This is a genomic window from Bacillus sp. 01N42_2 (assembly GCF_056399565.1).
Genome location: NZ_JBFTRO010000008.1, coordinates 1 through 57,671 on the forward strand (window position 1 = coordinate 1; position 57,671 = coordinate 57,671).

Below are 57,671 nucleotides of genomic sequence, written 5' to 3' on the forward strand. Positions count from 1 at the left end.
TATCTAGTTTTGAGAGAACACTCTCAATGGTTTGGTGGCGATAGCGAAGAGGTCACACCCGTTCCCATGCCGAACACGGAAGTTAAGCTCTTCAGCGCCGATGGTAGTCGGGGGTTTCCCCCTGTGAGAGTAGGACGCCGCCAAGCGATCTTGACCCAGTTCATGATGAACTGGGTTTTTTATATGAAAGATGTATATATAAAAAGCTAATGCCTTTCCAAGGCATTAGCTTTTTTGTTTATATTGATTTTGTTTTACTGGTGTGATTTTGAAGACTGTTTGATTTTATTGTTTCGAGCATTCTTAAACTGAACACAATCAGCAGCATAAGAAGCATCAGTGCAGTAAACAGCCAGAACGCGGTTTGAGCGGGGTATTCATCTAAGCTCCAGCCGACGGCGATCGGAAGGAGTGAACCTCCTAATCCATTTGAAGCGAGCAGAATACTGGTGGTCGTTTCTGTCTTTCCAGGATAAAAATGATTGGTGATGATCAGGGCAATTGCAAACATGCCGGCCATGAACAATCCTAAGAAGAAACAAAGGGCAAAACCAAACCATACGTTTTTACTTAAAGCTAGTACAGCAAGTGCAGCCAGACCGCCAATACTTATGATCCGGAGATAACGGTGATAGGTCAGCTTTTCAGATACCGGGCCTGTTAATAACCTGCCGATAATCATCCCGGTCCAATACACTGTTACTGTTATCGTTGCCAAAGAGCTGGGGATATCCCATTTTTCAGCGAAGATGGAGGGGATAAAATGCACAATTGAAACTTCACTGCCGCCGTAAAAGAAGAAATAAGCAGCCCCCAACGCAATAAACAGCAGTCCGTGTGACCGATACCCGGAGCTTTTCTTTTTAGTATCATCAGAAGAGACCTCTTTGCGTATGAGAAGCTCATCAATACTGCCGAAACTCATTTGCTTCCATGCGATTAAAAGTGCAAAACTGGATAACCCTAATACTAAGAAAGCAATTGTCCACATGTGGCTGTTGATAAGAAAGCCTGAGAGCAGAGGCATGAACAACGCCCCTAATCCGTAAGCCACTTCCATCTTGCTCATGGCCACGGCTTGTCTTTCTTTTATAGCTGTGAGGATGATTGTGCCTACGCAAGATTCCACCAATCCTGCGCCAAGTCCTGCGAGGCTGACGAGAAGAAAGAGCAGCGGCCAGGGCGGCAGGAAGGTGATGAAAATTTCACAGCTGATGAGCGCCAGGCCAAGGATAACGGCGTTTTTGCGTCCGAGTTTTTTCACCATGTAAGGCATTCCGATGACACCTATGAGGAAGCCCATGAACTGAGAAAATACTAATACTCCGCCATTACTGTAGCTTTGTGAATAATGTGTGAGTAACTCAGGCAGTACGGCTCCAAGAATGACAAGTGTAAAAGCAATCGATCCATAAGAGAAACAGCTTATCCACAGCAGACGAGTTTTCATCATTTTATCTCCTTATTGGTAAAATAATTTTTCTCTCTACTTGCACGACATGTTGTTTTTACAAAAAATCCAAGTATTGTTACTATATCACATAACCTTTTCACGTACATCCCTTATGGTAACGTTAACAAATTGTTAACATTTTTTACAAGAAAGATCGTTGACATTATTTTCAATAATTAATACGATAAAAAGCGAGTTTCTAATAATTTCATAGGGGTGGTATTTGTGGGAACGAAGGAAATCACGAATCCAGACAGCTTGTATTACAGTGTTGACGACGTAGTCATGGAGCGCGGAGAAGGGATTTACCTGTACGACCAAGAGGGAAATGAGTATATTGATTGCGCCTCTGCCACATTTAACTTGAATTTAGGATACGGTAACAAAGAGGTCATTGATACGGTTAAAGATCAAGCCGACAAGCTGATCCATGTGACATCGTCCTTTCAAACAGATGCCGTAAATAAACTAGCAGAAAAACTAGTAGAAATCGCCCCCGATAATCTCACAAAAGTACACCCTAAAGTCAGCAGCGGTTCCGGTGCAAATGAAGGAGCTATTAAAATGGCTCAGTATTACTCCGGAAAAACCGATGTCATCTCCTTATTTCGAAGCCACCTCGGACAAACGTATATGACTTCCGCTTTGTCCGGCAACTCATTCAGAAAAGAACCTTTCCCGCCGCAAATTTCTTTTGGCTTACAAGTTCCAGATCCCTATTGCAGCCGCTGTTTTTATAATCAGAAACCGGATTCGTGCGGTATGCTGTGCGTAGAAAGAATTAACGATTTTATTGAGTATGCGAGCAATGGAAAAATTGCCGCCATGATTATTGAGCCGATATCCGGAAATGGCGGAAACGTCGTCCCGCCTAAAGAGTATTTTAAACAGCTGAGAAAGCTTTGTGATGAACATGAAATCGCCCTGATCTTTGATGAAATTCAGACCGGGTTCGGACGGACGGGCAAAATGTTTGCCGCAGACCATTTCGATGTGAAACCTAATATGATGACGGTAGCAAAAGGGCTCGGAGGCACAGGCTTCCAAGTCGCCGCCACTCTGACGGAGGACAAGTACACCGGGCTTCCGGGGTATACGCATTCCTTCACGTACGGGTCAAATGTGATGGCCGCCGCTGCCGCTTGTAAAACCATAGATATCATGCAGCGTCCGGGATTTTTGGAGAACGTAACGACAGTCGGTCATTATATTATGGATTGCTTAGAAACGATGAAAGAGGATTTTGCTTTTATTTCTGAGGTAAGAGGCGTCGGTCTGATGATCGGTGTGGAAATTGTCAAAGAGAACAATGAACCGGATGTGGAATTGACCAATTATATTGCCAAACGGGCGATGGATTACGGGCTGATTCTCCGGACATCCCGTTACGGATTCGGAAATGTATTTAAAATCCGTCCGCCTTTAACCATTACACTTAGTGAAGCTGAGGTGCTCTGCTACAGACTTCGCAAGCTATTGGAGGAAATCAAGTGAGAAACTATATCATTGAGCTTGGACAATTTGTTTATCAAAAGGTGAAAAATCAAAAAGGCACACTGAAAAACCGGCTTGTTAACGGATATTCACCTGGTGGCGACGCGCAATTTAATATAGACGCCGCTGCTGAGGAGGCGGTGCTGGATTATATCCACGAAAAGGGCCATCCGGTTGCTTTTTACACGGAGGATGGCGGCCTGAAGCTGATTGGAGAAGATCCGCAATATATTTTAATTGTAGATCCGATAGACGGAACGCGTCCGGCCGCCGCGGGGCTTGAAATGTCATGTATCTCGATTGCGCTTGCTTCATATAAGCCAAACGCAAAGATTAAGGATATCGAATTTGCTTTTTTGCTTGAATTGAAATCGGGCGCTTACATGTACGGTGATATTTACAGTGATGCCATTCAGTTTGAGGGGTATCAGGGAGAATTGCCGAATTTGAGCGGAGTGCAGGATATTAAGAATATGTTTTGGAGCCTTGAGTTTAACGGGCATCCGGCGCAGCTGATGACGGACGCATACGGTCATCTGATTGACCGGTCGGCCAATAACGGAGGAGTCTTTGTTTTCAACAGCGCTTCTTATTCGATTTCACGAATTATTACGGGGCAGATGGATGCTTATGTGGATATCGGCAATCGTCTGCTAAAAGATGATCCGAAACTGCTTTCAGATTTTCAGCAGGTCGGGAACGGACAGGTGCTGCACTTATTTCCTTATGACATTGCCGCAAGCGTCTTTTTGGCAAAGAAAGCGGGAGTGGTCATTACAGATGCGTACGGCCGGTCTTTGGACGAAACGCTTCTGACAGATTTAAGTTATCAGAATCAGCAATCGTGTATTGCGGCATCAACGAAGGAGCTTCATCAAACATTATTAGACCAAATCCGCTGGGGCAGAAAGGAAGAGAGATATGAAAGCGTTGGTCTGGACTCCTAATGATAAGCTTGAATATCAAGAGGTGGACGAGCCTCAAATTCGAAAATCCAATGATGTGAAGGTGAAAATTTTCGGCACCGGAATTTGCGGCACGGACTTAAATGTGCTGAAGGGAAAAATGAATGCGACCCATCATATGATTATGGGGCATGAATCCGTGGGAGCGGTCACGGAAGTCGGGCCGGACGTGACAAATGTAAAAGTCGGAGACCGCGTCGTGATAGATCCTACGCAGTTTTGCGGGAAATGCCATTTTTGCCGGAGAGGGCTGACGTGTTATTGCGAAACCTTCGAGGATTGGCAGCTCGGAATCGGGGCGCACGGGACGTTTGCGGAATATTACGTGGGGGAAGACAGGTTCATGTACAAAATTCCGGATTCAATGGAATGGGAGCGGGCCACATTGGTTGAACCTCTCTCCTGTGTGCTGAATGTTGTGGATAAGGCTTCGATTCAGCCGGAAGACTCGGTTTTGGTATTGGGATCCGGACCGATCGGACTGCTTGTGCAAATGATGGTGAAAAAACTGGCGCGATTGACGGTTGCGACTGAAATAGGCAGTTTCCGGAGCGAGGCGGCAAGCCGGATATCGGATTATGTCTACCATCCTGAAGCATTAACTGTAGATGAAGTGAAACGGATTAATCAAGGAAGAAAATTTGATGTGATATTTGACGCAATCGGCAACCAGCTTGATTGGGCTTATCCTTTTATTGAAAAGGGAGGCAGAATTGTGCCGATGGGCTTTGATGATACGTATGAGATGACGGTCAGGCCGTACCAGCTGCTGTCAAACGGCGTGACGATTGTGGGCACAGGTGAAGCCCGGCAGATCATGGAAGCCGCGTTAGCATGCGCATCCGATCTCCCCCAGCTCTATGATTTCATTACTGAGAAGACAGAACTAAAGAATTATGAAGAAGCCATTGATCATCTCATGGGCATCGACCCGGTGACAAAAGAAAGAAAGGATATCAGTGCAATAAAAACCATTCTTGTGTCTGATCCGGAACTTTTATAAAAGCGGAAGCGGCTCCAGTGAGAGCCGTTTTCTTTTCTTATTTATACGGTCTTGCACATTTCTTTAAAGTTTAATATGATACTCTTTGTTAACCATTCCTTTCCTCAACGACATGATACTCTGAGCGTGTCCCCTTTTTCCCCGTAAGCTTGCCTCATATTCCCCAGATGAAAATCAATGTTTCCAACTGATAGGGTGCGGATTTTTATAGTAAAAAGGAGTCGTTATCATTTGAAAGATTATACGTTACAGCAGCAGTGGTTCGGGAATGTCCGGAAAGACATTCTGGCGGGTATCCTTGTTGCTCTCGCTCTGATCCCTGAGGCGATCGGGTTTTCAATTATTGCAGGTGTCGATCCGATGGTCGGCCTTTATGCATCATTTTGTATCGCGATTATTATTTCTATCTTTGGCGGCAGACCGGGAATGATTTCAGCCGCTACGGGTTCAATGGCGGTTGTTATGGTGACATTGGTGGCCGATTACGGACTGCAGTATTTGTTTGCGGCAACCATTTTGACAGGTATTATTCAATTTATTCTTGGTGTCAGTAAGATAGCGAGATTGATGAAATTTATTCCGCGTTCGGTCATGATCGGATTTGTGAACGCCTTGGCGATCTTAATTTTTTCTGCGCAGCTCCCGCAGTTCAAAGGGGCTTCATGGGTCATGTATGCCATGCTTGCCGGATCACTGGCTATCATATATGTATTGCCGAAGATTACGACTGCCGTGCCGTCTCCGCTGGTGGCGATTATTGTCATGACGGTTATTGCGGTGGTTTTCCATGCGGACGTCCGCACAGTCGGTGATATGGGCGGAATTACAAGTGCACTTCCGCATTTTTTGATACCGGATGTTCCGTGGACGTTTGAGACATTGCGGATTATTTTCCCGTATTCATTGGCGCTTGCATTCGTCGGATTGCTTGAGTCGCTGCTGACGGCCCAGATCATTGATGAAATGACGGATACGGATAGTGATAAGAACAAAGAAAGCCGCGGACAAGGCATCGCCAATATTGTGAACGGCTTTTTCGGAGGCATGGCTGGATGCGCCATGATCGGCCAGTCTGTCATTAATACGAAAGCTGGCGGACGGGGCCGGCTATCGGCTTTTACGGCCGGAGCGTTTTTAATGTTTTTAATTGCCGTATTAAGCGGCATCGTCGTGAAAATTCCGATGGCTGCGCTGGTGGCGGTGATGGTTATGGTATCCATCGGCACGTTTGACTGGTCGTCGATTAAAGGTTTGCGGAAAGCGCCCCTCACTGATTCGATCGTTATGGTTATTACCGTCGTGACGGTCGTTCTGACCAATGATTTATCAAAGGGTGTTTTCGCGGGTGTGCTGCTAAGCACGATCTTTTTCACGGCTAAAATTTCTAAGCTGAAAATTGTGTCACATTCCGAACAGAATGATGTCAGAACATATAAGGTAACGGGACAGATCTTTTTTGCTTCCGTGTCTGAGCTGATGAATGCGATCGTTTATGATGAAGGTGTGAAGCGGATTGTCATTGATTTGACTAATGCTCATGTCTGGGATGATTCTGGAGCGGCGGCTCTTGAGAAAATTGTCGGCAAATGTAAAGAATACGGGATTGAAGCTGAATTAAAGGGATTAAATCAGAAAAGCCGAGATTTAATGAAACAAATGGCATAGGATTTGTGAAGTCCGGATGAATATATCCGGGCTTTTTTTCGGTTAAATTCGCCGGTGTGCATTGTTATAATGAATGAGACTTGAAAACCGTATATAGGGGACTTGCATATGATGTGGCTTCAGAAGTTGAACCAAGTGTTGGGGAGAATCATGCCGCTGTTGACTCCGTCAAGTGTAGCGGCGGGTGTGCTGTTATCTCAGCATATCAGCTGGATGGCCGGCGCTGTGCCGTGGATTTTTGCATTTATTACATTTACGGGCAGTCTGAGTGCCAATTTTCAATCGCTGAAGCGCAGTATTGAGCAGCCGCTCCCGATGATTATGGCATTGTTTGTTCTGCATATTTTCATGCCTGTTTTTGCATGGGGAAGCGGCCATCTGATATTCAGCGGTGACCCTTTAACCGTGACGGGGCTGATTATGGGTGTGGTAATCCCGACCGGAATTACGAGTTTGATTTGGGCTGCGATGTATAAGGGAAATGTCGGATTGACGCTGTCTATTATCCTTGTTGATACCGTGCTGTCTCCTTTTATCGTACCGTTAAGCCTTTCTGTCCTGGCCGGGGCGAATGTTCAGATGGATGTATGGGGAATGATGAAAGGGCTGGCGGAAATGGTGGTGATCCCGTCTATCGCAGGGATGATGGTCAACCAGTTCTCTCCGCCGGTAAGGACTCAGGCGATAAGCCGGTCACTGTCTCCATTTTCAAAAATCTGTCTGATGATTGTCATCGCCATTAACAGTTCGGAAATCGCGCCGTATGTCACGCACGTGGATATCAAGTTTGCGGGCATCGCGGCTATGGTATTTTTTATTGCCATGACGGGTTATGCCGTGGCTTGGCTGATCGGAAGGCTGATGAAGCGGAGCCGGGATGAAATTGTGTCTCTGATTTATACGGGAGGCATGCGTAATATCAGTGCGGGAGCTGTTCTTGCCGTTTCTTTTTTTCCGTCCCAAGTGGCGGTTCCGGTCGTCATCGGGATGCTTTTTCAGCAAATCCTTGCCGCTTTGTTCGGCTATTTGCTGAGACGTTTTGAACTTAAACCGGTCGTGATGAAGTATGAAAAAAACCGCTCAGCCACGTGAGCGGTTTTTTCCGTATAGCCAGCTTAGAGCTGAATTGAATTGTCTTTTGAACGCTTCTTGATGGTGCACGGCGCCCTCTTCGATCGTGAATGAGAGCTGAGCTTGAGAAAAGCCTTTTTGCCTCAGGCTTTTGTACACGTCTTTATTTTGTCGGATCATGGTGTTTTGGATGTTACATTTTTGCTCTGCTTCACGGCTTCCGACAGACATGTAGATACGCTGCCGTGCCGGCTGCAAAGACGCGGAGCGGACAAAGTCAGCCGATTTTTCATACCAAAAGGACCCGGAAATACAGCCGATTCTGCCGAATGTTTCAGGCTTCAGTAACATCGCATATATCGAGAACAGTCCTCCTAATGATGCGCCGATCAGTCCTCTTGTATCCGGATGGGCAGACATGGGATTCATACTTTCAATCGTTGGGATGATGACATTTGTCAGCTCCTCAAGAAAGAGGCTCCCTTTGCCGCCGAAATCAGGAAACGCAGGACTCAGAGAAGGTACAGGCCATGGCGTGTACTCATCGAGCCTGTTATCCGGTTTGATGCCGGCGAGAATCAATTCAGGGAGTTTTCCGTTTACGAATTGGAGTTCAAGCTTTTCCATCTGCTCTAAAAACAAATCGCCCCCATCAAGCACGTAGACACAGGGTAAAGCCCTCGTTTGAACCGGAGCGGATGGAGGAAGGTATACCGTGCATTCCTTTCCGTTTATCCGGTGTTTTGTAAGTGTGCCTCTCAAGCATCCAACCCCTTTTTTTGCTTAAACAGAAGAAAAAAGAAATAAGGAACGCCGAGAATCGCAAGAATAATGCCCGCCGGCACCTCTGAAGGCTGAAAGAATAATTTGCCCGCAAAATCGGCGGAGATGACGAGCAGCATGCCGACCAGTCCGCTGACAGGTAATGAATATCTGTGTTCAATGCTGGCAAGCCTGCGGGAAATATGAGGCGCGATCAGTCCGACAAATGCCATGCTGCCCGCTGCGGTTACACATGCGCTGATCAAAGCGATGCAGGCAACGAGTAAAATGGTTTTTTCTTTATTGGTTGAGACTCCGAGGCTTTTCACCGTGTCCTCATCGAAACGAATGGTATCCAGCAATGACGTTTTTGCCATCAGCAGAGGAATGAACACGATCAGCCACGGCAGTATTGCGGTAATGGTCATCCAGTTTGCCGACCAGATGCTGCCGTTCTTCCAGACCATCGCCATCTCATAATCCTGCGGGTCCATTTTTAATGAAAGAAATAAAGACAGCGCGCTGAATCCGGAATTCATGGCGATTCCCACAAGAATAATTCTTCCGGATTCTAAATGCCCCCGGTGCCAGGCGAAAATATAAATCAGCACGGCAGCCATTAATCCGCCGATGAGCCCAAAGACAGGCATGCCCATTGCGGAGGCAAGCGCCGTCGCTTCAGATTGACCCTGAAACAGAAGCATAAACGTGACGATTCCCGCACCGGCTCCGGCATTGATGCCCAGAATGCCGGGATCGGCAAGCCCGTTCTTGGTAACGGCCTGAATAACGGCTCCGGCTATCCCCAATCCGAGTCCGACGGCAGCCGCCATGACAATACGCGGCAGCCTCAGCTGAAACAGCAAAATGTCATATTGAGGATTCGGATGGATGCGGAAAAGCGCACTGAGCAGTTCACCCGGTTTTGCTGAAAAAGGCCCGCTGGTCATGCTGAAATAACTTACGAGCAGGATGAGAGCAATCAGAATGATATAGATTCCGGCCATTTTACGCACCACGCTGATCCCCTCCTTTTCTTTTAATCAAATAAAGAAAGAAAGGAACACCGATGATAGAAGTGACAACTTCAATAGGCGTCTCAAACGGATAATTGATCAATCGGCTGGCAAGGTCGCAAAGGGTCAGGAAGACGCCGCCGATGATGCACGCACAGGGAATCAGCCGGCTGTAGTCCGATCCGACGAGAAAACGGGTGATGTGCGGAACGACCAAACCGACAAAGGCAATTTTTCCGGCGAGCGCCACCGAGCTTCCGGTCAATATGACAACGGCCGCCATTGCCATGAGTTTGATGGTTCTTTTCTGCTGTCCCAGACTTTTTGAAATGTCGTCTCCTAATGATACGGCTGTGACCTTTTTGCTGAGAATCATGGCTGTGATGATTCCGAGTGCAAAAAACGGGACGGCCAGTTTCAAAAAATCAGGGTTCATTTGATGCAGTCTCGCACTGTACCAAAAACTGAGATCCTGCGAGATTTGAAAATAAATCGAAAGCGCAGCCGACAGACTGCTGAGAAGCATACTGGTCACCGTTCCGATAATGGCAAGCTGCACCGGGGTAAAACCGCCGGGAAGAATGGAGGCCAGCCCGAAAACAAGGGCAGCGCCGAATGCGGAACCGACAAACGAGTATATGATCATTTCAATGGATGTTGATTGAGGGAGCAATACCATGCAAAGGGTAATGATAAAAGCGGAGCCGTCCGACACACCCATGATCGAAGGCGAGGCCAGATAGTTCCGTGTGATTCCCTGCATGAGCGCCCCGGAAACAGCAAGGGCGGCGCCGATAAACATCGCGCCAACCGCCCTCGGGATTCTTGAATGCCATATGATCTGATGGTCGGTATTCTCCGGATTAAAGTGCAGCAATGCGGAGAACACGGTATGGAAGTCAAGCTGCTTTGCGCCGTATAAAACGGAAAGCAGCAGTGACAGAACAATGGCAATCGGTGAAGCGATGATAATAATGTGTGTCCGCCGTTTTGCATACATGTGAAAAACCTACTCTTTATTAGTCTTGAGTCAATTTGTCAGCCGCAACCTGTAAGAAGCGGATTTTACTCCAAGCGGTACCGCCTTGGGCTAATGGATCGATCGTATTGACGTATACATGGTCTTTTTTGACTGCCGTCAGGCTCTTCCAAATCGGATTTTTCTCTAAGTCCTTCAAAGCATCCGGCTTATCTGCGTTTTCATCATCAGAAAATTGTACGAATATATGGTCGGGGTTCATTTCGCTTAATTTTTCAAGAGAAATCAGCTCCTGCGCTTTCGCTGCTTTCACTTCGTCCGGCGCCTTCAGGCCTAAATCACCGTAAAGCGTAGAGTTGAAATAAACTTGTTCAGGGTAAATGTAAATATTGCCTTGTCTGATTCTGATGACCAGTGCGTTTGCCTGTTTTGCTTTGCTGTTCATCTTTGTTTTCGTCTTTTTCAGATCCTGGTTGTAATCAGCAATGATTTTTTTCGCTTTTTCCTCTTTGCCTGTTAGCTGGGCAAGCAGCATCATGTTCTCTTTCCAGTTTGATGAGATATGAGAGACAGGAATGGTCTCAGCCGTGCCGCTCAATTTTTTTATCGTTTTTTCAGGGAACTTGGTTGATGCCAGAATGACGTCCGGCTGCAGTTCAAGAATTTTCTCCATATTCGGCTGCATTTTTTCACCTGTTGATACGGATTTATCTGTAATATCTTTAAACAGTTCCGGGAATTTGCCGGAGAATGATATCGCTCCTGCCGGATGGACGTCGAGCAATTTGGCGTCTTCCATTGATTCTACGCTGCCCGTAATGGCGATTTTGTCAGTCGGCGCTTTGACTTCGTATGTTTTTCCGAGATATTCGATTTTCTTTTTATTTGAAGAAGCGTCCTTACCTTTACTTGCTGTATCAGATGTTTCTGAGCTTCCGCAAGCCGCGGCCGTGAAAGCCAAAAGCAAAATCATGAAAGCGAATGCCAATTTCTTCATCTATTGTTCCTCCTGTTCAATTGATAACTATTATCAATTGGAATTATAGAGAATGAACAAAGATAAGACCATGGACAATTTCCGGTATTACCATGGACGATCTTCGGAAAAAAAGGAAATGCTTTGTTCAATCATCCGCTGATGCCCGCTTGGAGAATATTCAATCCACGGGTCAGATGAAATGGGAAACACTCGTTTATTGCTGACGGCTCTAAGGTTCTGCCATATTTCAGACTGCTGGATGCGCTGAAAATAGCGAAGCGTTTCTGGTTCTTTGCAAGTGAAAAGCATGATGCAGTCAGCCTGGCAATCCGCCAGCATTTCCAATGAAATCTTTTCGTCGGGAGCAAAAGATTCCGGTTTTGCGGAGGCAAAGCCCAGATCACCGAAGAAAACATCCTCAATGCTGTTGTTATGGGCGATATACATATTTTCTTTATATACACGGACAAATAAGAAACGCTGATGCCGCACGTGTTCAAGAGCGTCTTTTGCTGAGTGTGCGAGATTTTGATAGGCTTCAAGCCAGTGCCGGGCTTCCTGTTCTTCATTCAAGTATGCAGCTGCGTAAAGAAACTGGTCTTTCCAATTGTCTTGAGTCGGAATGTAGAAAACTTCGGTGATGTCATTCAGACGCTGTTTTTCTTCTTCACTGACAGAATCCAGACTGAAAATGATGTCCGGCGCAGCTTGAGACAGCGTATGCAGGTTCTCTTCCCAATTTGCGTTATAGCGGTAAGCGCTGAGGTGCACGGGAATGTCTGAAGAGAATTGTTTATAGTAATAGGCCGTCCATTTCGGATGAAGCGTTGCAGCGTAAGGCACGTGATGCAGAGGAATCAAATGTCCCATCATTTCTTTCCCGTACGCGGCCATTTTTGTGCGCCTTTTTTTCATATAGCTTGTAGGTGAGCTGCCCGTACGTTTTTTAAAGATGCGGCTGAAATAAAATTCGTCTTGGTAGCCGATTTGATGAGCGATTTCCCGCAGTTTGCAGCTGGCCTTGGCCATCAGTTTTTTCGCATTGGTTATGCGGATGTCTGTGATATATTCTGTTACGCTTTGTCCATATAGTTTTTTAAAGGTTTCACTGTAATGCTTAGGACTGATTCCCGCCATTTGAGCAAGCTGGGTGAGTGTGATTTTTGTGTCGGACTGGGCATGTATGAATTGTTTTGTCTGTTCGATCGCCGCTTTCGTATTGTTTTGATGGCACACTTTTGCGGCATAAAGGTCGTACATCAGCTGCTGAAAGTCGGCTGTTGATTTCATTTTCTGCAATTCATCCGCCGATCGCGCGTTTTCGGAAAGTGACTGAAGCCGGCTTGTCAGGTGTTCAACCGTTTGCAAATTCATTTGCTGAAGTCCGCGGAAGATGTCTCCCCCGTTATCCGGAAGCATCGCTTTATCATCTGATGAATATGAGAAAATACGGAGTCTGACGATATACAAATGGATGCCGTCTGACGGTGCAGGGTCAATATTGAATGTCTCATCACAAGGACAGATGTAGAGCGTCTCCTTCTGTAGCGGGAAGCTGTCTGTTCCGATATCAATTTGTCCCTCGCCTGTCACATGAAAGATCAGTACCGGAGAATCAGTGAGCTGATGCTCTGACAAAAGGTCTGCTGTTTTTTTTACGGAGATGATATCAATTGGCTGAAAGAATAATGTGTTTTTCATGAGAAACCACCTTTTAGGAAACATTCATTTAAATGATAACTGTTATCATTTGAATTGTACCAAATAAATGAATGTTTTCCTATAAAAAGCGGAAATGTGAAATGCGTCAAAATGTTACACGTGTAACACGAATGTTGTCAGTATATGAGGTATTGCTTTCTTACAAGCTTGAATTGGTCAAGCCGGCGTTGATATGTGCTGGTGATGTCTTGAATGGAAGCGCCTTGTTCTATTTTTTTGCGTACCCAGCCGTTGCCGATCAGCTTGTCAAAAGCTCCTGTCGGCAGAAATGAGAAGTCATTCGGATATAAGTCATGCATGGTTTTCAGAATGGAGAGCCCTGTTTTTGCCGCTTCAAAGGTGTTTCTGTTCGTTACGTAGACTTGTACGCCGTGGCATAGCTTGCCCTGGTGCTTGGAGAAGCTGGGGATAAATGAAGCGGCTCTGAAGGTGACGCCCGGAAGCTTGAGACTGTTAAGGCGTTCTTCGAGCTCGGTGCTTTTCATATAAGGTGCGCCGATAAGTTCAAACGGCTTTGTCGTGCCCCTTCCTTCGGATACGTTCGTGCCTTCGATTAGTCCTGTCGCCGAATAAGCGAATATGCTGTCCGGGGTCGGGATGTTAGGCGAAGGGAGGACGAACGGCAGACCGGTATCTTCAATGGTCATCGTCCGCTTCCAACGCTTCATCTTTACGACGGTGAGATCGGCGCCAATATGAAACTCTTGATTGAATAAAAGAGCAAGCTCGCCGATGGTCATGCCGTGTTTCAGCGGGATTGGATACAGTCCGACAAATGAAGCGTAGTCAGGCTCAAGAACCGGGCCGTCCGGATGTCGTCCGCCTTGCGGATTCGGCCGGTCCAAGACATAAAAAGGAATGCCTTTTTCTTTGGCCGCCTCCATGGCATAGGCCATTGTATAAATGTAAGTGTAGTATCGCATTCCGACATCCTGGATATCGAAAATCAGCACATCGGTATCTTTCAGCATGTCAGGCGTCGGTTTCCTCGTTTCTCCGTAAAGGCTGTAGACGGGAAGCCCTGTTTTTTCATCTATATAGGATGTGACTTTGTCTCCGGCCTGAGCGTCGCCGCGAACACCGTGCTCGGGTCCGAATAATGCCGTCAAATGCATGTCTTGTGCCTCATAAAGCACGTCAACGCTGCTTTTTAATGTTGAGTTCACACCGGTCGGATTAGTGATCAGACCGATTCTTTTTCCCTTCAGCTCTTGTTTATAATCTTTCAGCAGGCGGTCAATGCCTGTCTGGATGGTTGGTTTTTTGGCAGTGTGTGTGTTTCTGTCAGAAGCCGCCGAGACTGCCGTCATAGCACTGATGACGACAAGTCCGGCGAGAAGTGCAGCCGTATGTGTTTTCATGATCAGCCCTCCTGTTTAAAGCGGTTTTCCGGTCTTCAGATTGATCCCGAAACCATATGGATACAGTGTCGTCCCCGGATGGGTGACGGAAGGAATAGCAGCGGGCAGCCTGCCTTTCGGTTTTGTCTGCCCGAATATCGCTTCAATGCCTGCCGGAATGTTTGGCTGGAGGAATTGTCCGTCTGTATATCCTTTAAACCCGTAGACTGCGATAAGGGCGTCAGCTTCTTCAAAATTCGCGGCGTCGTAAGGATTCCGAAGGCTCATCAGCACAAAGGGTTTTTGGTTCGACTGCGCAGCCTTCATGACGGCCCGCGGAAACGCGGTCGTCCATTTGCCGGGATCTGTGACGGAATCGTCAATGACGCCGTCGTTTACGACAGGATCATTTTTTACGACATATGAGCCTGTAATGACGTAATCAGCGTCTGATACCAGCGTTTTGTGCTCGTCATGAAATGTGCGCTCGGCGAAGTTCATTTTACTGATGGTTACCGGCCGGATTTTTTTCTTCTTGATGAGCTGCCGAATGGTTTGTTCCATTGACGCTGTTTGATCTTCATAAGGAGCGGCAAGGAGAACGCGGCTGTTCTTTTTCGGTTTGAATGGGAGCGTGCGGTTTTTGTTTTGTAAGACGGTGACGGATCTTTCCGCGATTTGTTTTTCAGCCTTCAGATGGTTTTTGCTGCCGACGGTTTTATGCGCTTTTGCAATCTTCTTTTTCAGACTTGTTTCTTTCGGAGCGGGATATATCCCTCGTTTTATTTTCAAGGAAATGATGCGCTCCACCGATTTGTTGATTTGCTGAAGAGGAATATCCCCTTTTTGAACCGCCTTTTTTAAAGCGGAATGAACTTGGGCAAAGCGGTTTTCTGTTTGCAGCGATGTCACTTGGGCCGGCATCAGGGCGATGTCGACTCCTGCTTTTATTGCCATGACGACCGCCTCTTCCTGACCGAAATGATCGGCAATGGCTTTCATGTTTAATGCATCCGTCACAATGACGCCGTTAAACCCCATTTCCTCACGGAGAAGATGAGTCATCACTTTTTTCGAGAGTGTGGCAGGTACAAGAATGTCTGAACCGTCCAGCTTGCTTTTATAGGTTGTATCATCAAAAGCGGGAAATTGCACATGGGCTGTCATGATCATATCGGCCCCGGCCTGAATGGCCTGACGGAACGGATACAGTTCGATCTGCCGCAGCCTTTCTTGACCGTGGGTGACAAGAGGAAGGCCGTAGTGGCTGTCGACATCCGTGTCGCCGTGTCCCGGGAAATGTTTGACGGCGGAAGCGACATCCTGTTTTTGCTGAGCCTTCATTGAGGCAAGGCCGAGTGTTGCTGTCAGATCACGGTCTGAACTGAATGACCTGACGCCGATGACCGGATTTCCGGGATTATTATTGATATCGAGAACGGGAGCGAAATTCGTATTAATGCCGAGTGCTTTCAATTCTTTCCCGATAATGGCGCCGGTTTGGGACGCGTAGGCTGTTTTTCTTGCGGCCCCGAGTGCCATATTGCCTGGGAAATGAGTGCCCTCACCAAGTCTTGTTACGATGCCGCCTTCTTGATCAATGCTTAATAATAGCGGAATGTCAGGGCTTGCTTTTTGAAAGGCATCTGTCAGGCGGACCGTTTGTTCAGTGTTTTTTACATTTTCTGCAAATAAGATGACACCGCCGAACCGGTACTTTTGAATAAGCCCTGCGACTTCGTCATTCATTTGAGTAAGAGCCTCAGGTGATGACTGCCCCTTTTTTTGCCAATTGCGAAAGTCAGGCATGAGCATCTGCCCTAATTTCTCATCTAATGTCATGCGGGATACCGTTTGTTCCGCCTGTGACGGAATATCCGGTTTTGTCGATGCATGATGCGTGCCGAAAACAATAAACAACAGTAATACAGCTGAGATGACAAGTTTCATAATGGCGCCCTCCTGCCGTCATAGTTTGGACAAAAGACATAGGTTGTCATTCAATGGCTTCGTAAATCGCTTTTACGACGCTGCCGTAGCTTCCGGTCGGGAAAAGATCCCCTTCAAAAACATTCGGATTTTCACCGGGGCTGACGACGGGGGAATGCTTTTTGTTGGTCAAAAGCGCGATCCCGAGATGATAAGCGGGGTCAATGATCGTGACGGTGCCGGTCCATCCGGTATGGCCGTAAGCCTGCCTGCTTGCATAAGGGCCGAACATCCACTCCATATCAGGGCTGCCGTTTTTCCGCCAGCCGAGAGCGAAAGTCGGGTCAGAGGATGACGCCGTTGTGAACAGATCGGCCGTTTGCCGAGTGAAGAGAGAAACATGTTTGTAACTGCCGCCGTTCAGCATGACTTGAAGAAGGACGGCCATGTCATCAGCTCTTGAAAACAGTCCTGCATGGCCGGACACCCCTCCCATTGAGTAAAATGCTTTTTCGTCATGAACCTCTCCTTGCAGCGTATACGTCCTGATATGAGGAAAATGGATAACCCCGTCACGCGTGTTGCCTAAACGTTCAGTAGCTGCGAATGCTTTTTCTTTGAAGCCTTTTTGCAGCGGATTAAACAGTGTGTGCGTCAGTTTCAGCGGTTTGTACAGTTCTTGTTCCGCATAGGCATCAAGGGTTTTTCCGGTTATGTTTTCAATAATGCAGCCGAGCAGCATGTAACCGATATCGCTGTATACGTGTTTTGTGCCCGGTTTGTATTCAAGCGGGATCTGGGTGAGAAAACGGATCGTTTTGTCCCGTTCTTGTGAATAAAAAGGGCCTGCGGTGTCCGGCTTATAAAAATAAAAGCTTGCCGGCAGACCGGATTGATGCTGCAGCACATCAATGACGCGTATGCGGTCTTTTCCTTGAATCGGATCGCTTTTCCTGTCTTTGAAATCGGGAAGGTAAGCCGAAACTTTTTGATACACATCCAGCTTTCCCTGGCTGACGAGGCGCTGTAATGCAAAATTCGCCGCATACATTTTTGTGTTGGAAGCTAAATCAAACATAGTTGACGTTTTCATTTTTTTCGGACGGGATAAAAGACTGTTTCCGTCATATTTTTTGCTGTAGCCGTATGCTTTCTTTTTGATCACCCGTCCGTCCTTTACGACGACGAGGACAGCTCCCGGGAATCCTGCTGCGATGTCTTTTTCAATCATTTGATCAACCTTTCTGAGCTTTGCTGTGTCGTATAATTTGGATTGGGCTCCGGCTTTGTGCTGCGGCAGAAAAGAGAGGCTGATGACCATGGTGAGTACGGCGGCTGCCAGTGTTTTCATATTCTGTTCCCTCCCGGCTTATTCAAATTCAGCAGCCATGTCATCCTTAAACCCGAAAGCATAGGTGAAGACAAAGCCCGCCGCATAAGAGATGAAGAGACCGATGATATACAAAACGATTTGAGCCGGCTGTACGAGAAAAGAGAGCGGAAGGCCGGAGACACCGATTGAAAAAGTCGCTACTTGAAAATGGGCTTGAAAGGCGCCGCCGATACTCGCCCCTAAACACGCTGTTAAAAACGGCCGGCCGAGCGGAAGTGTGACGCCGAAGATGAGCGGCTCCCCGATTCCGAGCAGACCGGATGGAAGTCCGCCGCCGATCGCTCTTTTCAATGAGGCTTTTTTTGTTTTCATAAAGATGGCGAAGGCCGCGCCTACTTGACCTGCGCCTCCCATTGCGAGAATCGGCAGAAGCGGGTCATCCCCGATGGATCGGATGAGTTCCAAATGCACGGGAGTCAAGCCTTGATGCAGGCCGGTGATAACAAGAGGCAGGAAGGCGGCTCCTAATACAAATCCCGACAGCACTCCCCCGATATTCAGCAGCGACAATAAACCTGATGTAATCAAATCAGAAATAAAACCGCCTGCAGGGATGAAGATGACATATGTCACCAGTCCGGTGATGAGCAAAGACAAAGTAGGCGTGACGATAATGTCGATGGATTGATGGACGTACTTTCTGATAAACCGTTCCGTATAAGCGATAAAAATCGCAGCGAAAAGAACGCCGATTAAACCTCCCCTGCCCGGGAGCAGATTCTCTCCGAACAAACTGATATTGGCGATTTCGGGGTTTAAGATCAATATGCCTGCAAGGCCGCCCATCGCGGGTGTTCCGCCGAATTCCTTTGCCGCATTGATGCCGACAAGGACGCCGAGGTAAGCGAATAAGCCTGAACCGATAACCGTTAAAATAAGTGCGATTTGAGATTCTTTCGGGAGCCAGCCGGCCTGAATGACGGCTTTCGTCAAGCCGGTGATTAAACCTGATGCAATGAGTGCGGGAATAAGAGGAATGAAGATGCTTGATATTTTTCTCAAAAGCAGTTTGATGGGTGTGGTATTTTTTCTGTTAAGATCGGCTTTTTTCCGTGAGGCGGCTTCTTTTAAATCAATGTTTTTTCCGGGTGACACCAGTTTTGCGAAAGCGTCGGCGACATGATTGACGACACCCGTGCCGAGAATGATCTGCAGTGTTTCGGCTTCGACGACGCCTATTACTCCGTCAAGACGTTTCAGCGCTTCAATATCCGTTTTGTCCTGATCTAAAGGCGTAATTCTCAGGCGTGTCATACAGTGGGTAAAGCCCGAAATATTCGATGAACCGCCGCAGTTGTCCAGAATATCTTTGGCCAGCGACTGATAAAATGCCTCTTTGCTCATGAAGACCCTCCTCTTTCCGTACCATTTTTCCCGCGGAGCTGTGCCTGAAACGCATCCTGAAAGCGCCTGCGCCGATCATGAAAACGGCGCGGGCTGGTAAAAGGCACATGATGATCAGTAACGGAGCCAAAAGAATGATCAGCGATTTGTTTCGCTTGAAACATGCTGTTCTATGGCTTTGTCAATGAAGCCTTCCGATTCTTCGAGCAGTGCTTTCGCGTGTGTTTTGTCCGAATTCGTCTTCAGCATGACGATTGCCGTTTTGACATGGCTGTCTGCGGCCTCAAGGGTTTCTTTTGCTTTATCGTACGGAACGCCCGTAATGCTTTGGATAATGCCGATTGCCCGTTCTTTCAATTTTTCGTTGCTGACATGAACGTCCACCATTAAATTTTCGTACACTTTGCCGCTTTTGATCATCACGGCCGTGGAAATCATGTTCAGAATCATTTTATGTGCCGTCGCGGCTTTCATTCGTGTTGACCCTGTAATCACTTCGGGGCCGACGACGACTTCAATGCTGTGATCGGCAAAGGTGCTGATCAATGAGTGCTTATTGCATGTGAGCGCGACGGTTTTGGCGCCGATTGTTTTTGCGTATTTCAGCGCACCGGCCGCATACGGTGTGCGCCCGCTTGCGGCGATGGCGATCACGGTGTCTTCAGCGGTAAGGCCGATCGTTTTGAGATCGAGAGCGCCGGTTTCCTCGCTGTCTTCTATACCTTCAGCCGCTTGCAAAAAGGCGTCTGCTCCTCCGGCCATCAGACCGATGACGGTGCCGGGACTTACGCTGTATGTAGGCGGGCATTCAACCGCATCAAGTACACCAAGCCTGCCGCTTGTGCCCGCTCCCGCATAAATCAGCCTGCCGTTTCGCCGCAAAGACTGATGGGCAAATTGAACGGCAATTTCAATATCAGGCAGCACCTGCTGAACGGCGTCCGCCACTTTGAAGTCCTCTTGGTTAATGATGCGGAGGATTTCCATCGTGTCTGCTTGATGGATTGAAGCGGTCTGCGGATTTCTTGTTTCTGTGGTCAATCTGTGAATGTTAAGCCGGTCTGTCATGAATGTACCCTCCCAAGTCGTTATTACTTGAAGTATATGGGCTTCTGAATATATGTTTCAAGAAAAAAATCAAACGCTTTCACAAAAAAAGATGCAGAATGTGCTGTTCGCCGATGGGGCCGATCCTGCGACGCCCTTTATCAATAAAACCGGAAGACTGGTACAGATTCTTTGCGCGATGATTGCGATGGTTCACTGCAAGCACGATTTCGTCACACCAAGGAAAATAACTTGCGGCAAAAGCGGGGAGCTGCAGCATCGCTTGTTTGGCATAACCTTTTCCTTGCTGCCGCGCATCTATGGACAGTGCGCTCAGTAAAATGGCAGACACGCTGTTCGAATATGGAGCTATGGTTTCCTTTGAGGTATGTAAAATGAAAAAACCGACGGGGGTGTCTTCTTTTAAAACGACTGTAGGATAGCGCTCCCGGATGACAAGAGCCTGCGGCAGTACATCCTTCGGGAGCGCTGTGAACATTTTATCTTCTTCACTGAGTACAAACCCGTTCAGGCCGTCTGCATGCTCCGGTTTATAAAAGGATAGGGCTGCAACCATGATATCTACTCTCCTTTTTATAGTTGATCCAGTTCATTTTCTGATAACACGCGGCAGCCTGCCCGTTTTAATAGAGCGGAAGTGATGCCGTCCCCGATTATCTTTTTCCCAGAGAAAGTGCCGTCATAGATGAAGCTGCTGCCGCAGGACGGACTGTTTTCTTTAAGGATGACCGTTGCGGCGCCTATTTCTTTTGCGTATGCTAACGTTTTTTCCGCGCCGTCTATATATAAAGATGTAACGTCTTCACCTGATGCCGTTACGATTCTTGCTGTTCCGTTCAGCACGTCTTCGCCCGTGCCGCCGATGATTTCCGCCGGTTCGCGGGGAGTGGTGAAGCCGCCCAAAAGTTCGGGGCAGACCATAACAGCTTTCTTTTCCTCTACGAGTCTGCGGATTTTTTCCGAAGCGGCGTGAGAGCCGTTATACCTGCATTCGATACCGCCGAGACAAGAGCTGACTAAGATCATCTGTGTCCATTCCCTTCAATATTTTGATACTTTCATCTTAAATGAAATAAGAGAGAAGGGACGAGTTTTTCAGTTAAAAAACGGGTAAAAAAGTTTGAAAATAAAAAAAATAAATTTTCTCTTTACAAAAGGGGTATAACCTGTATATAATAACTTTTGTCAGCTCGACGCGGACACAACGGCCCGTTGGTCAAGCGGTTAAGACACCGCCCTTTCACGGCGGTAACACGGGTTCGAATCCCGTACGGGTCATATGGAGGATTAGCTCAGCTGGGAGAGCATCTGCCTTACAAGCAGAGGGTCGGCGGTTCGAGCCCGTCATCCTCCACCATATTTGCCGGCCTAGCTCAATTGGTAGAGCAACTGACTTGTAATCAGTAGGTTGGGGGTTCAAGTCCTCTGGCCGGCACTGTTTTTCAACAAAATACGGAGGGGTAGCGAAGTGGCTAAACGCGGCGGACTGTAAATCCGCTCCCTCAGGGTTCGGCAGTTCGAATCTGCCCCCCTCCACCATTTTTGGGCTATAGCCAAGCGGTAAGGCAACGGACTTTGACTCCGTCATGCGTTGGTTCGAATCCAGCTAGCCCAGTCTCAGACACCTTTTGCATAAGGTGTCTTTTTTATTTGTATTTCGTCTCGAATTTTGATTGTTCATCAGATATACTATTTTTAAGCTGCTGTTAAGGCATTATATTCTGTATTTTCCATCTACACCCTGCCTGAAATTTGGTAAAATAAATGTAATAAAAAAATGAAACCTTTTAAAACAATCAACGTATAGATACAGACCGGTGAAGGGCAGAGGTAAGATAAAACATGGAAAACCTGATTAAAAAAAGAATCAAGCAAGTCAAAAAAGGCGATCAAAATGCGTTTGCGGAAATCGTTGACCTTTATAAAGATAAGATTTACCAGCTTTGCTACCGCATGCTCGGCAATGTCCACGAAGCGGAAGATATTGCGCAGGAAGCTTTCATCAGAGCGTATGTCAATATCGAGAGCTTCGACATCAACAGAAAGTTTTCAACGTGGCTTTACAGAATTGCGACCAACCTGACCATTGACCGAATCCGCAAGAAAAAGCCTGATTATTATCTGGACGCAGAAGTGGCGGGCGCAGAGGGGCTGACGATGTATTCGCAGATCGCCGCGGACGGGGTTCTCCCTGAAGACGCCGTGTTGTCATTGGAGCTGTCGGACACAATTCAGAAAAAGATTTTAAAGCTGCCTGACAAGTACAGAACGGTTATTGTATTAAAGTATATTGATGAACTCTCTTTAATTGAAATCGGGGAGATTCTGAATATCCCTGTCGGCACCGTCAAGACAAGGATACACAGAGGCAGAGAGGCTCTTAGAAAACAATTAAGGGATCTTTAAGTGGGGTGATGAAATGAGCTGTCCTGAACAGATCGTGCAGCTTATGCATAAGCATCTTGATGGAGATATTCTTCCTGAAGATGAAGACGTATTAAAACAACATTTGCGGTCATGCGGGAATTGCAAACGGCATTTTCATGAAATGGAGAAATCCGTAGCGCTCGTCCGGAGCACATCGCATGTCACAGCCCCTGCTGATTTTACTGCCAAAGTTATGGCGAATCTTCCAAAAGAGAAAAAACGCGCTTCTGTAAAACGATGGATCAAAACTCATCCGATAATTGCAGCCGCGGCGGTTTTTGTGATTTTAATGGGCGGCGGTTTTTTCAACAGCTGGCATAACGACCACAATTTCAGTGTGTCAAAGCAGCCGAACCTTGTCGTGCAGAATCACACGGTCACCGTCCCTGAAGGCGAGACCGTAAAGGGCGATGTCACAGTAAAAAACGGCAAGCTGGTCATTAAAGGGAAAGTCGATGGCAACGTGACCGTGGTTAACGGAGAAAAATACATGGCCTCAGCCGGACAAGTCACCGGGCAGATTGAAGAAATTAACGAATTGTTTGACTGGGTCTGGTACGAACTGAAAACAGCGGGTCAGGGCGTCGTGAGTGCTTTAGACTCCGATTAAAGATGAGTAAAGCGTATAATCGCTTTACTCTTTTTTTACGCGGCGCCGCGCTGGCTGATTTCACTTGATAAATCAAAATGTGGTATAATGAGCACGCTATATGATGTACATATTGCTCATGCAGCACAATTCATAACAAAAAACGAAATGACTGAATTCTTGGAGGACGAGGAAATGGCTTTTGAGGACATCCCATTTTTGCAATACCTCGGCAATGCCGTTGATATTCTCCTTGTTTGGTATGTGATATATAAATTAATCATGGTCATACGCGGAACGAAGGCGGTTCAGCTTTTAAAAGGAATCGTCGTCATCGTGTTGGTCCGGATGGCCAGTTCATATTTGGGACTCAGTACGCTTCAGTGGCTGATGGACCAAGCGATAACATGGGGATTTTTAGCGATCATTATTATATTCCAGCCTGAGCTGAGACGGGCGCTTGAACAGCTCGGACGGGGCCGGTTCTTTTCAAGGAGCGGCACCCCCGTAGAGGAAGCGCAGCATAAGACAATTGAAGCGATTACAAAATCAATCAGCTACATGGCGAAACGCCGCATCGGCGCCCTCATCGCCATTGAGCGCGATACGGGAATGGGCGATTATATTGAGACGGGCATCCCGCTTAATGCGCAGGTCAGCTCGGAGCTTTTGATTAATATCTTCATTCCGAATACGCCGCTGCACGATGGAGCGGTCATTATGAAAAATAACGAGATCGCGGCGGCTGCCTGTTATCTGCCGCTTTCTGAAAGCCCGTTTATTTCAAAGGAGCTGGGGACGCGGCACAGAGCTGCTGTCGGCATCAGTGAAGTGACGGACAGCTTAACCATTATCGTATCTGAAGAGACGGGCGCCATCAGCGTGGCCAAAAACGGAGACCTTCACAGAGAATTGACGGAAGAAGCACTGAAAGAAATGCTTGAAGCCGAGTTTAAGAAAAACGCCAGAGATACTTCTTCTAACCGCTGGTACTGGAGGGGCAAGAAAAATGGATAAATTCTTAAACAACCGCTGGGCTGTAAAGATCATTGCATTGCTCTTTGCGCTCCTGCTTTATGTTGCGGTTAACAACAACCAGGCGCCGACTCCGAAAAAGCCGGGGGAATCCTTTTTTCCGACATCAACGACTGACGAGGCTACGCTTACTGATATTCCTGTAAAAGCATACTATGATGAAGCGAATTACGTGGTCACCGGCGTGCCTCAGACCGTAAATGTCACGATTAAAGGATCGACAAGCGCGGTGAAAAAGGCGAGACAGACGAAGAATTTTGAGATATACGCCGATATGAATAAGCTGAAGACCGGGACTCATAAGGTCGAATTGAAGGCGAAAAATGTATCGGACGGACTGACGATATCCATTAACCCGTCAGTCACGACGGTTACGATTCAGGAAAAAACGGCTGAGAGTTTTCCGGTTGAGGTTGAATACTACAATAAAAGCAAAATGAAAAAGGGGTATACGCCCCAGCAGCCGATTATCAGCCCGAAAAATGTACAGATTACGGGTTCGAAAAATGTAATTGACAACATTTCGCTTGTCAAAGCATCCGTGAACCTTGAAAATGCAAATGAAACCATTGATAAGGAAGTGAAGGTGACCGTCTATGACAAAGACGGCAACGCACTTCCTGTTGATGTTGAACCGTCAGTCATTAAAGTGACGGTTCCCGTGGCCAGTCCGAGCAAAAAGCTCCCTTTCAAAATCGTAAGGAAGGGAAGTCTTCCTGACGGGGTGAGCATTGCAAGCATTGACTCGAACCCGAGTGAGGTGACGGTTTACGGCCCGCAGGACGTGCTGGATTCACTTGAGTTTATCGACGGCGTATCTCTTGATTTAGGCAAAATTGATAAAGATACGGATATAGATGCCGACATTCCGCTTCCTAAGGGTGTGACAAAGGTGTCGCCGGGGAAAATTACGCTTCATGTTAAGGTGGACAGTGAAGACAAAAAGGATTTTGACAATGTCGCAATTAAGACGGTCGGATTGGGAGGCTCGCAGCAGATTGAGTTTCTCGACCCTGAATCGCGGGCGATAAATATTACGGCCAAAGGCTCTCCGGCCAACATTAAGGCGCTGAAAAAGTCGGACATTGAACTGTACGCCAATGTCTCAGACTTAGATGACGGAGAGCATTCTGTAAAGCTTGCAGTAAACGGACCGCAAAACATCACATGGTCCCTGTCCAAAGACACGGCTAAAATCAAGCTGACTTCTAAGAAAAACACAAGTTCAAATAAAAATAACGGCAGCTCTGCCGATTCCGGCAATAAGGACGGAACAAGCGGAGACGCAGATAAAGACAAGAACAAGAACCGGGAAGAAGACACTGACAGCGATCAGAATAAAAGTCAGAACCAGGATCAAAATCAAGACCAGGATGAAGGCGGATCAAGCGCTGATTCATCTTCAACAGAATGAAAAAGGAGCGATACAAAATGGGCAAGTATTTTGGAACAGATGGTGTAAGAGGTGTTGCCAACAGCGAGCTTACGCCAGAGCTGGCCTTTAAAGTGGGGCGTTTTGGCGGTTATGTCCTGACCAAAGATAAACAGCGCCCGAAAGTGCTGATCGGCCGTGATACACGCATCTCCGGACATATGCTGGAGGGAGCCCTTGTCGCTGGACTTTTATCGATCGGAGCTGAAGTGATGCGCCTCGGCGTCATTTCTACACCGGGGGTATCCTATTTAACGAAAGCCATGGATGCTGAGGCGGGCGTCATGATTTCCGCTTCTCACAATCCCGTACAGGATAACGGAATTAAATTTTTCGGAGGAGACGGCTTTAAGCTTTCCGATGAGCAGGAGGCCGAGATTGAACGTCTCATGGATGAACCGGAAGATAAGCTGCCAAGACCGACAGGCGCGGACCTCGGGCTTGTGAACGATTATTTCGAAGGCGTTCAAAAATATCTGCAGTTTTTAAAGCAGACGGCAGACGAAGATTTCACGGGCATTCATGTAGCGCTTGACTGCGCCCATGGTGCGACATCTTCCATTGCGACGCACCTTTTTGCCGATCTTGATGCTGACGTGTCTACAATGGGAACGTCTCCGAACGGATTAAATATTAATGACGGCGTCGGTTCTACACATCCGGAAGCGCTGAGTGCTTTCGTCAAAGAAAAAAACGCCGACATCGGCCTTGCATTTGACGGCGACGGCGACCGCCTCATTGCCGTGGATGAAAAAGGAAACATTGTCGACGGCGATCAGATCATGTACATATGCGCGAAGTATTTGAAATCAGAGGGCCGTCTCAAAGATGATACCGTCGTATCAACCGTGATGAGCAATCTCGGTTTCTACAAAGCGCTTGAAAAAGAAGAAATCAAAAGCGTTCAAACGGCAGTCGGAGACCGCTATGTCGTAGAAGCGATGAAAAAAGACGGCTATAATGTCGGCGGCGAGCAGTCAGGGCACCTTATTTTCCTTGATTACAACACTACCGGTGACGGGCTCTTGTCCGCGATCATGCTTGTGAATACGCTGAAAGCGTCCGGCAAAACCCTTTCAGAGCTTGCGGCTGAAATGAAAAAATTCCCGCAGCTTTTAGTAAATGTGAAAGTGACGGATAAATATAAGGTGGAAGAAAACGCTAAGGTGAAGGCCGTTATTTCTGAAGTGGAAAAAGAAATGAACGGAGACGGCCGGATATTAGTGCGTCCGTCAGGCACCGAGCCGCTCGTCCGCGTGATGGCTGAAGCGAGAACAAAAGAGCTTTGTGACGAATATGTCACAAAAATCGTAGATGTCGTGCGGACAGAAATGGGAGCGGAGTAGCGAAGTTTATAAACAGAGAGCGAACAAGACAAGTGCGATCAGCATAATATGATAGTAAACATGATGCCGGGGCGGCAAAAAATAATTGACCGTCCTTGGCACATGCTGTAAAATCAAGCTTGTTCGGCCTTTGTTTTTCACTTGCAGGGAAGGCGGAATTGTTTGCATCTTTTATAATTACAGCGCCCGAACTAAGCGCCCGAAAAACGGCTTAGTTGACGAGGATGGAGGTTATCGAATTTTCGGCGGATGCCTCCCGGCTGATTCATTTAGATCACAGCCGTAAGGATTTCTTCAAACCGGAGGGGCGACTCTCCGAACAAAGGGAAATCACATGATCTTCCAAAAAAACATGTGGGAGGGGACGATTGAAAGTCCCCTTGTAATTCGGCTTTCTTCGTCTCCTTTTACACCTTTAGGAGGAAGAAAAAATGTGTGGAATTGTAGGTTATATCGGTCAGCTTGATGCGAAAGAGATTTTGTTAAAAGGATTAGAGAAGCTTGAGTACCGCGGATATGACTCTGCCGGTATCGCTGTGGCGAACGAGCAGGGCGTGCATGTGTACAAAGAGAAAGGCCGCATCGCCGACCTTCGTGAAGTGGTGGATCCCGCGGTTGAATCTCAAGCGGGAATCGGACATACACGCTGGGCGACTCACGGCGAACCAAGCTTCCTGAACGCTCACCCGCATCAAAGCGCACTCGGCCGCTTTACACTTGTTCACAACGGTGTGATCGAGAACTATGTTCAGCTGAAGCGCGAATATCTTGAACACGTTGAACTGAAAAGCGACACGGACACTGAAGTAATCGTTCAAATGATCGAGCAATTTGTGGCGGGAGGTCTTAATACAGAAGAAGCGTTCCGAAAAACACTCACTCTGCTAAAAGGCTCTTACGCAATTGCATTATTTGACGGCGAAAACACAGACACCATTTTCGTTGCAAAAAACAAAAGCCCTCTGTTAATCGGTCTTGGAGATACGTTTAACGTCGTGGCATCTGACGCGATGGCTATGCTTCAAGTAACGAATGAATACGTTGAGCTTTTGGATAAAGAAATGGTGATCGTGACAAAAGACGAAACCGTGATTAAAAACCTTGACGGTGAAGTCATGACACGTGCGTCTTATATCGCTGAGCTTGACGCCAGTGATATCGAAAAAGGCACATACCCTCACTACATGTTAAAAGAAACGGATGAGCAGCCGCTTGTTATGCGCAAAATCATCCAAACGTATCAAGACGAAAATGGCAGACTGGCTGTGGCCGGCGATGTCGCTGACGCCGTGGCGGAAGCGGACCGCATTTATATCGTGGCTTGCGGAACGAGCTACCATGCCGGTCTTGTCGGGAAACAATATATTGAAATGTGGGCAAACGTCCCGGTTGAAGTGCATGTAGCGAGTGAATTCTCTTACAACATGCCGCTTCTGTCTAAGAAGCCGCTCTTTATCTTCCTTTCTCAAAGCGGAGAAACAGCGGACAGCCGTGCCGTGCTTGTTCAAGTCAAAGCGCTGGGCCACAAAGCGCTGACAATTACAAATGTTCCGGGATCCACGCTTTCCCGTGAAGCGGATTACACATTGCTTCTGCATGCAGGTCCTGAGATCGCGGTTGCATCAACAAAAGCGTATACGGCTCAGATTGCCGTGCTTGCGATCCTTGCATCAGTTGCGGCAGAACGCAACGGCGTTGATATCGGCTTTGATTTAGTCAAAGAATTAGGTATCGCGGCAAATGCCATGGAAGCCCTCTGCGACCAGAAGGACGAAATGGAAATGATCGCGCGTGAGTACCTGACTGTTTCAAGAAACGCTTTCTTCATCGGCCGCGGCCTTGACTACTTCGTATGTGTCGAAGGCGCCCTGAAGCTGAAAGAGATTTCTTACATCCAGGCGGAAGGCTTTGCCGGCGGCGAGCTGAAGCACGGAACAATCGCTCTGATCGAAGAAGGAACACCGGTCTTTGCACTGGCAACACAAGAGCACGTCAACCTGAGCATCCGCGGAAACGTGAAGGAAGTCGCAGCCCGCGGCGCCAACACTTGCATCATCTCGCTGAAAGGCTTAGATGACGCAGACGACAGATTCATCCTGCCGGAAGTCAACCCTGCGCTTGCTCCGCTGGTTTCTGTTGTGCCATTGCAGCTGATCGCTTACTACGCTGCACTGCACCGCGGCTGTGATGTTGATAAACCGCGCAACCTTGCGAAGAGTGTGACTGTGGAGTAGGATTTGACAAGGAAAGAAAACAGTATGTTGTTTTAAATTCAAAGTTTGTATCGTTCCTGGAAAAAGTTGCACCGTTCTACCCCTTTAGATATACTCATCTAAAGGGGTATTTTCATGTCTAAACAGAAAACTAAGTAGAAAAATTGATTGAAAAAGGTATAGGATCAAAAAAATACATAAACTGGAGCTAAACATTCAAGTTTTAACTTCAATAAGCATGCTCATCGTTTATAATAAATTGAATAAGGAAGATAGTGGGAGTCTTCTATCTGATATAAAACAATAATTATAACTGTTAACTGAATATTTAGAAAATATTGTTGGCATACAAGGTAATCATTAGATTATATTGTCAATGAAAGATTGCAGATGAGTTAGAAATAAACCATCATACAGTTCTTAAAACAAAAGAACACATTGTTATGATAAAGGTTTAGGGAGACGAATAAATATTGGTTAGAAGGTTGTACAAAATCATTATACTGAGAAATATCAGTTAATGTTTTTGAAGTAGTTTAAACCCATTCGAGATCTAGGTAACATATTATCATTTTATTTAAATCAAGAGACAAGATTAGTTGGAGAATTCGTAAAGGTTATTTAAATAAATAATATAGAAGTTCATCAAATCTTATAATGGCGGAAATAAATAACGAAATTAATACCCGAAATCCAGAAAAATACAACGAAAAAGAGGATTGATTATTACTATGTCTAATGAAGAGGTTTTATTAAATAAAGTTTTAGATGCGAGTTCTAATACAATTTGGGATGAATTGAAAAAGATAAGAGAGTCTTCAGAAATAGAAAAAAAGACTATTAGGCGTAGATGGATATGGGAACTAATTCAAAATGCATCAGACTGTACACCTAAAGGTAAGAAAATAGATATAAAAATTGATTACTCTAATAATCAAATCATATTTAGTCATAATGGACTGCCATTTTCGTATGAAAATTTATTAGATTTAATCACACAAATCTCATCTAAGCAAAGTTCAGATGAAAAGAAAACAGGAAAATTTGGAACAGGTTTTATGTCGACTCATTTATTATCAGAGGTTGTACAAATTGAAGGGTCGTTTAGCCAAGAAGATAGTAGGTATACAAAATTCGAGTTCATTGTTGATAGATCAGGAGATGATTATAGCGATATTAAGAATAAAACAAAAATTATGTTAGAACAATTAGATCTTATAAGCAGAAATCAAGAGGAATTACAAAAAGAGTATGAGGATACAAAATTCGTTTATTCAATACAGGATGATAACATAAAAGAAGCAGTAGAGGAAGGGATAGAAGATTTAAAAGAGACCATTCCTTATGTATTAACTTTTAATGAGAATATCAACTCTATTACATACAATGGTAATTGTTATAAAAAGGAGAAAGTAGAAACTTCACGTTCAAATAACAAGCTAAAAGCTGTTCGAATTAACGTTTCTGATAGTATTAAAGAGTTGCTAATATTAAATGAAAATAATGTAACTATTGGTTGTGCTATCGAACGTAAAGACCAGAAAATATATTTCTTACCAATTCCTGATGCTATGCCAAGGGTCTTCTGTGAATTTCCTCTATTAGGAACTGAAGAATTTAGTTTTCCTATAGTAGTTAATTCAGGATTATTTGAAGTAGAGAGGGACAGAAATGCGATTAGAGATAGCAATCTAGTAAATAATGAATTAATAAAGGTAGCTGTCTCTTTATACAAGGAATTAATAGATTATTGTTCAGATAGAAAAGGGACAAGAAATGAATTTAATATTTGCATTTTAAAACCCTCTACTTCATCAAGTATTCAGGCTTATAGCTATAAAGAAATTAAAGAGCATATTGAGAAGAGTCCAATTGTTCCTATTCATAATCATTTGGAAGATTTAAAACGATTAGCATTTAAAGATATTAATGGTAACGTGACAATAGGCATACCAAAAACAAAAAAAAGCACACATAAGGACTTACTTTGGGATATTTTATCTAATTATAACGGAGTATCGATACCAACTAAAGATACTTACTTAGGCTGGGCTGAGGTTTTTGGAGAGAATGTTGGATTCTCTTGGATAAACGATATTTTTAAAGATTCAAATATTGATAAATTAGTTGCTTGTTTGAATGATAAGACTCTATATGCAGAGTGGTTAAATGCATTTTTTTCTCTTTGGATTAAGGATGCAGGTGTTGATGAAGTTGTAGAATCGGCATTTGTACCGAATCAAATTAATGAATTTGTACAGTTCGCCTGTATTTATCTTGATAAAAATATAGATCAAGAACTAAAACAGATCTTAACATTATTGGGTGAGAAAATTGAAGGACAGTTATTGAAACTAGATATTATTTCATTTGAACACTATTTCGAAGAACACCCAAAAAAAATTAAGACTAATGAAATATGTTCTGATCAAATTGAGCTCAAAGTATCAAAACTTCTAAGTGAGGAAACTATTGACAGGATAGAAAGAAAAGAATCTACTCAAAAAATATTTAATAGATTAACTAATTGGTTCCTATCAAATCCAGAAAAATCAAAAAAATGGTTTGGGAATTTATATTCAAAGAGAATGATGTTATCTTCTCCAGAAGAAAATCTGAGAAGATATAGAATAGCGGAAAAAATAGAGGAAAATAACATTAAGTATGAAGAGTTAGATGAAATTATTAATAATCGAGATAAAATAATGGAGATTATAACTAACTCTGAACTGAGTAAAGAAGATATTATCAATCAATTAAAACATGTTATTACCTCATCCGAAGAAATGAAACGCTATGTTGAGAATTTACTACATAGAAGTACAGAAAATATTTTTAAATATTTAAGCAGACTTAAAGATTATACACTTCCGGCAACTTTAGAAGAATGGATGAATGAAAAGTATTCTGATACGGTATTTCCGGCTAAGTATAACGGAAATGATTTTAGAATCATTATTCGTCCAAGTGATTATCAAAAAATAATATTTTATTATGATGAAGAATTAGAGGCTTTAGATGATGTCAACTATCAATTGTGGACGGATGATGGAGAAGTACAACGAATGATTACTCTAGGTGATTTGCTTAAAACAACAGGTATATCTAAAATCCCATTGACTAAGTTATAAGAGAGGTACTTTTTAGTGTTTAGAACAATTAAAGATATTGAAAACAAAATAAGTACAAATAATAGACAGAATACAACATATATACACCCAATTGCGAGTCATGAAGAAATAGCAAAATTAATTGTTGCATACTCGAACAGTAACGGTGGAGATATAGTCTTTGGAATCCGAGATGATGGTAAAAGATTAGAAATAAAGAATTTTCCCTTTAGATATGATTTGGAGAGAGTTCAAAATTTGATAGAAGGTATTATAAATATTAAAAGTGAGTACTTTACTTTAAAAGGCATTAAGCTATATTATATTTCTATTAATAAAGCACAGGAATTAGTAACTGTAAATAAAACGATTTATAAAATTGGTGATAGTGGAGTGGCTGAACAGATGAAGAACCAGAAGATATTTATTTCATATTGTTGGAATGATGTAGCATTTGCTGATTTAATTGATAATGATTTCAAAAATATGGGGTATACTTTGACTAGAGATGTTCGAAACATTGAGTTTAAAAATAGTATTAAAGATTTCATGAAAACTATTGGGAAACACGATTTTGTTATTAGTATTATTAGTGACCAATATTTAAAATCAGTAAATTGTATGTATGAGATATCTGAAGTTATGCGTTCGCGTGAATATAAAGAGAAAATGTTATTAGTTATACTAAAAGATTCTGATAAAGAATTTTTACCTTCACTTTCAGAGATACCGACTACAATTGCAGCTAATATATATTCTTTTGAGCAAAGGGTAGGATATATATCTTATTGGGAAGAGAAAGAGAATGCATACTCGGAAATGATTCAGAAAATAACTCAAGATACAAATAAGATTGAACCTTTACAGGAGTTAAAAAGAATAAAGAGTATCACAAATAACGTCAGTGAATTTTTATCTGATATAAGTGATTGGAACAATACTAATTTAAGTGACCTAAAAGCATCTGACTATACAGCTTTTATAAAAGAAATTAACCAAAGTGTTAACTAAATGATTGCTTTGAATTCATTTAATGCTATATACATAGTGGAAAATTGATATTTTAATCAATCTTTTTTATAAAACCAAACTCCACACAAAAATCAAACCCACGCATTTTGATCAAACTTTGTTCAAAATATGTGGGTTTCTTCTATTATAAAATCAACGTTTGCAAAATGCTTTTAATTGAACTTTATTCGAAAGCTACATTATTAGCCAGAGGGGTTTTTTAATGCGGAAATGAGAAAACCCTACTCTTTGCGATTTTAAAGAAATCCCCGTTTATATATTGAAAAGGAATAACACCTGCTTTATAATACGAGATGCATTCCAGTTAACATCCATAAATGCAATCATTAGTAAATCGTTTTGTGCATGCCTCATCGGAAAGTAATCACCTCCAGCAATTTTTCATCATGAATATCCATTATATAAACGTAATCAATCGATTGCACTTCCACATTATGCTTAAGACTTTAAAATTTTTTTTGTTTTGCCGACTCCGGCTTCATTATGGAATTCCTCGACTAGATATAAAAATCACAATATTTTTGCAATAATCCGGTTCAATTCTTGAAAAAGTCCTGACAACAGTGATAGGAGTGGTATGATGTCAAACCTTTTAGAAGTCAGAAACCTCAGCAAATCTTTTGGTCATAAAGCTGTTTTAAAGGATGTCACATTCAATGTGCCTGCCGGATCCATTGTCGGTTTTATCGGTGATAACGGCGCAGGCAAATCAACAACATTTAAAACGATATTAGGGTTAATCTCTCAAGATAGAGGAAAAGTGAAAATCTTTGGTGAGGAGAATCTGGATAAACATATAAAGTTCAAAGAAGATATAGGGGTCGCATTTGATGCGATGAATCTGCCCGCACATCTTACAATAAAGCAGCTGAATCATGTATTTAAAAAGCTATTCGGTGCTTGGGACCAAGACAATTTTTATCGGTTGGTTCAATCTTTCTCTTTACCTATGGACAAAAAAGTAAATACATTCTCGCGCGGCATGTCGATGAAGTTATCCGTAGCTGTTGCTTTGTCGCATAACGCAAAATTATTAATCTTGGATGAAGCAACGGGAGGGCTTGATCCCTCTTCAAGAGATGATCTGTTAAATGAATTAAAAAGCTTTGTGAGTAAATGCAACGGCGGTATTTTACTTTCATCACATATTATGTCTGATGTTGAGAAGATAGCAAGCCATATCATTATTATGAAAGATGGCGAAATTTTATTAAATGAAGAGAAAGACAAGGTTCTTGCAAGCTATACTGTTATAGATGTTGATGAAGGTCAATTGGCTGAGCTCAACGAAGATATCGTTCTTGCAAAAAGGAACCTTGGATCTTATTGGAGTGTGCTTGTATCGGATCGACAGAAATTGCCGAATGGCGTAACGGCCAAAACCATTTCAATAGAAGAAATCAGTGTCTTTTTAACGAGGAGTGAAAAACATGAGAGGTCTGTTATTGACTAACTATTACTTAGTTTATCGAAGTTTCTTTGCATACACGGGGTTGGCCATATTGATATCAGCAGTCATCTTTTATTTTGGAGACGCTTCAATGCATCGTTTTGTTGCTATGCTGATTATTTTGTTTGTCGTCATGCCCGCACTTGAGGTTATAAAGTATGAGAGTAAGTCTGGCTATGACAAGTATGTGCTGACTTTACCGGTCAGCAGAACAAATATTGTTCAAAGCCACTATGTCTTCTATCTTTTGGTTGTTGTGATCGGAGCTGTGATATCTTATGGTGTCTTCTTTGTATACAGCCTGGGTTCTGATGATCGAATTGACGGCATATTGAATATTGTCTCTTTTGGAACGTTCATCGTTCTCTTTGCCGGTGCAATCGTTTATCCTCTTCTCTACATGATAGGCCCGGAAAAATCCGATGCTATCGTGATTGGAGGGGCAATGGGGGGACTTTTTGCTACCTTTGGATTGCAAAGTGTCGTCGGGTATGTAGCAGAACTATTATCGCCGTCGTTTTTGCACATAAATCCTTCTTTATATGTCTCGATTATATATCTCATGATCGGCGTTATGTTATATCTCATTTCATTTTTCATTGCCGCAGCTATCTATCATAAAAAAGAATTTACAACAGGATAAGACATGGAACGGGCTCATAAATTCACTTAAACTCCAAGCATAAAGCCGCCCGCACAATGGGCGGCTGTTCTTCTCATTAATACTGTGATGTCACATCATACTCATAATCAATCTTCAATTTTACATTTTTCATAGTCGATCTAGCTGTTGCAAGTGTGTTGTATTTGAAATTCCAGATGCTTGAGACTGAGAGGTTATCATCCAGTGTGATACCGTAATTTCCTTGAGTGGAGCTGTTTGCGAGTGCGCGGTGCCACACTTTATTTTCTTCAGACATTATGCAGTGTCTTGTGTTTCCTTGACTTGGTATTTGAGTCGCGGTGGTGCTGATTCTTTTCACTATGGCGTCTTTTGGAATGCTTGTCTGTTTGGTTAAGTCGAGCCTGAGAACGGTTGAATCCGATCCGTTCGGACTGAGGCTTGTATTTCCTTTATTTTCAGCTGTGCCGCTGAATGCGAAGGTCTCGCTTCCGGCTTTGATTCGATTGTAAATGGAGAGTGTAAAGTATATATCGTCAGTGTATGAGCCGCGGGACACTTTCACGTAGAACGTCTCGTTATTTTCTTTCGCATCTGTAATGGCATAGATAAAAGGAAGCAGCGTATCAGGGTTTATCACTTCTGTGCCTTTACTGACCAGCACTTTATTTTTATTATAAATTTCAATGCTCATTCCCTTGTATTCACTTCTTGTTGAGCTCCTGACATAGAGTCTTTCTCCCTTATTGGCAGTGAAAGTGAAGTACGATTCTTTTTCCCCTTCCGGCAATACGGCTGTATCAATATTTTTATATTTCCAGTAGCCGACTGGATTGGCAGTTTCAAATGAGTGATTTCCTGTAATAGTACTTACTTGAAACGCAGAGGCTGAAGCTGAAGGTGCAAACAATACGCCTGATAATACGATTGCAGTGACAAATAGAATAGATATATACTTTTTCATGGAAAAATCCCCCTTTTTACTTCATCATATATAAAAATAGCCCTTATGTAAACATTTGTTATTTGAGGTTAAAATCAACTGGGAAACAGCCGATAAAAACACTAGAACATCATCTCAAGCGGAGGTTAAAAACATGCGCCTAAACGCTCGTTATATAAAAAATCAAACAATGGCTCAGCAAGTGCTTCAGCAGTATTCTTCCAAAACAAATGCGAAAGATGCGGCAAAAAGGCCGGACCGGTTATTGATTCAATCAGGCGGGACCCGCGATCTGAGCCAGGTGAATTATTCAAGGAGCGGTGTCACTGAGAAAGGGAGCAGCCTGTCCCGTTTATATCAATCCGCAAATCAGAAAACGATTGCGGATAATGGGAATGAGACAGTAATAGCCGCTGATAATCCGTATGAGTCTGAGAGTGATATTGCAAGCAGGATTCTTGATGAGAAATACAGCCGTATCAATGAAATCAATAAACGAAAATCAGATCCTTTGCGTTTTATTAAGGACAAATACCAGCGTCCCGATTCACCTTATTTCAGGAGTGATTTAACAGAATCAGAGCGTCAGGCCGCTTATCATAATGAAACGGAATGGCTGTTTAAGGGGAAAGCCCAAAGCTATGATTTCCGTGATGCTGCGTTTCGGGGTGAAACACTCAATGGAGAAATTCAAGGAGAAAACGAAAAGGTGTTTCAGAGAGGGCAGGTCAATCAGCAAATCGGTGTGCTTTTTCATCGGAATCATATTCAGATTCCGGAGGGCGCGAATCTTACATTTACGATATCGCCGATTGATTATCTGTTAAAAGTGAGCGGGACTGACGATCAAGAGCTCACTCAGCAGATCGAAGCTGTCTTAAACTCCGGGGAAAACAGCAAAGAGCTGTTTGCGCACATCATTCGCAGCCGGAGTGATGACTCCTCGCAGTTTACGCCGGAAGCGTATGAGAAATATCAAGTCGTTCGGGAAATGTATGAGGTGACCGGCTATCATCTGAAAGACTTGCAGACTGTGGGCGGGAAGTACGTCACAGAAGACGGACGCGACCTTTTAGAGGTTTATAAGGAAGCGCTGCAGCACGATCCTTTGCTGAAACATACGGCGGCAGAAGCGGCTGCCCATTACGGACAGGCGCTTACGAAGCTGGCGAGAACGGGTTATGAGGCCATTCCTGATTTGGTGCTGTCCATTGATTACAAAGACGGATCTCTGCGTGATACCGGCCAAAGCAGGCAATACGGATCTGGGGATACGGATTGGCTTTCTGAATGGAAACGGGAGCTGGGTGTGCGTATATAAAATGAGAAAAAAGCTGACGAATGATGCCGTCAGCTTTCTTTATATGCTTGCTTAAAACTCCTCATACTCCGCCGGGTCTTGGCCGTTTATGCGTCCGTCGGGGCGGGTAAGCGAATCGATAAGTTTCATGTCGTTTTCATCAAGAGAGAAATCAAAAACAGAGATGTTTTCGAGCTGGCGTTCTGGGGATGCTGATTTTGGAATCGGGATGGCGCCCAGCTGGATATGCCAGCGTAAAATGACTTGAGAAATGGTTTTATCGTATTTGTCCGCAATCTGTCCGAGTTTTTGATCGTTCAATACTTCACCGGCGCGGGCTAACGGACTCCATGATTCTGTCACGATGCCCTGTTCTTCATGCCATTGCCGCTGCTGCTGCTGATTAAAAGCGGGATGCAGTTCAATTTGGTTTATGCCTGGCTTTACGCCGGTTTCACGTTCGAGCCGTTCGATATGCTCAGGCAGGAAATTGCAGACGCCGATGGAGCGGATCAGGCCCCATTTTTTCGCATCAATCAGTGCCTGCCACGCTTCTGTATAGCGGTCTTGTTTCGGATTCGGCCAATGGACGAGATACAGGTCATAGTAATCCAGACCGGCGCGGTATAAAGATTCTTGGATAGTTTGTACAGCTTTGTCATATTCATGGTAGCGTCCCGGAAGCTTGGATGTCACGTATAGCTGCTCTCTCGGAACAGAGCTTCTCTTGATGGCTTCTCCGACCGCCCCTTCATTTTCATAGTTATAAGCGGTGTCAATCAGACGATAGCCGATATCAATGGCGCTGGTAACGGCATGAACGCCGTTGTTTCCATGAAGAGCGTATGTACCGAAGCCGATCGCGGGAATGCTTGTCCCATCCAGCAGTTTCTTTTGCGGAATTACTGCAGTCATCTTAAATCCCTCCTTGTTTTCTACTTTACCATTCTTCTTACAAATGAAACATCAATATTGGAAGAAAATGAGATAATCTGCATATAAAAAAGCTGACGGAGACCCGCCAGCTTTAAATTTGAAACATCCATGCTACGACAGGTCCGAAGACCGATCCTAACACGGCGCAGAGCGTCATGGAGACAGAACTCATGGAGACTGTTAATTCTCCGTATTCCATTGCTTTTGAGGTGCCGAGCGCATGGGAGGCGCTCCCGAATGCAATTCCTTTCCCGAGTGAGCTGCGGATGCGGATCCACTTGAGAAGCAGCGGCCCTAAGATGACGCCGGAAAACCCTGCGATCATGACGAACACGACTGTCATGGAAGGGACACCGCCGATACCGGACGCGATCTGAATGGCGACGGGAGTCGTGATTGATTTTGGAATGATGGACAAAATCAAACTCCGGCTGATGCCGAACAGCTCTGCAAATAACAGGCCGCTGACCATTCCGGAGAATAAACCGGCCAATACGCCGCCGATAATCGGAAACATATACTTGATCAACATCCGGCGCTGCTTATAAAGCGGATATGCCAAAGCCACCACGGCGGGGCCGAGCAGTGAATTGATCCATTGTCCGCCGACCATATACTCTTTATACGGAATATGAAAAACAAGCAGGACGGCAATAATGAAAATCGTAGTCGTCAACACGGGTATGAGAAATGGGTATGGAAAGCGTACATATAATTTCACCATGGCCAGATAGGCGGCGGCCGTGAACAAAATTATAAGGATTGCGATACATGCTTGCTGCACTTCTTTTTCTCCTTTCTCTGATTGGCTTTATGCTCTAACAGCTGGCTCGCGTACCCTGCGGCGATCATTGTGACGATGGTGCTCAGCACGACGATTAAAAACAGGGCCGCCCCGCTGGCGGAAAACAGTGACGGATAATTGATGACGCCCGTCATGGCCGGAATGAATAGCAGCGGAAGAAAAGACAGCAAAAATCCGGCTCCGTCTTCAATCATTTTGGCGGGAATGATCTTAACCGATAAACATATGATGAGCAGGATTAAACCGATGATACTGCCGGGAATGGGCAGGTGAAAGAGCTGCTGAGCGGCTCCCCCGATAAAGGAAAATGCGAATAAAATAATGATTTGCAGTATGATGCGTATGACTTTCACAACGATGCTGTTCTTTGGAGAAGAGCAGCTTCCCCCTTTCTTGTTGCTTCGATAAGTTTCTTTACTTTTGGCACATATATTTGTACTATACAAATATATGTATGCAAAATCTTTCTATATGTTTTCTGAGTAAATGTACATATGTTTGTATTATACAACTAATGTTGCTGTTGTCAATGTAAGGAGTGAGGCGTTTGTCAAAACAAGATCCGATTGAATTAATTGAATATGAGCTCACCACTTTTATCAGGAGGGCTGTTTATCTCGATAACTCCGACCGCAAAATCGGACATCTGGAAAGAGCTGCGTATTTGTTATTACGGCAGCTTGATGAATTCGGGCCGGCGCGTGTGAAGGAATTGGCCGAATCCTTTAAACTGGATATTTCTACATTGTCTCGACAGGCCGCGGCCTTGGAAACGAAGGAGCTGATCCAGCGCTTCTCCGACCCTTCTGACGGGCGGGTCAGTCTGTTTGCGATTACGAAGCTTGGCAAACAGAGGCTAAAAGCTGATAAAAAGATGCGGCTTGAGCGATATCATCGCATGCTTGATGATTGGTCCGGCGAGGAGAAAGAAATGTTCGGCAGGCTTTTGCTGCGGCTGAATGAGGCATTTATCGATTAGTGAATGATTTTTGCAGGGGTAAGCAGGATGATGGCGTAGGAGAGGGAGAATGATAGAGAGTAAGGCTTTACGCCATTCTGCTTAGTAACATTTATAGAATAGGGGGTGGAACCTTTTCTACCGGGAAATACTGTTTCTCGGAAGCTGCGGTAATTATTATCTCAATATTCTTAATTCAATAAAAATGAGAGCGCTTTATTTTAAGTCTCTTGGTCTAAGGTGCATGGTGTTTACCTGAAAAAAACAATTGTGTTTTCCACGAAAATTTATTATGATGGAATAAGGAAATTGGAGACTATATAACAATAGGAAGATAGAATATTTCTAATATTGCGGGAAATGAAGATTGAGTTAGGTTCAACAGATGCGCCTTCTGCTTCATTATTTCACATATATCAGAGCTGTTAAGAGGAGGAAGCGAAGTGGCAAACAAGGAGTTAAAAAGAGGCTTAGGCGCGCGTCATATCCAGATGATTGCGCTGGGCGGCACGATCGGTGTCGGTTTATTCATGGGGTCATCCAGCACGATTGGATGGACAGGGCCGTCTGTTCTGCTGGCTTATGCGATCTCGGGTATCTTTATCTTTTTTATCATGCGTGCGATGGGCGAAATGCTTTATGTAGAGCCGAGTACAGGGTCGTTTGCGACATTCGGCCATAAGTATATACATCCGTTAGCCGGCTATATGACGGCGTGGAGCAACTGGTTTCAATGGGTGATCGTCGGGATGTCTGAAATTATCGCCGTCGGTTCGTATATGAAATATTGGTTTCCTGATCTGCCGGCATGGATTCCCGGGCTTATCGCCATGGCCATTCTCGGTGCGGCGAATTTGATTTCGGTAAAATCTTTCGGTGAGTTTGAATTTTGGTTTGCCATGATCAAAATCGTCACCATTATTCTGATGATTGTTGCGGGTATCGGCATTATTTTCTTCGGTTTCGGCAACGGGGGTCATGCGATCGGATTATCTAATTTATGGTCGCACGGCGGTTTCTTTACAAATGGTTTTTCCGGGTTTTTCTTTGCTTTGTCTTTGGTCGTTGCGGCTTATCAAGGGGTTGAGCTGATCGGGATTACGGCAGGGGAAGCGAAAGATCCGCAAAAAACGCTGCGAAGCGCGATTCAGAGCATTATCTGGCGGATTTTGATTTTCTACATCGGTGCGATTTTCGTGATCGTGACTGTGTATCCGTGGAATGAGCTTCACTCACTCGGCAGTCCGTTTGTTTCGACATTTGCGAAAGTCGGGATTACGGCGGCAGCCGGTTTGATTAACTTTGTTGTGATTACCGCTGCGATGTCCGGCTGCAACAGCGGGATTTTCAGTGCGGGACGCATGCTTTATACGTTGGGCGTGAACGGACAGGCGCCGAAATTCTTTAAGAAAGTTTCATCGAGCGGTGTGCCGATATTCGGTACGCTCGCAGTATTAATCGGACTTGTGATCGGTGTCGTGCTGAACTACATCGCGCCTCCGAAAATATTTGTCTATGTCTACAGCGCGAGTGTGCTCCCTGGAATGATTCCGTGGTTTGTTATTTTAATCAGCCATCTCGGTTTCAGACGGGCGAAGGGCGCTGAGCTTGATCAGCATCCGTTTAAAATGCCTTTTGCGCCGTTTACAAACTATTTGACGATCGCTTTCTTAATCATGGTATTGGCCGGCATGTGGTTTAACAAAGAGACGCGGATATCTTTGGTCGTCGGGGTGATTTTTATGGCGATTGTGACGATCAGCTATTATGCGTTCGGCATCGGCAAGCGCATGTCTGATGAAGACTCGAAAATAGAAGACGCTGTATAACTCAACAAGACACCTCTCTTAAAGGGGTGTCTTTTTCGGCTTGTCCGCGAGTGGTATACTGGTTAAAAAAAGCAGAACCGGGGGAAACATCGATGAGTCACTACCGTACGTTATTATTTGATATAGACAATACGCTGCTGGATTTTACCGCTTCAGAAACCGATGCTCTTCAAAAATTGTTTCAAGGTTCAAAGCTGGAACTGACGCCAGAGGTGGAAGCCCGTTATAAAGCAATTAATCAAGGGTTGTGGAAGGCGTTTGAAGAGGGGGATATGACCCGCGATGAAGTGGTGAATACACGGTTTGCCCTTTTGTTTAAAGAATACGGCCTCGAGGCGGACGGCGTGCTGATGAATGAGGCGTACCGCCGATACTTAGAAGAAGGACACCAGATGATAGACGGAGCTTATGAGCTGATTGAAAGGCTGAGTCCTTTATTTGATTTATACATCGTGACAAACGGTGTATCAAGATCCCAATATAAGCGGCTGGGTGATTCCGGTTTGTATCCGTTTTTTAAAGATGTGTTTGTATCTGAGGATACGGGTTTTCAAAAGCCGATGAAGGAATACTTTGATTATGTATTTGCGAGAATTCCCGGTTTTTCTGCCGAGCGCGGGCTTATTATCGGCGATTCACTGAGCGCGGACATAAAAGGCGGTCAGATGGCGGGAATTGATACGTGCTGGTTTAATCCCGGAAAGAAAATAAATGAGTCGGGGATCATTCCGACGTATGAAATTCATTCGCTTGATGAGCTGTATGATCTGCTGAACGTGGAGCGAAAAGCCGCCGCTCATCTGTAAGGAGAATACGATGAAGATTGCACATACGAAGTTACTGATCAGGGGCTTTGCGTTACTATCAATTCTTCATACGATTCTTCAGCTTCCTTTCGGCCGGGGGGAGCTGAAGGTTTTTTTGTCTGTACTCGTGATGCTGCTGACGGCGAATGACTGCCTGCGGCCGATATATATGAAGAGACAGTCCGCCATCTATCACGGATCTTTTCTCCTGAGCAGCGTCATGGCGGGAGTTCTGCTGTACAATGTCTATTGCATTGGGGCACAGGCCATAATGGTGCTTTTATTGGTGGAGGTGCTTATTACTGATAAGCAGATTTCGGCTGTTTTGTTAACGATGCACGCCGCCGCATTTGCCGCCGCTTTATACGCCTCCGGAGCGGGTGTCAGTGATATCGTGCTCCCTTACTTCATCATGTTTGCGGTGATTTATTTATATCGGAAGAATCTGCAGGAGAAGTCAAAGGTTGAATCGCTGAATCGAGAGCTGAAGACGGCCAACGCCACACTGAAGGAATACTCAGAACGCATTGAAGAACTGGCGGTTACGAAAGAAAGAACAAGAATTGCGCAGGAGCTGCATGATTCTTTAGGTCATTATCTCGCTGCTCTGAAAATGAATTTGGAGTTTGCCGGGAAGACAGCCGGGCATCAGCCGGAAAAAGTAAAGCAGATCATTCATAAGGCGCATGATCTTACGAAAGAATCGATTTTAAAGCTTCGCCAGGCCGTGATGCTGCTGCAGGGCTCTTTGCCGGGGCGGGGATTTGAACAAGCGCTCCGTGACATTTTCAGCCATTTTCAAGAGGCGGGAGGGATACACTTCGAGCTGGAGATGGACGAGGCCATAGAAGCGGCGCAGCCTGATGTGAAGCACTGTCTTTATCAAACCATCCAGGAATCGATTACGAACGCGGTGAAGCACGGACATGCGTCATATGTTTCTGTCCGGATTCAAAAGGACCTGAACATGATATTGGCGCATATTCATAATAACGGCTCAGCGTGCGGGACGATTATAAAATCAAATGGTCTGAAAGGAATTGAAAAAAGAGCGGCCGCGCTTGGCGGAGAAGCTGTTTTCACTTCCGGAAATGAAACGGGTTTTGACGTGAAAATAAAGATACCGTGCAAGGAGGAATGATCTAGTGAATGTCATGATCGCAGACGACCAGTCCATTGTCAGGGAGGGGCTGAAAATGATTCTGAGCCTACACGAAGAAATTCAAGTATCGGGAGAAGCTTCTTGCGGTGAAGAAGTTCTGCAGCTGCTTCCGCAAACCGATACCGATGTGATTTTAATGGATATCAGAATGCCCGGCATGGACGGAATCGAAGCGACAAAAGCAGTAAAAGCCAGCTATCCGTCCGTAAAAGTCATCATTCTGACAACGTTTGAGGATGATCACTATATTTTTGCCGGGCTGAAAAGCGGGGCTGACGGCTATATCTTGAAGGATGCTGATTCAGAAGAAATTATTGCCTCTCTTCAGGCCGTTTATGAAGGAAATATGATGCTGAATCCCAAGGTTACGGTTCAAGTCGTAAAAGCGCTGAATCATATCGGCATCCCGGCCGTTCAGGAGGAGCCGCAGCCAAAGCTGACAGAGATTCTCACGCCGAGAGAGCTTGATGTCGCAAAGCACATTATGGAAGGCAAAAGCAATAAACGCATTGCCGCAGACTTATTCCTGACTGAAGGCACTGTGAAAAACTATGTTTCCAGAATCCTTGATAAACTCGAAGTGACAAACAGGACTGAGCTTACATTATATTTGCAAAAAATGATATAACCCCGCTTCACCCCCTCCCTCTTTTCATCATCGAACATATGACGAAAGTAATACCCATATCGAGTACGAAAGTGAATAGAAAACAAGGATCGCCAAGAGTAGAATAAGTGCAGACATGACACAAGGAGTGCTGCACGTATGCTTGAATTAACCGATTTGACAAAGAAGTACGGCGATTTTACCGCTGTCAATCATATAACGCTGCACGTCGAAAAAGGAGAGATATTCGGCCTGCTGGGACCAAACGGCGCCGGTAAATCAACAACGGTGTCAATGATCAGCACCGTGCTCTCACCGACGGGCGGAACAATTTGCATTAATGGAATGTCATTACAAAAACAGCCTGCGGCCATAAAAAAAGTGATGGGTATCGTCCCGCAGGAAATAGCCTTGTATCAAGCGCTAAGCGCAAAGGATAATTTGGCTTTTTTCGGGAGCCTGTACGGACTTTCCGGTAAGGAGCTCGATAAGCGGGTCGATGAAGTGCTGGACGTCATCGAATTAAAGGAACAGCGGAACCAAAGGGTGTCTGAATTTTCAGGCGGTATGAAGAGACGGGTGAATATCGGGGCTGCTCTGATGAACGAACCGAAACTATTCATTTTAGATGAACCGACCGTCGGGATTGATCCGCAATCCAGACACCATATTCTTGAAACCGTTAAGACGTTAAATCAAGAAAAAGGAATGACCGTCATCTACACGAGCCATTACATGGAAGAGGTCGAATATCTATGTGAAAGAGCGGCGATCATGGACCGCGGCTCAATCATTGCCTGCGGAACGAAAGACGAATTGAAACAGTCAGCGGGAGCCTCCGATACCCTGATCGTGAATGCAGAGGGTCTGAATGATGATGCCGTACAAAAAATCCGCCGCATTCCCGGTGTTTCCGAAGCCGCCGTCAGCCATCAGACCATTTCGATGCTCGTTTCCGCGGCAGAGCGGAATATCCTTGATATTGCGGATGATATCAGAAGAATCGGTATCACTATTAAGGGCATTCATTTCGAGGAAGCCAATCTGGAAAGCATTTTCCTACGGCTTACCGGCAAAACGCTGCGGGATTCACAGGGGGCGTCATGAAAACACTGATCAGGCTGATTTTATTAGATTTTCGGTTAATGGCCGGAGAAAAGTCTTTCTATATAAAACTGATTCTGTTTCCGGCGCTGATGATTTTTATTTTAGGAACGGTTTTTCACGGCGATTCGAAAGCGAAGTCATTTAAAATCGAGTTTTATAATGCGGATCACGCGGAGAGTGCTTTGGGAGACATATTAAAGAATGACGTTCTGAAACAAAACGATCTCATCCGTGTAAAAGACATAAGCGGTTATCAAGCAGGGAAACAGCTTGTCGAAAGCGGCAAAGTCTCGGTTTTTGTATACGTGCCGAAAGGCTTTGCAAAAGCGGCGGAACACAATGAAAAAACAAATATCAACGTCATTTCAGACCAACAAGGCTCTGTAAACGGAGACATTGTTGAGATGATGGCCGATTCGTTTGTCACCAGAGTAAAGATGAAAAACAGCGAAGAAAAAACGGTGCTGAAACAGTCGGGACATCTGTCAAAGGAGGAAGTCGGCAGCATAATGAGCGGACTTTCCGCTGAGCGCGGACAGGCTGTGGCCATTCCGAAACAGTCGGCCGGCCATCACGCGGCTCCGATTGATGCGATGCAGTATTATTCAATCGCGATGGTCGTCATGTTTTCTATCATGACCGCTTTTGCACTCATTCACGGCATAGTGGAAGAAAGGCAGCAGCACACATTCTTCAGAATAAAATCAATGCCTGTATTACATATCCAGTACGTGGCTGGAAAGCTTTTGGGGATCATGCTTGCCATCCTTATACAAATGGCTGCCGTCATCATCGCAAGCAGCATCTTGTACCATGTGAAATGGGGCAATTTGTTTGAAATATTGCTGGTTACGATCGTTTATTCATTTGCGATCGGCAGTATCGTGCTTCTTTGGGGGTTTACTGCAAAAAACCACGAGACCGTCTCAAGCATGGCGGCTCCTATTCTGTATGGCTTCAGTTTTTTAGGCGGAAGTTTTATCGCAAAAGACAGCCTGCCTGCCGGTTTGAAAATCGTGCAGGAGCTGATACCGAATGGCAAAGCGATCAACAGCTACGTAAGTGTCACGCAGCATGCCGGCCTGAGCGGTATTCTGGCGGATTTGGCAGAGCTTTTCGTTATCGGTGCTGTGTTTTTATGTTTGACCATATGGGTGTTTAAGCGGAAGGAGGCTGTTTCATGATGCAGCTGTTATTCATGATCAGACATCAGCTGAAACTGATGTTACAGAATCGGGTTGCGATCTTTGTGACCATTTCCGTCCCGCTCCTTCTGACTTATCTCTTTTCCTTTTCTGCCGATGACAGTCAGCAGAAGGAAGTCTATGTGGCTGATAAGGATCAGAGCGTCTTTTCAGCACAATTGATGAACATGATTCAGACAGTCGGCCATGTAAAAGTCACGAAGGTCACAGAGGCTGTTTTAAAGACAAAGGTTAATCATCAGGATATTTCTTTCGGGTTGCTGATCGGATCTCATTTTGAAGAGACATTATTTTCCGGTGATGAATTGAACGTTTCAATCATTCAGAATGAAGAAAAGGGTGATGCTGTTTTGACAGAGCAGCTGATTGCGCAGCAGGCGGGCACGCTGAAAAAGATCGTCCGCGATGCGGCAGTGATGTCCCGCACGCTGCACACTGACGCTAAGCAGGCGGCGGCTGACCTGTTGAAGGATATCCAAAGCCATTCTGCCGTAACCGTTGACCGCCAGCACATTTATGCAGGCGGACAAGCGGCAGACAGGCTTATCGGATTTTTAGTGATGTTTATCTGGTTCGTTGCGGTTCAAAGCTTGCGATCATTTATAGACGAAAAAGAAAATCATACATATGCCAGATTGCTGAGCACGCCCGTGTCCTATACGGCATATGCAATCTCTAAGTTTGCGGCGGCGTATCTTTTCGGACTTCTCCATATTATAGTGATTCTCGGTGCCGGAACATTCATGCTGCATATCCGTTTTGCCGATCACGTTCTTGCTGCGGGAGCGATGCTTGCGGCCTGTGTATTTGCGCTGACTGCTGTAACGATGGCGGTGATCCCGTCTATGAAGAGCCAAAAGCAATTCACATCGCTTGCTTCTGTTTTCATCGCTGTTACGGGTTTATTGGGAGGGGCTTTCTTCACTTTAGATGCGGCTCCGGAGTATATGCGGACGCTGTCGTTGTTTACCTCTGAAAAATGGGTGATCGGCGCATTTCAAAACAATGGCGGAGACAGCGCGCAGATTGCGCCCTTGAGCCTGTTTCTTGCCGCCGGCGCAGCGGCACTGGCCTTATCACTCTATTTGATAAACCGCAATATGAAAAAACACAGTTAGGAGGATGGCTGCTTTGTATATAGCAGAAATCATCGGAATCATAGAATTGCTCGCTGGAGCCGCAATGAACGTATGGATCGGCTGGCTCGGAAAAACCTTTTTCGGTAAAGATGACAGAAGTTCAAGAGTCGTGTTAAGAATCTGCGGCATCTTTCTGATCATCAATGGTGTTTCCAGAGCGTTTCATATCTAGTTCACAAAGTTTTCCAGACTCTTTTTTGGAATGTAATCTTTTTCCTTTGGAATCATGTAAAATAGAATAGAGTTCTATGAAAATATGACAAGAGGAGGAAGAAACATGAAAAAGAGAATCTTGATGTTATTCGCCGCGGCTGCCGCTGTATTGATGCTTGTAAGCGGGTTGTGGATGCCGTCAGCGTCTGCGGCGCCCGCTCCTGCTTTAACACAAATCCGTATTATCGGTGTGACGTCTGACGGACAGAATTATCAATGGGAGAATATCGGACCGAACCAAATCAGCGCATCAAAACCGATGAAGGGCACAACGGGGTATTTAGCTGTATATTTCCAAGGGTATCCGAACAATAACACAATTCAGGCGTTTAACAACGGAACGAATATTACAAATCTCACGGCAAAAGCGCTGGAAGATGAATATACGAAAAACGGCAATATCGTTACAGGCTACATTAAATATTACAGCGTTCCTCTTTCTTATGTCAGTTCAGGAACGTTCTCTTTCTCCGCAACGGGGCTGAATGGGCCGTACACACCGTTAAGCAGCGGATTTTTCTCCATTCAGGTACAGAGTTAAAACAGCCGCGCTTTCATGTATAGTTTTTCTCTCTTTCCGGGAAGCTATTCCTAAAGAAAAGGGAGGGCTTACATGATGGACACGACACTCGGGTATTTGCGCGAGTCGCTTTCGAACCACTTGGAGCATGGTGTTTGCCGCGGGATTTATAAAAAGCTGCAGGTGAAGCATTATGCAAATGAGGGCGAGTTCGTGAAGGATCTTAATGATCTGGAAATGGATGCGCTGAATCAGGTGCTTGAGAAGGAGATCAAATATGCTGAGAACGAGCAGGATGAGAAGCGCACGATGGAATTGAATGAAGTGTATGAACTGCTGTTTTAAAAAGCCTCCCGGCGGCCGGGTGGCTTTTTATTGTTTCGGAAATAGTTTACAGAATCATCCAACCCTTTGTATAATGGATAGTTGTGAAAAACACAGACGGAGGAGAAACATGAACGAAATAAAAAAACAGACGGTTCTTGAGTTGTCATCGGTTGAAAAAGCTTTGGTTTTTCTGGTGCCGCCATTATTGGGGCTGGTCATCGGCTGGTTTCTGCCGGTCATTGCGAAGTGGGCCGTAACATTGGATTGGCTGCCTTTTCACGGGCCGCTGAAAATCATCGCATCTTTTCACGGCTGGAAGGCTGCGGCAGCAACCGCCGTTATCGGCTTAATTGGGGGAATGTGGCTGACGCGGGCGGCTTTTAAAGAAAGTCTTGTGGCAGTCGTGACGGACAGTGAGGTGTCCTTAACCATACATAATAAAGAAAGCGTGTTTTCGAAAGACAGTATTTCCGGCGTGTTTACGGATCGAAAGTATCTGGTCTTATTGGGGACTGAAGGGCAGGAGCTTTTTCGGGAAAAGCTTGAGCCGGCGGTTGAAAAAGCGGCTGATGCGTTTCGCGGTCATGGGTATGTCTGGCTGGGAACGGAAGATCCTTTTAAAGAAGAATACAAACGGTGGGTGCCGGACATGCCGGATTTGGAGCCTGGGGCAAACGCTCTCTTAAAAGCGAGGGAAAAGGCGCTGAAACAGGATGAAACCGAAGATGCGAAAGAACTGAAAGCGGAAATATCCAAACTGGGCATTACCGTGCGGGATCAAGGGTCGCGTCAATATTGGCGGATCTATAAAAAGCCGTCTGCATAAAAAAGCTGCCGCCGTTTATACGGCCGGGCAGCATGGGAACAGATTATTTCTTCTTGTCATCGTAGTATTGAACCGGATACATGGAGCCTTCGGATACCATTTTGTTATCTTCAATATCTTCGGGATGCGGGTTGCCTGCTTTGTGGACGGGGAATGATTCGATATCGTGCTTCCCTGAAAGCGATGTTTTCATATTGCGGATAAAGTCCTTCACCTTTTGGCGGTTTGATTTATCTTTGAGCAGGTAGGAAGTCACTCCGACAGTCGACACGGCAAGTCCTGAAATGAGCAGTTTTTGTTTCATGATAAAAACTCCTTTCTATTTCTGGCTTGCAGTAGTTATTCCCGCTTGACGGCTGTTTAAACATCAAAGGGTAATTTTTGGATTCCTGCTTTAATGCGATAAAGATTGACAAAACTATTTTCAGAATAATATTATAAATATATGATAGCGCTGGAGTCATATTTTAATTGAAAGGTGTTAACTTTATGAATCAATTACATCGCAGAATGGGAACGTTTGCACTCATGATGGTCGGACTTGGGTCAATGATTGGCTCTGGCTGGTTATTCGGGGCATGGCGGGCGGCTCAGATTGCGGGACCTGCCGCAATTATTTCCTGGATTATCGGTATGATCGTTATTTTGTTTATCGCACTTTCTTACAGTGAATTAGGTTCAATGTTCCCGGAAGCCGGGGGAATGGTAAAATATACTCAATATTCTCACGGATCATTTATTGGATTTATCGCAGGATGGGCAAACTGGATTGCGATTGTTTCCGTTATTCCGGTGGAAGCGGTCGCGTCCGTTCAATATATGAGCTCTTGGCCGTGGGAGTGGGCGAAATGGACAGGCAATCTCGTTCACAACGGCACACTTACGGGAGAGGGTCTCGGATTTGCTTCCGTATTGCTGATTATTTACTTTTTACTGAATTATTGGACAGTTAATTTATTTTCAAAAGCGAATTCATTGATTACCATCTTTAAAATCATTATTCCGGGGCTGACAATCGGAGCGCTGCTGTTTACCGGTTTTCACGGCGGAAATTTCACATCCGGGTCAAGCATTGCGCCGAACGGCTGGGCGAGCGTGCTGACGGCAGTAGCGACATCAGGTATCGTCTTTGCGTTTAACGGGTTTCAAAGCCCGATTAACATGGCCGGAGAAGCAAAAAATCCAGGCAAATCGATTCCGATTGCGGTTGTCGGTTCGCTGTTGGTCGCAACCGTCATTTACGTCCTGCTGCAAATCGCGTTTATCGGTGCGGTTGAACCTTCTATGATCGTTCACGGCTGGAGTCACCTGAACTTTAACTCTCCATTTGCCGATTTGGCGATCGCCTTGAATATCAACTGGCTTGTCATTATTCTTTATGCGGATGCGTTCGTATCTCCGTCAGGAACCGGTATCACTTATACCGCTACGACGTCCCGTATGATTTACGGCATGGAAAAAAATAAATATATGCCGAGCATTTTCGGAAAGCTTCATCCGTTGTACGGCGTGCCGCGCCAAGCGATGATTTTTAACCTGATCGTATCGTTTATCTTTCTGTTTTTATTCAGAGGATGGGGCGTGCTTGCTGAAATCATTTCCGTTGCGACACTGATTTCTTATATCACGGGTCCTGTGACGGTGATGACGCTGCGGCGGACGGCGGCGGATTTGTACAGGCCTCTCCGTCTGAAAGGCCTCAGCGTGGTTGCTCCGCTCGGCTTCGTGTTCGCGTCTCTCGTGCTGTATTGGGCGCGCTGGCCGCTAACGGGGCAGGTGCTGTTTATCATTTTGATCGGTCTGCCGATTTACTTCTACTACCAAGCGAAAGCGAAGTGGAAAGGATTCCGCAGAAACTTTAAAGGCGGCGTCTGGATGGTTGTCTATCTGCTCAGCATGATGACCATTTCATGGCTCGGAAGTGAAAAATTCGGCGGTCTGAACATCATTCCGTACGGCTGGGATATGGGGCTGATCGCAATCGTTGCCCTTGTCTTCTATGCGTGGGCGCTGAAGAGCGGATTCAAGACTGAGTATTTGAAAGACGCCAAAGCAATCAACGATCAATTAAAAGGCGGACAGGCCGAAGCCGCTGCCGGAAAAGAATAACGATTGATACAACCCTTGCGGTACATTTCCCGCAAGGGTTTTTTGATCGCGCAAAAAAACATGGGTTCGGCATCATCTCCGAACCCATGCTGGCTCGATACAGACGTGACGATGAATGAGCAAGCCTAACGACAGAACAAGCAAGGCCAGTATTCTTTTTTTCTCATAATTTCTCCGTCTTATCAATAACTGTCTTCCATACTAAACAATGAATGTAAAGATATGTTGGGCAACTATCAACTATTAATCTTTTATATTTCTTTCTTCTCCGTAACTTTCTCCGTTTTCCTTTACTCCAAGTCAAAGTTTTCGAGACAAGGCAAATAATTAACCGCAGAGAAAATACAGTACGAAGTCGCTTTTACAATAAATGTATAATCAATTAAAATATAGGAGAATAAATAGTCGGAGGTAATAAGTATGAAAATGCGAAAATTTTTTGCAACATTATGCATCGTTACTCCCTTAGTATTTGGAGGTTTTACGAGTGTTAAAGGCTGTAGACTCGTATAATTCAGAAACAGTAAACTACATATTGAAAATGAATCCGAATCTGTCGAAAAAAGAATTAATTGAATCTGTTAATAATTTAGTTAAACAAGATAATAAAACATCTAATGAGATCTTGGAAGAAATTAAAACTGAATTAAAGAAGCAAGAAAAGCTAGATAAAGAAGAAGATAAAAGTAATAGAATGAGCACAATGGGCAAGAATAGCGGGCCGAAAATTATAAGGATCAAGCTCTAAAGGTAATGTTTACTATACACCTGCATCTACTTTTGGGCTTCCGCATGGACATGTCTGTATGTATTATAAGGGAAATCAAATTGTCGAATCGATCCCTAAAAAAGGTGTTCGTGCAATAGCTTCCTTGAAACGTAAGGTCGAAAAAAACGCTGTAATTCAAAATGTCAAAGTTTCTAGTTTTAAAAAAAATAATTCAGTAAATTGGGGTTACAGCAGGGTTGGGAAGGATGGTTATTCATAGTGATAAAAACTGTTCAAAACTATTATGGTCAGCTTTTAAGCTAAAGGCTGGTATAGATATGGATAAAGATAAAGGTCTGGGTGTCTATCCAAGAGACATCAGAGATTCCAATTATACAAAAACTATTAAAACATTTTGATGAATTATTTTCACTCCCTAAGTTTATTTAGGGAGTCATATTATTTTAAGGAGTGAGATTATATTTGAACAAGATTAAGTGGCTTATTATAATTGCGGTCATAGTATTAATAGGTATATTTATATGTATCGGAACATTTAAATATACTAATTCAGTTTCTGATGTTAAACAAACTGAAACAGAAAAAGAAAAGAATTTCTTGAATGATAAAATTGCAGCTATATATTATTCAGCAACAATAGATTACCCTAAAGATGGGAGTTACACTGTATATATGGATGAAAAAGGAGCAGCAACAGCTGTAAAAGGAGATGCTATTGAGGTTGGAACCATTGCACAAGATGAAAAAAACATAGTTAGACAGGACAAAAAAGAAGTATATATGATAGGCGATAGCTATAAGAAATTCCCGATGCAACATCAAGTACATACAAGTTATGGACAGTCATCGGGTCATTTAATAAAAGGAAATATATTTTATTTTTTGAATAATCAAGAAGTCGGTAAAAACCATTATAATAGCTTAATCAGATGGGGTAACAGCAATGGATTTCATGAAAAAATTATTCCGGGTTTCTATACAAGTACCGGTAATGACGGTGAATATATTTACGTGATAAATGAAGATTCTTCAATCAAAACACCGACTTTCCAGGATGTTAAAATAGATAAAGATAAAGTTACAGTAGGGAAAGGAACAACAATTCCTATATTAAATGAAGAAAATTGGAGTGTTTATTCACAAATAATAGTTAAAAAAAGCTCAGCCTTTTTTATACTATATAGCCAAACGGATAAATCAAACAAAGTACAATTCAAAGTAGCAGAAATTGATTTAAAGCATAATAAGTTTAAAGGGGCATATCCTTTAGGCAGTTATCATATCCCTGATGAAATTTCTCAACTGGCAATTCCTCTTTCCACTAATAACTTTTTTGTGAAAAATGACACTTTATATCATTTGGCAGCTAATTCAATACTTTATACTTTTGATCTGAAAAGTATGAAGCCGAAGAAAAAACTCCCATTACATAGATCGACAAAATTTGAAAACCAAGCAAAATTCACTTATTTTGATGAGTCTGAAATTTTCTTGTTAGAAATAAGCAAGGGTGGGAAATATGTGATTAATTCTTACTCTTATAAAAACGGAAAAAAATTAAAATCTACTCCTATCAGAGGACTTGAAAAAATTATTAACAATACCCATGTTTCTGAATATGACTTTTTTATGATTAAGAAAAACAAAGAAGTATGGGGTGATTAGATATAAATGGCTAGACAGCTGAGTGAGTATACTTAAGGGGAAATTAAATTCACAAAGGAGAATAATAATGGATGAGCTAGATCTTGCTTTTGGTATTTTACCACTTTCTATTACCGTCTTATCGATTATATTCACGTATATTTTCAAAAAAGTGTATATAATGCCGCTTGTCAGTATAGTTGTTTCAGTCATATTCAATGTTCACTGTTTTTAATCTATCCTTCTGGGGATGGGTGGTTGTCTATGGTTTAGTATCACTTGTATTATCGTCTATTACTAATAGTATAAGAAAGAAAATAGATAATAGAAATAAATAATTATATTCCTTTGTTTAAAAAGGTATCACAAGTAATTCATCATTACAGTGATACCTTTTTACAATTAAGGTGAGTCTCAGCCTTTTAATAATATGCTCCGCCCGCTACATAACCCATGCTGGCGTTTGCATTATCGGGCAAAAAATGGGTTCGGCATCATCTCCGAACCCATGCTGGCTTTATGATTTGTATTCTTTTTTGACCTTTTGGAATATATCCGCATAGTTGGTGAACACACCGGTTACGCCCCAATCCAGCAGGCGGCGCATGTCCGCTTCACTGTTTACGGTATAAGGGTGGAGCAGAAGGCCATGGCTGCGTATGTTCCGGACGTTTTGAGCGTTCAGCGCTTTGTAATCCGGCCCGATTCCGACGGCATAGGTTTTGATGTCCGCTAAATCAGCGTCAGTCATTGACGTCATCTGATCCGCTTCAAGCAATTGGACGGCGGGAAGTTTCGGATCGAGCTTTTTGATTTTCAGAAGGCTGTCCCTGCTGAAAGACTGAATGATCACTTGTCCAAGTTTCGCATGTTTTCCTGCCAATTTATATTTTTTCAGTGAAGCGATCAGTTTTTCTTCCATACCCGGATATGTTTCAGGCGCCTTTGTTTCAATATAATAGTTTGCATGTCTGCCGAACCGTTTTAACACGTCATCAAGTGCGGGAACGCGAAGTCCGGCGTATTGCGGTTTAGCTTTTTCCGGATAGGCTTTATTGAACCAAGAGCCGGCGTCGAGCTTTTGAATCTCGGCTGATGTATGATCTTTCACCCAGCCGTGTCCGTTTGTGGTGCGGTCCAGCTTTTCATCATGCATGACGATCAGCTTGCCGTCTTTTGTCATTTGTAAATCCAATTCAATATAGTCTGCCTTCATTTTTTGCGCAGTTTCATAAGAAAGGATCGTGTGCTCCGGGACATACCCCGAAGCACCGCGATGGGCAATGGTTAACATTCTGTCAGGAGACAAAAGGTTTCCTTTTCCCGCCGCCGATACAGGCGTGACGATGAATGACAATAAACCGAATGAAAGCAATACCAAAGCAAACAACTTATGTTTCCGCATGTTTTCTTCCCCCTTAATAAATCAATATCTGTCTCTAGCGTAGAAAATCGTTGTAAATGCTGTACTGCAAAAATATTAATCTTTTATGTTGTTTTCTTATACATGCTCCGCCCGCTTGCCGGTATTCCACGTCATAGCCAAGAAGACGATGGACAGCGCGCATGAGGTGACAAGCATGATAAAGCCTCCGTTCCAGTCAAAGCGGTCTACAACATAACCCATGATGGCGTTGGCAAAAGCCGAGCCTCCGATGTAGCCGAAAAACCCGGTTAAGCCGGCTGCCGTTCCCGCCGCTTTTTTAGGCGCAAGGTCAATGGCCTGAAGCCCGATCAGCATGACAGGTCCATAGATTAAGAACCCGATGCTGATCAGCGCGATATTGTCGATGAGCGGATGACCGGCAGGGTTAAGCCAGTAGACCAATACAGCGATAAATACACCGGCCATGAACAGTACGCCAGCTGGCGCGCGGCGGCTTTTGAAAAACCGGTCGCTGATCCAGCCGCACAAAATCGTGCCCGGAATTCCCGCATATTCGTAAAGGAAATAAGACCATCTGGAGTCTTCAGGAGAGAATCCTTTCGCTTCCGTCAAATAAGTCGGCGCCCAGTCAACGACTCCGTACCGTACGAAATAAACAAACACATTGGCAAATGCGATATACCACAGAAATTTATTATTCAGCACGTATTTAAAAAGAATTTCTTTGGTCGTCATTTCTTTTTCCTGGTCTTTAAACGCATGTTTCGGATAGTCATTCCGGTATTCTTCAATCGGCGGCAGCCCGCAGGATTGCGGCGTGTCACGAACGAGAAGAACGATGACAAATGAAATGACAATGGCGATAATAGCCGGAAAGAAAAACACGCTTTTCCAAGTAACAAACATGGCGATGCCGAGAGTCACGAGCGGGGCGAGAATACCTCCGCCGATGTTATGGGCGACATTCCATATCGACATTTTCGTGCCGCGTTCACTGATGGAAAACCAATGAGCCATCGTCCGTCCGCAAGGCGGCCAGCCCATCCCTTGAAACCACCCGTTAATAAACATAAAAATAAACATAATCGTCACGCTTGACGTGACCCATGGCATGGAAACAAATAAAATATTTACGACACCTGACAAAAACAGACCCGTTGCAAGGAAATATCTCGGGTTGCAGCGGTCAGACACCATCCCCATAATAAATTTGCTGAAGCCGTAAGCGATTGATACGGCCGCAAGCACCAAGCCAAGTTCCCCTTTTGAAAACCCTTGCTCCTGAAAGTAAGGAATAGCGAAGGCAAAGTTTTTGCGGAGCAAATAATACCCGGCATACCCGATGAAAATCCCCAAAAATACTTGCAGCCTGAGCCGTTTATAGGCCGCATCCGTCTTTGAATCATCCAATCTCTCAATATGCGGAGCCGGCTTGAACAATTGAAACATCATATCCTCCCCTTTGCTGAACGTCTATCATGATGTATGTATGACTCCTTTCCTTAAAAATAACAAAAAGAACCAGAAATCACCCTTGTGTAAGGGCGGGTTTTTCTGGCTCTCCTCATCTCCATCCAAAAATCATTAACTTGTGTATGATAGCGCTTTCTTAAATTATCACAGTCTGCCATAAATGTAAACGCTTTAAGAAAAGTTTTCATTTTTTTGAATAAATCACC

General features: G+C 44.5%; 51 protein-coding genes, 5 tRNA genes, 1 rRNA gene and 1 pseudogene. 38 read left to right on the forward strand and 20 right to left on the reverse strand.

The window, feature by feature from the left end; all coding sequences use genetic code 11:
• Window positions 1–30 precede the first annotated feature (30 nt).
• A 5S ribosomal RNA gene (gene rrf, locus AC1DN5_RS15910) occupies window positions 31–146 on the forward strand.
• A gap of 92 nt (window positions 147–238) precedes the next feature.
• Here the strand turns inward: rrf and AC1DN5_RS15915 are convergent.
• Window positions 239–1,450 (reverse strand): MFS transporter, encoded by a 1,212-nt coding sequence (locus tag AC1DN5_RS15915; protein ID WP_176465408.1) that lies wholly within the window; start codon window positions 1,448–1,450, stop codon window positions 239–241.
• A gap of 228 nt (window positions 1,451–1,678) precedes the next feature.
• Here AC1DN5_RS15915 and AC1DN5_RS15920 point away from each other — a divergent pair, with 228 nt between their 5' ends.
• The 5 genes from AC1DN5_RS15920 to AC1DN5_RS15940 all read left to right on the forward strand — a co-directional run bounded on the left by AC1DN5_RS15920 (window position 1,679) and on the right by AC1DN5_RS15940 (window position 7,672).
• On the forward strand, window positions 1,679–2,947 hold the full coding sequence (locus AC1DN5_RS15920; protein ID WP_016936939.1) for an aspartate aminotransferase family protein: 1,269 nt from the start codon (window positions 1,679–1,681) through the stop codon (window positions 2,945–2,947).
• Window positions 2,944–3,894: an inositol monophosphatase family protein gene (locus AC1DN5_RS15925; protein WP_366970031.1), complete on the forward strand. Its 951-nt coding sequence runs from the start codon at window positions 2,944–2,946 to the stop codon at window positions 3,892–3,894. Before AC1DN5_RS15920 ends, AC1DN5_RS15925 begins: the two co-directional genes overlap by 4 nt.
• Window positions 3,869–4,915 carry a zinc-dependent alcohol dehydrogenase gene (locus tag AC1DN5_RS15930; protein WP_327816081.1) on the forward strand — a complete coding sequence of 349 codons (1,047 nt, stop codon included), beginning with the start codon at window positions 3,869–3,871 and terminating at the stop codon, window positions 4,913–4,915. The genes AC1DN5_RS15925 and AC1DN5_RS15930 overlap by 26 nt, the downstream gene beginning before the upstream one ends.
• Window positions 4,916–5,146: 231 nt before the next feature.
• A complete protein-coding gene (locus AC1DN5_RS15935) occupies window positions 5,147–6,580 on the forward strand; it encodes a SulP family inorganic anion transporter (RefSeq protein WP_047476051.1) in 1,434 nt (477 codons plus the stop codon).
• A 150-nt stretch (window positions 6,581–6,730) separates the two neighbouring features.
• A complete protein-coding gene (locus AC1DN5_RS15940; protein ID WP_099743946.1) occupies window positions 6,731–7,672 on the forward strand; it encodes a bile acid:sodium symporter family protein in 942 nt (313 codons plus the stop codon).
• Here the strand turns inward: AC1DN5_RS15940 and AC1DN5_RS15945 are convergent.
• From AC1DN5_RS15945 to AC1DN5_RS16000, 12 genes are all read right to left on the reverse strand, one after another.
• Window positions 7,661–8,413, reverse strand: coding sequence for an alpha/beta hydrolase (locus tag AC1DN5_RS15945; RefSeq protein ID WP_366970030.1), 753 nt, complete (start codon window positions 8,411–8,413; stop codon window positions 7,661–7,663). The two genes, AC1DN5_RS15940 and AC1DN5_RS15945, sit on opposite strands and share 12 nt — an antisense overlap.
• Complete coding sequence (feuC, locus tag AC1DN5_RS15950; protein WP_342008068.1) at window positions 8,410–9,420, reverse strand: iron ABC transporter permease FeuC; 1,011 nt, start codon at window positions 9,418–9,420, stop codon at window positions 8,410–8,412. Before feuC ends, AC1DN5_RS15945 begins: the two co-directional genes overlap by 4 nt.
• Before the next feature lies 1 nt (window position 9,421).
• Window positions 9,422–10,429, reverse strand: a complete 1,008-nt coding sequence (locus AC1DN5_RS15955; protein WP_060963731.1) for a FecCD family ABC transporter permease — start codon at window positions 10,427–10,429, stop codon at window positions 9,422–9,424.
• A gap of 19 nt (window positions 10,430–10,448) precedes the next feature.
• Entirely contained in the window at window positions 10,449–11,405 is a 957-nt protein-coding gene (locus AC1DN5_RS15960) for an iron-hydroxamate ABC transporter substrate-binding protein (RefSeq protein ID WP_099743942.1), read from the reverse strand.
• Window positions 11,406–11,492: 87 nt separating this feature from the next.
• On the reverse strand, window positions 11,493–13,088 hold the full coding sequence (gene btr / locus AC1DN5_RS15965; RefSeq protein WP_366970029.1) for a bacillibactin transport transcriptional regulator Btr: 1,596 nt from the start codon (window positions 13,086–13,088) through the stop codon (window positions 11,493–11,495).
• Window positions 13,089–13,225: 137 nt separating this feature from the next.
• Window positions 13,226–14,470, reverse strand: coding sequence for an exo-beta-N-acetylmuramidase NamZ family protein (locus AC1DN5_RS15970; RefSeq protein ID WP_327816073.1), 1,245 nt, complete (start codon window positions 14,468–14,470; stop codon window positions 13,226–13,228).
• 15 nt (window positions 14,471–14,485) lie between these two features.
• Window positions 14,486–16,399: a glycoside hydrolase family 3 protein gene (locus AC1DN5_RS15975; protein WP_327816071.1), complete on the reverse strand. Its 1,914-nt coding sequence runs from the start codon at window positions 16,397–16,399 to the stop codon at window positions 14,486–14,488.
• 46 nt (window positions 16,400–16,445) lie between these two features.
• Entirely contained in the window at window positions 16,446–17,729 is a 1,284-nt protein-coding gene (gene pbp4b / locus AC1DN5_RS15980) for a penicillin binding protein PBP4B (RefSeq protein WP_366970028.1), read from the reverse strand.
• Window positions 17,730–17,747: 18 nt separating this feature from the next.
• Window positions 17,748–19,115 (reverse strand): PTS transporter subunit EIIC, encoded by a 1,368-nt coding sequence (locus tag AC1DN5_RS15985; RefSeq protein WP_366970027.1) that lies wholly within the window; start codon window positions 19,113–19,115, stop codon window positions 17,748–17,750.
• A gap of 138 nt (window positions 19,116–19,253) precedes the next feature.
• Window positions 19,254–20,183 carry an N-acetylmuramic acid 6-phosphate etherase gene (murQ, locus tag AC1DN5_RS15990; RefSeq protein WP_366970026.1) on the reverse strand — a complete coding sequence of 310 codons (930 nt, stop codon included), beginning with the start codon at window positions 20,181–20,183 and terminating at the stop codon, window positions 19,254–19,256.
• A 79-nt stretch (window positions 20,184–20,262) separates the two neighbouring features.
• Window positions 20,263–20,739 (reverse strand): GNAT family N-acetyltransferase, encoded by a 477-nt coding sequence (locus tag AC1DN5_RS15995; protein WP_049627800.1) that lies wholly within the window; start codon window positions 20,737–20,739, stop codon window positions 20,263–20,265.
• Window positions 20,740–20,756: 17 nt separating this feature from the next.
• Entirely contained in the window at window positions 20,757–21,209 is a 453-nt protein-coding gene (locus AC1DN5_RS16000) for a 2-thiouracil desulfurase family protein (RefSeq protein WP_045926346.1), read from the reverse strand.
• Between the two features lie 180 nt (window positions 21,210–21,389).
• Here AC1DN5_RS16000 and AC1DN5_RS16005 point away from each other — a divergent pair.
• From AC1DN5_RS16005 to AC1DN5_RS16075, 15 genes are all read left to right on the forward strand, one after another.
• Window positions 21,390–21,461: transfer RNA gene (locus tag AC1DN5_RS16005), tRNA-Glu, on the forward strand.
• Window positions 21,462–21,464: 3 nt separating this feature from the next.
• Window positions 21,465–21,540: transfer RNA gene (locus AC1DN5_RS16010), tRNA-Val, on the forward strand.
• A gap of 5 nt (window positions 21,541–21,545) precedes the next feature.
• A tRNA-Thr gene (locus tag AC1DN5_RS16015) sits at window positions 21,546–21,618 on the forward strand.
• 19 nt (window positions 21,619–21,637) lie between these two features.
• Window positions 21,638–21,722: transfer RNA gene (locus AC1DN5_RS16020), tRNA-Tyr, on the forward strand.
• Between the two features lie 4 nt (window positions 21,723–21,726).
• Window positions 21,727–21,798 (forward strand) — tRNA-Gln (locus AC1DN5_RS16025).
• 227 nt (window positions 21,799–22,025) lie between these two features.
• The gene (sigW, locus tag AC1DN5_RS16030) at window positions 22,026–22,589 is read left to right on the forward strand and encodes an RNA polymerase sigma factor SigW (protein WP_047476068.1); all 564 of its coding nucleotides are present in this window, start codon (window positions 22,026–22,028) and stop codon (window positions 22,587–22,589) included.
• 13 nt (window positions 22,590–22,602) lie between these two features.
• Window positions 22,603–23,220, forward strand: a complete 618-nt coding sequence (gene rsiW, locus AC1DN5_RS16035; protein WP_016936922.1) for an anti-sigma-W factor RsiW — start codon at window positions 22,603–22,605, stop codon at window positions 23,218–23,220.
• Between the two features lie 174 nt (window positions 23,221–23,394).
• Entirely contained in the window at window positions 23,395–24,216 is an 822-nt protein-coding gene (gene cdaA / locus AC1DN5_RS16040) for a diadenylate cyclase CdaA (protein WP_003156763.1), read from the forward strand.
• The gene (locus AC1DN5_RS16045; protein WP_016936921.1) at window positions 24,209–25,648 is read left to right on the forward strand and encodes a CdaR family protein; all 1,440 of its coding nucleotides are present in this window, start codon (window positions 24,209–24,211) and stop codon (window positions 25,646–25,648) included. Before cdaA ends, AC1DN5_RS16045 begins: the two co-directional genes overlap by 8 nt.
• A gap of 17 nt (window positions 25,649–25,665) precedes the next feature.
• Complete coding sequence (glmM, locus tag AC1DN5_RS16050) at window positions 25,666–27,012, forward strand: phosphoglucosamine mutase (protein WP_016936920.1); 1,347 nt, start codon at window positions 25,666–25,668, stop codon at window positions 27,010–27,012.
• A gap of 431 nt (window positions 27,013–27,443) precedes the next feature.
• Window positions 27,444–29,246, forward strand: coding sequence for a glutamine--fructose-6-phosphate transaminase (isomerizing) (glmS, locus tag AC1DN5_RS16055; protein WP_045926342.1), 1,803 nt, complete (start codon window positions 27,444–27,446; stop codon window positions 29,244–29,246).
• A gap of 710 nt (window positions 29,247–29,956) precedes the next feature.
• A complete protein-coding gene (locus AC1DN5_RS16060) occupies window positions 29,957–32,356 on the forward strand; it encodes an ATP-binding protein (RefSeq protein WP_366970025.1) in 2,400 nt (799 codons plus the stop codon).
• A 15-nt stretch (window positions 32,357–32,371) separates the two neighbouring features.
• A complete protein-coding gene (locus AC1DN5_RS16065) occupies window positions 32,372–33,346 on the forward strand; it encodes a TIR domain-containing protein (RefSeq protein ID WP_366970024.1) in 975 nt (324 codons plus the stop codon).
• Between the two features lie 601 nt (window positions 33,347–33,947).
• The gene (locus AC1DN5_RS16070; protein WP_064779240.1) at window positions 33,948–34,820 is read left to right on the forward strand and encodes an ABC transporter ATP-binding protein; all 873 of its coding nucleotides are present in this window, start codon (window positions 33,948–33,950) and stop codon (window positions 34,818–34,820) included.
• Window positions 34,798–35,460: an ABC-2 transporter permease gene (locus tag AC1DN5_RS16075; RefSeq protein ID WP_366970023.1), complete on the forward strand. Its 663-nt coding sequence runs from the start codon at window positions 34,798–34,800 to the stop codon at window positions 35,458–35,460. The genes AC1DN5_RS16070 and AC1DN5_RS16075 overlap by 23 nt, the downstream gene beginning before the upstream one ends.
• A 76-nt stretch (window positions 35,461–35,536) precedes the next feature.
• On the opposite strand, the gene AC1DN5_RS16080 is transcribed toward AC1DN5_RS16075, so the two are convergent.
• A complete protein-coding gene (locus tag AC1DN5_RS16080; protein ID WP_366970022.1) occupies window positions 35,537–36,403 on the reverse strand; it encodes a hypothetical protein in 867 nt (288 codons plus the stop codon).
• Window positions 36,404–36,536: 133 nt separating this feature from the next.
• Here AC1DN5_RS16080 and AC1DN5_RS16085 point away from each other — a divergent pair, with 133 nt between their 5' ends.
• Window positions 36,537–37,703: a DUF4885 family protein gene (locus AC1DN5_RS16085; protein ID WP_366970021.1), complete on the forward strand. Its 1,167-nt coding sequence runs from the start codon at window positions 36,537–36,539 to the stop codon at window positions 37,701–37,703.
• Window positions 37,704–37,754: 51 nt separating this feature from the next.
• Here the strand turns inward: AC1DN5_RS16085 and AC1DN5_RS16090 are convergent, their stop codons facing one another.
• From AC1DN5_RS16090 to AC1DN5_RS16100, 3 genes are all read right to left on the reverse strand, one after another.
• Window positions 37,755–38,597, reverse strand: a complete 843-nt coding sequence (locus tag AC1DN5_RS16090) for an aldo/keto reductase (RefSeq protein WP_327816056.1) — start codon at window positions 38,595–38,597, stop codon at window positions 37,755–37,757.
• Window positions 38,598–38,709: 112 nt separating this feature from the next.
• Window positions 38,710–39,402: an LrgB family protein gene (locus AC1DN5_RS16095; RefSeq protein ID WP_016936909.1), complete on the reverse strand. Its 693-nt coding sequence runs from the start codon at window positions 39,400–39,402 to the stop codon at window positions 38,710–38,712.
• The gene (locus AC1DN5_RS16100; RefSeq protein ID WP_327816054.1) at window positions 39,372–39,776 is read right to left on the reverse strand and encodes a CidA/LrgA family holin-like protein; all 405 of its coding nucleotides are present in this window, start codon (window positions 39,774–39,776) and stop codon (window positions 39,372–39,374) included. Before AC1DN5_RS16100 ends, AC1DN5_RS16095 begins: the two co-directional genes overlap by 31 nt.
• A gap of 194 nt (window positions 39,777–39,970) precedes the next feature.
• Between AC1DN5_RS16100 and AC1DN5_RS16105 the strand changes: the two genes are divergently transcribed.
• The 12 genes from AC1DN5_RS16105 to AC1DN5_RS16160 all read left to right on the forward strand — a co-directional run bounded on the left by AC1DN5_RS16105 (window position 39,971) and on the right by AC1DN5_RS16160 (window position 50,122).
• Complete coding sequence (locus AC1DN5_RS16105; protein ID WP_016936907.1) at window positions 39,971–40,402, forward strand: MarR family winged helix-turn-helix transcriptional regulator; 432 nt, start codon at window positions 39,971–39,973, stop codon at window positions 40,400–40,402.
• 422 nt (window positions 40,403–40,824) lie between these two features.
• Window positions 40,825–42,210, forward strand: a complete 1,386-nt coding sequence (locus AC1DN5_RS16110; RefSeq protein ID WP_016936906.1) for an amino acid permease — start codon at window positions 40,825–40,827, stop codon at window positions 42,208–42,210.
• A gap of 92 nt (window positions 42,211–42,302) precedes the next feature.
• Window positions 42,303–43,016 (forward strand): YjjG family noncanonical pyrimidine nucleotidase, encoded by a 714-nt coding sequence (locus AC1DN5_RS16115; RefSeq protein WP_045926332.1) that lies wholly within the window; start codon window positions 42,303–42,305, stop codon window positions 43,014–43,016.
• A 10-nt stretch (window positions 43,017–43,026) separates the two neighbouring features.
• On the forward strand, window positions 43,027–44,157 hold the full coding sequence (locus AC1DN5_RS16120) for a sensor histidine kinase (RefSeq protein ID WP_188154696.1): 1,131 nt from the start codon (window positions 43,027–43,029) through the stop codon (window positions 44,155–44,157).
• A 4-nt stretch (window positions 44,158–44,161) separates the two neighbouring features.
• Window positions 44,162–44,806 carry a response regulator gene (locus AC1DN5_RS16125; RefSeq protein ID WP_047476092.1) on the forward strand — a complete coding sequence of 215 codons (645 nt, stop codon included), beginning with the start codon at window positions 44,162–44,164 and terminating at the stop codon, window positions 44,804–44,806.
• Between the two features lie 138 nt (window positions 44,807–44,944).
• Entirely contained in the window at window positions 44,945–45,892 is a 948-nt protein-coding gene (locus AC1DN5_RS16130) for an ABC transporter ATP-binding protein (RefSeq protein ID WP_188154697.1), read from the forward strand.
• Complete coding sequence (locus AC1DN5_RS16135; RefSeq protein ID WP_327816048.1) at window positions 45,889–47,076, forward strand: ABC transporter permease; 1,188 nt, start codon at window positions 45,889–45,891, stop codon at window positions 47,074–47,076. The genes AC1DN5_RS16130 and AC1DN5_RS16135 overlap by 4 nt, the downstream gene beginning before the upstream one ends.
• The gene (locus AC1DN5_RS16140) at window positions 47,073–48,215 is read left to right on the forward strand and encodes an ABC transporter permease (protein WP_366970020.1); all 1,143 of its coding nucleotides are present in this window, start codon (window positions 47,073–47,075) and stop codon (window positions 48,213–48,215) included. The genes AC1DN5_RS16135 and AC1DN5_RS16140 overlap by 4 nt, the downstream gene beginning before the upstream one ends.
• A gap of 13 nt (window positions 48,216–48,228) precedes the next feature.
• Window positions 48,229–48,408: a hypothetical protein gene (locus AC1DN5_RS16145; RefSeq protein WP_198698315.1), complete on the forward strand. Its 180-nt coding sequence runs from the start codon at window positions 48,229–48,231 to the stop codon at window positions 48,406–48,408.
• 105 nt (window positions 48,409–48,513) lie between these two features.
• Window positions 48,514–48,990 (forward strand): DUF4879 domain-containing protein, encoded by a 477-nt coding sequence (locus AC1DN5_RS16150; protein ID WP_366970019.1) that lies wholly within the window; start codon window positions 48,514–48,516, stop codon window positions 48,988–48,990.
• 75 nt (window positions 48,991–49,065) lie between these two features.
• Window positions 49,066–49,314 carry a sigma-G-dependent sporulation-specific acid-soluble spore protein CsgA gene (locus AC1DN5_RS16155; RefSeq protein WP_366970036.1) on the forward strand — a complete coding sequence of 83 codons (249 nt, stop codon included), beginning with the start codon at window positions 49,066–49,068 and terminating at the stop codon, window positions 49,312–49,314.
• Between the two features lie 109 nt (window positions 49,315–49,423).
• The gene (locus AC1DN5_RS16160; RefSeq protein ID WP_366970018.1) at window positions 49,424–50,122 is read left to right on the forward strand and encodes a YqeB family protein; all 699 of its coding nucleotides are present in this window, start codon (window positions 49,424–49,426) and stop codon (window positions 50,120–50,122) included.
• Between the two features lie 43 nt (window positions 50,123–50,165).
• On the opposite strand, the gene AC1DN5_RS16165 is transcribed toward AC1DN5_RS16160, so the two are convergent.
• The gene (locus AC1DN5_RS16165; protein WP_016936895.1) at window positions 50,166–50,426 is read right to left on the reverse strand and encodes a hypothetical protein; all 261 of its coding nucleotides are present in this window, start codon (window positions 50,424–50,426) and stop codon (window positions 50,166–50,168) included.
• A gap of 185 nt (window positions 50,427–50,611) precedes the next feature.
• Here AC1DN5_RS16165 and AC1DN5_RS16170 point away from each other — a divergent pair, with 185 nt between their 5' ends.
• The 4 genes and pseudogenes from AC1DN5_RS16170 (at window position 50,612) to AC1DN5_RS16185 (ending at window position 54,943) form a co-directional block, all read left to right on the forward strand.
• Entirely contained in the window at window positions 50,612–52,231 is a 1,620-nt protein-coding gene (locus AC1DN5_RS16170) for an APC family permease (RefSeq protein ID WP_045926328.1), read from the forward strand.
• Between the two features lie 487 nt (window positions 52,232–52,718).
• Window positions 52,719–52,979, forward strand: a complete 261-nt coding sequence (locus AC1DN5_RS16175) for a hypothetical protein (RefSeq protein WP_255034257.1) — start codon at window positions 52,719–52,721, stop codon at window positions 52,977–52,979.
• Window positions 52,980–53,423: 444 nt separating this feature from the next.
• On the forward strand, window positions 53,424–54,626 hold the full coding sequence (locus tag AC1DN5_RS16180) for a hypothetical protein (protein ID WP_366970017.1): 1,203 nt from the start codon (window positions 53,424–53,426) through the stop codon (window positions 54,624–54,626).
• A gap of 67 nt (window positions 54,627–54,693) precedes the next feature.
• A pseudogene (locus AC1DN5_RS16185) lies at window positions 54,694–54,943 on the forward strand (DUF2651 family protein).
• A 179-nt stretch (window positions 54,944–55,122) separates the two neighbouring features.
• Here the strand turns inward: AC1DN5_RS16185 and AC1DN5_RS16190 are convergent.
• On the reverse strand, window positions 55,123–56,010 hold the full coding sequence (locus AC1DN5_RS16190) for a glycerophosphodiester phosphodiesterase (RefSeq protein WP_047476099.1): 888 nt from the start codon (window positions 56,008–56,010) through the stop codon (window positions 55,123–55,125).
• 96 nt (window positions 56,011–56,106) lie between these two features.
• Window positions 56,107–57,441 carry a glycerol-3-phosphate transporter gene (glpT, locus tag AC1DN5_RS16195; RefSeq protein ID WP_016936892.1) on the reverse strand — a complete coding sequence of 445 codons (1,335 nt, stop codon included), beginning with the start codon at window positions 57,439–57,441 and terminating at the stop codon, window positions 56,107–56,109.
• Between the last annotated feature and the right edge of the window lie 230 nt (window positions 57,442–57,671).

What these genes read in the sequence shown, in the direction of transcription:
- AC1DN5_RS16130 (WP_188154697.1), top strand. Translation starts at nt 44,945, where the DNA reads ATGCTTGAATTAACCGATTTGACAAAGAAGTACGGCGATTTTACCGCT.
- sigW (WP_047476068.1), top strand. Translation starts at nt 22,026, where the DNA reads ATGGAAAACCTGATTAAAAAAAGAATCAAGCAAGTCAAAAAAGGCGAT.
- AC1DN5_RS15975 (WP_327816071.1), bottom strand. Translation starts at nt 16,399, where the DNA reads ATGAAACTTGTCATCTCAGCTGTATTACTGTTGTTTATTGTTTTCGGC.
- cdaA (WP_003156763.1), top strand. Translation starts at nt 23,395, where the DNA reads ATGGCTTTTGAGGACATCCCATTTTTGCAATACCTCGGCAATGCCGTT.
- btr (WP_366970029.1), bottom strand. Translation starts at nt 13,088, where the DNA reads ATGAAAAACACATTATTCTTTCAGCCAATTGATATCATCTCCGTAAAA.
- AC1DN5_RS16135 (WP_327816048.1), top strand. Translation starts at nt 45,889, where the DNA reads ATGAAAACACTGATCAGGCTGATTTTATTAGATTTTCGGTTAATGGCC.
- AC1DN5_RS15915 (WP_176465408.1), bottom strand. Translation starts at nt 1,450, where the DNA reads ATGAAAACTCGTCTGCTGTGGATAAGCTGTTTCTCTTATGGATCGATT.
- rsiW (WP_016936922.1), top strand. Translation starts at nt 22,603, where the DNA reads ATGAGCTGTCCTGAACAGATCGTGCAGCTTATGCATAAGCATCTTGAT.
- AC1DN5_RS16190 (WP_047476099.1), bottom strand. Translation starts at nt 56,010, where the DNA reads ATGCGGAAACATAAGTTGTTTGCTTTGGTATTGCTTTCATTCGGTTTA.
- feuC (WP_342008068.1), bottom strand. Translation starts at nt 9,420, where the DNA reads ATGGCCGGAATCTATATCATTCTGATTGCTCTCATCCTGCTCGTAAGT.
- AC1DN5_RS16120 (WP_188154696.1), top strand. Translation starts at nt 43,027, where the DNA reads ATGAAGATTGCACATACGAAGTTACTGATCAGGGGCTTTGCGTTACTA.
- AC1DN5_RS15970 (WP_327816073.1), bottom strand. Translation starts at nt 14,470, where the DNA reads ATGAAAACACATACGGCTGCACTTCTCGCCGGACTTGTCGTCATCAGT.
- AC1DN5_RS16075 (WP_366970023.1), top strand. Translation starts at nt 34,798, where the DNA reads ATGAGAGGTCTGTTATTGACTAACTATTACTTAGTTTATCGAAGTTTC.
- AC1DN5_RS15985 (WP_366970027.1), bottom strand. Translation starts at nt 19,115, where the DNA reads ATGAGCAAAGAGGCATTTTATCAGTCGCTGGCCAAAGATATTCTGGAC.
- AC1DN5_RS16140 (WP_366970020.1), top strand. Translation starts at nt 47,073, where the DNA reads ATGATGCAGCTGTTATTCATGATCAGACATCAGCTGAAACTGATGTTA.
- glmM (WP_016936920.1), top strand. Translation starts at nt 25,666, where the DNA reads ATGGGCAAGTATTTTGGAACAGATGGTGTAAGAGGTGTTGCCAACAGC.
- AC1DN5_RS16155 (WP_366970036.1), top strand. Translation starts at nt 49,066, where the DNA reads ATGGACACGACACTCGGGTATTTGCGCGAGTCGCTTTCGAACCACTTG.
- murQ (WP_366970026.1), bottom strand. Translation starts at nt 20,183, where the DNA reads ATGACAGACCGGCTTAACATTCACAGATTGACCACAGAAACAAGAAAT.
- AC1DN5_RS15940 (WP_099743946.1), top strand. Translation starts at nt 6,731, where the DNA reads ATGCCGCTGTTGACTCCGTCAAGTGTAGCGGCGGGTGTGCTGTTATCT.
- AC1DN5_RS16000 (WP_045926346.1), bottom strand. Translation starts at nt 21,209, where the DNA reads ATGATCTTAGTCAGCTCTTGTCTCGGCGGTATCGAATGCAGGTATAAC.
- AC1DN5_RS16170 (WP_045926328.1), top strand. Translation starts at nt 50,612, where the DNA reads ATGAATCAATTACATCGCAGAATGGGAACGTTTGCACTCATGATGGTC.
- AC1DN5_RS15955 (WP_060963731.1), bottom strand. Translation starts at nt 10,429, where the DNA reads ATGTATGCAAAACGGCGGACACACATTATTATCATCGCTTCACCGATT.
- AC1DN5_RS15995 (WP_049627800.1), bottom strand. Translation starts at nt 20,739, where the DNA reads ATGGTTGCAGCCCTATCCTTTTATAAACCGGAGCATGCAGACGGCCTG.
- pbp4b (WP_366970028.1), bottom strand. Translation starts at nt 17,729, where the DNA reads ATGAAAACACTGGCAGCCGCCGTACTCACCATGGTCATCAGCCTCTCT.
- AC1DN5_RS15930 (WP_327816081.1), top strand. Translation starts at nt 3,869, where the DNA reads ATGAAAGCGTTGGTCTGGACTCCTAATGATAAGCTTGAATATCAAGAG.
- AC1DN5_RS16045 (WP_016936921.1), top strand. Translation starts at nt 24,209, where the DNA reads ATGGATAAATTCTTAAACAACCGCTGGGCTGTAAAGATCATTGCATTG.
- AC1DN5_RS16090 (WP_327816056.1), bottom strand. Translation starts at nt 38,597, where the DNA reads ATGACTGCAGTAATTCCGCAAAAGAAACTGCTGGATGGGACAAGCATT.
- AC1DN5_RS16165 (WP_016936895.1), bottom strand. Translation starts at nt 50,426, where the DNA reads ATGAAACAAAAACTGCTCATTTCAGGACTTGCCGTGTCGACTGTCGGA.
- AC1DN5_RS16160 (WP_366970018.1), top strand. Translation starts at nt 49,424, where the DNA reads ATGAACGAAATAAAAAAACAGACGGTTCTTGAGTTGTCATCGGTTGAA.
- glpT (WP_016936892.1), bottom strand. Translation starts at nt 57,441, where the DNA reads ATGTTTCAATTGTTCAAGCCGGCTCCGCATATTGAGAGATTGGATGAT.
- AC1DN5_RS16080 (WP_366970022.1), bottom strand. Translation starts at nt 36,403, where the DNA reads ATGAAAAAGTATATATCTATTCTATTTGTCACTGCAATCGTATTATCA.
- AC1DN5_RS16085 (WP_366970021.1), top strand. Translation starts at nt 36,537, where the DNA reads ATGCGCCTAAACGCTCGTTATATAAAAAATCAAACAATGGCTCAGCAA.
- AC1DN5_RS16060 (WP_366970025.1), top strand. Translation starts at nt 29,957, where the DNA reads ATGTCTAATGAAGAGGTTTTATTAAATAAAGTTTTAGATGCGAGTTCT.
- AC1DN5_RS16150 (WP_366970019.1), top strand. Translation starts at nt 48,514, where the DNA reads ATGAAAAAGAGAATCTTGATGTTATTCGCCGCGGCTGCCGCTGTATTG.
- glmS (WP_045926342.1), top strand. Translation starts at nt 27,444, where the DNA reads ATGTGTGGAATTGTAGGTTATATCGGTCAGCTTGATGCGAAAGAGATT.
- AC1DN5_RS15960 (WP_099743942.1), bottom strand. Translation starts at nt 11,405, where the DNA reads ATGAAGAAATTGGCATTCGCTTTCATGATTTTGCTTTTGGCTTTCACG.
- AC1DN5_RS16115 (WP_045926332.1), top strand. Translation starts at nt 42,303, where the DNA reads ATGAGTCACTACCGTACGTTATTATTTGATATAGACAATACGCTGCTG.
- AC1DN5_RS16070 (WP_064779240.1), top strand. Translation starts at nt 33,948, where the DNA reads ATGTCAAACCTTTTAGAAGTCAGAAACCTCAGCAAATCTTTTGGTCAT.